Source organism: Microbacterium sp. 2MCAF23 (genome assembly GCF_052115565.1).
GTDB lineage: Bacteria > Actinomycetota > Actinomycetes > Actinomycetales > Microbacteriaceae > Microbacterium.
The window spans coordinates 340611-396808 of the sequence record NZ_JBFRGY010000004.1 but is presented as its reverse complement, the minus strand read 5'-3'; the positions used below and the strand labels follow the sequence as shown (position 1 = coordinate 396808).

Genomic DNA, 56198 nt, shown 5'->3' with positions numbered 1-56198 from the left:
CCGGCCGATGCGGCCCCGGTGACCACGGAGCAGCTGGCGGCAGACAACGCGCAGTCGATCGTCGTCGCTTCCGAGGCCACACAGGCCCCGAGCGCGCGCGGGCAGTTCACCGCGACCACGCCGGACGAGATCGAGAAGCGCAAGGCGGAGGATGCCGCAGCGGCTCGGGCCGCCGAGGCGGCCGCATCGGCGGCGTCGGCCAGCAGCTCCCGCCCGTCCCTCGCTGGGATGGCGCTGGTCGCTCCGGGCTCGGGCGCGGTGCGCTACCCGGTCACCAGCTTCACCCCGGGCGAAGGCCCCGGATCCGGTCGCGGCCACGAGGGCTGGGACATGATCGCCCCGGAAGGCACCCCGATCTACGCTGCGGCTGCCGGGACTGTGACCGCGTCCGCCGAGAGCATCGGCGGATACGGCGTCTCGATCATGATCATGAGCAACCTCAACGGCACCATGGTGGAGACCCGCTACGGTCACATGGTCTACGGCAGCCGGATGGTGGAGACGGGTGACCAGGTCTCCGCAGGTCAGCTCATCGGGCTGGTCGGCAACACCGGTAACTCGTACGGATCCCACCTCCACTTCGAGGTGCGCATCGGCGGCTCGGTCATCGACCCTGAGCCCTGGCTCGCCGCGAACGCGGGCTGACCGGCATCAGTCGCCCCTGCCGGTTGCTCGGATCGGTCATCCAGAATCAGGGGGTGACAGATTCATCACGATCGGGTAACGTCGGGGAGGTCGCCGACGAGAAGCCCGTCGACGATAACCCCGGCGGCCGCCTCCCGGTTCGTCACCGCCGTGGTCATCCTGATGCTTGTCGAAATCCCGACCTGCACGCGAATACGGACGAGCCGACGCACGGCGCCGAGGCCTGGAGGAAGCCCTTGGCTGCAGAACTCGAAAAGACCGATACATCCGTCGACACGCGTTCCACGAAGCGTGCGAAGAACCCGGTCTCCCGTTCCGTGGTGCGCCCGATCCGCACTTTCGCCGTGCTCGCCGCTGTCGGTGCACTGGTGACAGCGATCGCCCTTCCAGCACTCGCGACCGGCGCCGCTTCGCCCGCGACCGCTTCGCCGGCGACCGCAGAGCAGATCGCCGCCGGCCATGCGCAGTCGATCGTGGTCGCCTCCGAGGCGACGGCGGTGTCGGGCACGCGGGGTTCGTTCACCGCGACGACGCCGCAGGAGATCGAGCAGAAGAAGGCGGCCGAGGCCGCGCTCGCCGCGGCGAAGGCGGCGGCGGAGGCCGCTGCCAAGCCCTCGGTCGCGTCCGTCCGCACGAACATGGCGCCGATCGCGAGCCCCGGACAGGTCATCTACCCCATGGCGGCCGGCTCCTACACGCTGAGCGATGGCTTCGGCGCGGCTCGCAGCGGTCGCAGCCACATGGGACAGGACTTCGCCGCCCCGATCGGCACGCCCATCTACGCCGCCGCCGATGGCTGCGTCACGATCTCGCAGGACGGCTACGGAGGCTACGGCGAGACGATCGAGCTCTCGCACCCCGCCCTGAGCGGGGCCAACGCGATCGCAACGCTCTACGGGCACATGAACTACGGCAGCCGAGCCGTGAGCGTGGGTCAGTGCGTCACCGCCGGACAGTACCTCGGCGAGGTCGGCAACACCGGCTGGGTCTCCGGATCCTGCCTGCACTTCGAGGTGCTCGTGAACAACACCGAGATCGACCCGCTGGCGTGGCTCGAGGTGAACGTCCGCTGATCCGACAGCGCGTTCACCGGAAGTTCTCCGCGTCGTCGCCGGGGCATGGGTTAGCCTGATTCCGTCGTCGCAAGGGCGGAGGAACACGATGGGACGAATACCGAGCATCCGAACCACGGATGCACTCGGTCGACTCGTTCTTCGGCATTGCCCGCAGGATCGGCACGGATCACCCGTGCGCTCTCGGCGCTGTCTCTCGTAGACAGCGCCGTTTTCGTATCCTGCGGACCCTCCGTCTGCGCACGGTCGAGAGACCGGGAAGCCGTCCCGGTCGGATCGAAGGGATGCAGGATGCGCACACTGGTGCTCAACGCAGGGTACGAACCGCTCGCGATCGTGTCGTTCCGACGCGCGCTCGTGCTGGTCATGAACAAGAAGGCCTCCGTCGTCGAATGCGTCGACGACGATCCCGTCTGGGCGGCGAGCGGCCGCTTCGACCGCCCGGCCGTGATCGTGCTCAGCCGCTATGTGCGGATGCCGAGGAGCCGGTACGCTCCCGTCACGAGACGCGGGGTGCTGCGCCGCGACGGCAACCGCTGCGGGTATTGCGGCAAGTCCGCCTCCACGATCGATCACGTGCTGCCGCGTTCGCGCGGCGGCAAGAACTCCTGGGAGAACCTGGTGGCGTGCTGCCTGCGCTGCAACAACGTCAAAAGCGATCGCACTCCGCAGGAGATGGGATGGGAGCTGCGACTGACGCCCGCCCCGCCGCGGGGGACCGGCTGGACCGTGCGCGGATCCGAACGCGGCGAACCCAGCTGGGAGCGGTACCTGGCGATGGCCGCTTAGGTCCGTGGGCGCTCGTTAGACTGGGAGCGCGCCTTCGTAGCTCAGTCGGATAGAGCAGCCCTCTCCTAAAGGGCAGGTCGCAGGTTCGAATCCTGTCGGGGGCACGAGCGAGAGGGAGACCGCCCGAAGGGTGGTCTCCCTCTCGCTCTACACCGCCCGAAAGGCGAGGCTCCGTTCGCCAGGAGGCTCCGCGCGCCGACCTGTCTCGAAAACGCTGGACGGCCCCAGGTTCTTGTCGGCGCGTGGAGGGGCGAATGGAGATGCGGGGGCACAACTGATGGAGATGCGGGGGCACACGCGACCCGATCTCGACCCCCCGCCACCTCGCCGCACAGGTGAGAAAGGGACCGCCCAGACGGGCGGTCCCTTTCCGTTTCGGGTCCTGCGGTCAGTTCGCGGCGCGATAGGCCTCGATCACGTCTGCCGGGATCCGGCCGCGCTCGGAGAGCTTGTAGCCGTTGTCACCGGCCCAGGCGCGGATCGACGCGGTCTCAGGGTTGCGATTCGGGCGCTTGGCTGCTGCAGCCGGCCGTCCCGTCGCAGCGCGCTGCGTGCGCCGGCCTGCGGAGAGGTAGGGGGCGAGTGCCGCACGCAGGTCTGCGGCGTGGGCGCTGGTCAGATCGATCTCATAGGCGGATCCGTCGAGCGAGAAATGAACGGTCTCGCCTTCGCCCACTTCGAGAACGGAACCGTCGATATCGTCGACGAGCTGATGAACGATTTTGCGTGCCATGGCGACAAACCTAGTTGCAGGAATTGCCGGCGGCAATGATTGGAATGCGGAATGTCATGCGTGTCCCTGATCGATCAGTTTCAATCCGACAATGCACCCGACCAGCCCGAGGATCAGCAGGATACGAAGCCAGGACACCTCGGAATCGCCGGTGATCATCGCCCAGACGACGGTGAGCGAGGCGCCGATGCCGACCCATACCGCATAGGCGGTGGCCGTCGGGATCTCCCGCATCGCCCACCCCAGCCCGAACATCGATGCGGCGAGGCCGATCACGAAGATGACACTCGGCCACAGTTTCGTGAAACCCTCGGATTTCCCCAGCGCGGTGGCCCATACGGCCTCGAACATTCCGGAGATGATGAGCACGAACCACGCCACGGCGGGCCTCCTTGAGAGCCAGTCTTTTCGCTGTCCGGGTACTGGCCCGCCTCGTCCGGGTGCGCATTGCGCGATTCCGAGCATAGCCGCACACCCTGGGCAGGAGCAGGGCAGCGCAGAGGGTCAGGGGATCAGTCCGTCCCGCCGCGCCCGGGCGACGGCGGCGTGGCGGGTCGGGGCGTCGAGCTTGGCCATCGCGGTGCCCAGGTACGCCTTCACCGTGGACTCGCGCAGTCCCAGCTCACCTGCGACCTGCGCGTTGGTCTGACCGAGGGCTGCGCAGCTCAGCACGTCGAGCTCGCGCGGGGACAGGTGCACCTCGGCGGCGCGCGACCGTGGCGCAGGCGCGGAGAGTGCGAGCAGGCGGTGCTCGAGATCACCGAGGCGTTCGCGCACCGCCGGGTCCGGCACGAGGGCGGCGACGGCGCGCAGCTCGGCGAAACTCTCGCGCAGTTCTTCGCGCTGTGCGGGGCTCAACGAGGGCGGGGGAGCCGGCGTGCTCATGGAGCGCAGCCGCCGCTCCACCTCTTCGCGGATGCGCAGTTCGCCGGCGAGCGCGTCCGCGATCTGCATCGCCGGGGCGGTGGTGATTCCGCCGGCCGGAGATTCCTCCCAGGTCCCGGCGTACAGCACGCCACGCGGCCGTCCGGACACGATCACGGGGATCGCGAGCAGCGTGCGCAGACCTTCGCCCAGCACGAAGCCGTCGTAGTCGTGGGTGATCTGCCGCGAGGCGCCGTAGTCGTGGGTCATCCGAGGACGAAGTTCGGTCATGGCCCGTCCCCCGAGACCGCGCTGCGGCTGCACCCTGAGGCCCTCGAGGCTGCGGGTGCGGGAGCCGACGATCGCGGTGACCGGAACCTCACCGCTGTCGAGCAGGCCGCCGAAGGCGACCGGGAATCGGGTGCGCCGGATCAGGTCGCGCACGGCCTGCGCGACCAGATCCGCATCGGATCCGACTGTCTCGAACGAGTTCACCGACTACCAACTTCCGGGGGTGCCCGCCCCGTCTGGTCGTTTCGTAGCGTCGACGTTATCACTCCGGCGCGCATCGGGGCTCGCCGGAGAAATCGATATGAGGCGAGGAGGCCCCATGTCCGAAACCACTGATGCGCACACATCCGATGCCATCGACTATCAGCAGGTGCAGGAATCGGAACCGTTCCGCAGGTTGCGCCGCGAGCATCGATCCTTCGTGTTCCCGCTCGCAGTGCTGTTCCTGGTCTGGTATTTCGTGTATGTCCTGCTCGCGGCATTCGCTCCGCATTTCATGGCGCAGCCGGTGTGGGGAGACATCACCGTCGGGCTGCTGTTCGGTCTCGGCCAGTTCGTGACGACATTCGCGATCACGATGGGCTTTGTCGCATTCGCGAACCGGAAGCTGGATCCGCAATCCGCGAGCATTCGCGAGACGCTGGAGAAGACGGAGGCGGGGGCATGATCGTCATTCATTCCGCCGCCGGCTCCACGCTCGAGCAGAGCAATCCGGTGCTGAACATCTCCGTCTTCCTCGCGTTCGTCGCCGTGACGCTGTTCATCGTGATCAGGGCGAGCCGGAACAACAAGACCGCAGCGGACTACTACGCGGCCGGTCGCAGTTTCACCGGCCCGCAGAACGGTTTCGCGATCGCCGGCGACTACCTCTCCGCGGCGTCCTTCCTGGGCATCTGCGGCGCGATCGCCGTGAACGGGTACGACGGGTTCCTCTACTCGATCGGGTTCCTCGTCGCCTGGCTCGTGGCGTTGCTGCTGGTGGCCGAGCTGATGCGCAACACCGGGAAGTTCACGATGGCCGACGTGCTCTCGTTCCGGCTCAGGCAGCGGCCGGTGCGGATGGCGGCGGCGCTCACGACCCTCGCGGTGTGCTTCTTCTACCTGCTCGCGCAGATGGCGGGCGCCGGCGGCCTGGTCTCGCTGCTGCTCGGCATCAGCGACAAGCTCGGGCAATCGCTCATCATCGCGGTGGTCGGCGTGCTGATGATCGTGTACGTGCTGATCGGCGGGATGAAGGGGACGACCTGGGTGCAGATCGTCAAGGCGGGTCTGCTGATCGCCGGCGCGGTCGCGATGACCGTCTGGGTGCTCGCACTGAACGGCTTCTCCCTGAACACCCTCCTGGAGAGCGCGGTGGCGGCATCCGCCTCGGACCCGAAGGACGCGATCCTCGGCCCGGGACTGAAGTACGGTGCCAATCCCTGGGACTTCATCTCCCTCGCGCTCGCCTTGGTGCTGGGCACCGCCGGGCTTCCACATGTGCTGATGCGCTTCTACACGGTGCCCACGGCGAAGGAGGCTCGTCGCTCCGTGGTGTGGGCCATCTGGCTGATCGGCATCTTCTACCTGCTCACCCTGGTGCTCGGGTACGGCGCCGGCGCACTGGTCGGACCTCAGTCGATCATGGCGGCGCCGGGCGGCGTGAACTCCGCGGCGCCGCTGCTCGCGCTCCATCTCGGCGGTCCCGTGCTGATGGGCTTCATCTCGGCGGTGGCGTTCGCGACCATCCTCGCGGTGGTGGCGGGGCTCACGATCACGGCGGCCGCGTCGTTCGCGCACGACATCTACGCGAACGTGGTGAAACGCGGCAGGAACGGCGACGGCCAGGCGGATCCGAACGGCGAGGTTCGCGTGGCGCGCCGTACCGTGATCGTGATCGGCGTGCTCGCGATCCTCGGCGGCATCGGAGCACAGGGGCAGAACATCGCCTTCCTCGTGGCGCTGGCGTTCGCTGTGGCCGCCTCGGCGAACCTGCCGACGATCCTGTACTCGCTGTTCTGGAAGCGCTTCACCACGCAGGGCGCGGTATGGAGCATGTACGGGGGCTTGGCGGCGGCGATCATCCTGATCGTGCTGTCGCCGGTGTTCTCCGGCAAACCCACCTCGTTCCTGCCGGGCGTGAACTTCGCCGTCTGGCCACTGGAGAACCCGGGGATCCTGTCGATCCCGCTCGGATTCCTGCTGGGCTGGCTCGGATCCGTACTGGACCGGGGCTCGGAGGATCGGCGGCTCGCCGCCGAGATGGAGGTGCGCTCGCTCACCGGCTACGGCGCGGAGAAGGCGGTGGAGCACTGAGCCGCCCGCACTGACGAAGGGGTGCGCGCACCCGCGCGCCCGCCGCGCATCCCGCCCGGATGCGCGTCCGCCCCGGCGGCCTACACGCCGGGGCGGACGTCGACCGCGGTGCGGCCTCGGGCGGCCGCATCCGCCTCCAGGTCCAGCAGGTACCGCTTGCGCTCGGGATGCGCCCCGTACTGGCCGGGCGAGCCGTCGGCACGCACCACGCGGTGCACGGGCACGACGATCGAGAAGGGGGTGTTCCGGCACGCGGTGCCCACCGCGCGAGCGGCGCCGGGACTGCCGGCCATTGCCGCGACCTCGCCGTAGCTCGCGGACTCGCCCCAGGGAATCTCGGACACGGCCTGCAGGGCGGCGCGGGTGAAGCCGTTCACGCGCCGCCAGTCCAGGGCGAGCTCCTGATCGAAGCGGATCGGCTCTCCGTCGAAGTACGCGTGCAGCAGTGCGTCGACCTCGGCGCCCGCGCCCGGATCCGGTTCCGGCAGCGCATGCAGCATCCGTGCGGTCGCCTCCAGCGCCCAGGGCGAGCCGCGGTGCATCCCCTCCGGCAGGTCGAAGGCCACCAGCCCCTCGTCGGAGAAGACGAGCAGCGCGTCCCCGAACGGGGTGTCGGCGAAGTCGTAGCGGTAGGTCATGCACCCATCCTCGGTCACCGCCGGCGCCGACGGAGGCCGAGAGGCGCAATCGGTGGGGAACATCGGGAAAAGGCCCGCTGTGGAGGGAGAAAGCACCTGAATCCGGCGAAACCCAGCGGATCTGACGGTTCTGCCCATGCGGCACGCCTAGTCTTTGTCGTGTGTGGCGACGTGACGGGAAGAACGCGGAGGACAAGTCCGTGACGCCCAGCGACGTCGACGTGGCGGAGCCGGGCGTACAGGTGGTGCATGCCGCCACGGTCGAGCGCGCCCGTCTCAGGGCGGAGGCCGCGGAGCTCGGCGGGCCGTCGCCGCTTACTGCCTACCGCGACGTCGCCGGCGGCGGAATCGACATCTCGCGGGCGCATCCCGGGAGCCTTCCCCAGTTCATCACCGGCCGCTCCACGCTGCTCTCGAACCTGTTCCGCGACGAGGTGGGGCTGCGCAACGCCCGTCTGGCTGCCGACCGCATCACCGCGAAGAACACCGAGCTGCGCACTGTGCGAGGCCTCGACGCCGTGCACCTCGCGGTCGGGCTGTGCACCTGGCGGATCGGCGGCGTCGACTACGCCGCCCCGATGCTGCTGCGTCCGCTGGCGATCCGACGGCACTACGCCGACTACGAGCTGAAGCTGCACGGGCAGTTCTTCCTCAACCCGGAGCTGGTGCGCATCGCCCGCGACCACTTCGGGATCACGATCGACGACGCCCGGCTCGCCGCCCTGGCGTATCAGAACGGCGTGTTCGCACCGCAGCCCGCCATCGACATGCTCCGTGCGGCGACCTCGTCCGTCGACACGTTCTCCGTGCAGCCGCGCATGGTCGTCTCCACCTTCGCCGATGTCGGCACCGCGATGGCCCGCGACGCCCACGACCTCGACCACCCCGTGCTCAATGCGCTGGCCGGGCACGCGGCCGATCGCGAGCGGGTCACCGCACCCGGTCCGACCCCCTCCGCCGCCGGTCCGGACGACCGGGCACCGGCCTCCGACAACCTGCTCCTCGACGCGGACAACGAGCAGGAGCAGGTGCTGGCGCGCATCGCGGCCGGGCACTCGCTCACGGTGTCGACGCTGCCGGGGACCGGCGGGACGCAGACCGTGATCAACGCGATCGGCGAGCTGGTGCGCGCGGGCAAGCGCGTGCTCGTCGTCTCGCCGCGACGCTCGACGCTCGACGGCGTGCGGCACCGCTTGAGCGGGATCGGGCTGGACGGATTCGCCGTGTCGCCCGCCTCCGTGCGCCGGGACCTGGTGCGCGCGATCGGACGCAACGAGAAGGCGGCCCCGCCCAAGCTCGCCGAGATCGACGACGCCCTGCTCCGGCTGCGCACGGTGCTGCGCGACTACCGCCGCGCGCTGACCGAGAAGGATCCGGCGCTGGGCGCCAGCGTGCTCGACGCCACCCGCATGCTTACCCGGCTCGCGCTGCTGCCGACGCCGCCGTCCACCACCGCGCGGCTCGGTCGGCCGGCGCTGCAGAACCTCGCGGAGGACCGCACGCATGCCGCCGAGGCCCTTGCGCAGGCCGCGCGGCTGGGCGAGTTCCGGTTCGGGCCCGACGACTCGCCCTGGTACGGCGTCGTCTTCGCCTCCTCCGATGAGGCGCACCGCGTGCACGCGCTCGCCGAGCGGCTGCATGCGCGCACCGTGCCGGATCTGCTCGAGCAGGGCTACGAGCTGGTCGCCCAGACGCGCATGCGCCCGTTCGCGACGATCTCCGAGCTCGGCGAGTACCTGCGGCTGCTGCAGGGGATCCGCGACTCGCTCGACCGTTTCACCCCGGCCGTGTTCGAGCGTCCGCTCGGGGAGCTCATCAAGGCTCACGGCAACCGTCGGGAGAGCGCTGCGCTGACCGGTGCGAACCGTCGCCGGCTGCGCCAGCTCGCCAAGGAGTACGTGCGACCCGGTGCGCACGTGGGCGACATGCACGAGGCGCTCACGCGTATCCAGAGCCAGCGCACCGAATGGCAGCGCTATGTCGACGCCGGCGTCGCCCCCGAGGTGCCGCTCGGGCTCGCCGACGTCTCCGTGGCCTGGCGCGACGTCGACGCGCAGCTCGCCGAACTCGACGCGGCGCTGGGACGTCGCGAGCCGCTCGCGACACTGCCCGTCGCGCGCCTGCTGCGCACGCTCGCCGGTCTCGCGGCGAAGTCCGACGTCTTCGAGAACCTCATCGAGCGCGCCCGGATCCGAGACGAACTGGCACGTCTCGGGCTCGAACCGCTGCTGATCGACCTGTCCACCAGGCACCTCTCCGAGGACCGCGTGGGCGCCGAGCTGGAGTACGCCTGGTGGCAGTCGCTGCTCGAGCAGGCGCTGCGGCAGAACCGCTCGCTGCTGGGCGCGAACACCTCCGTCGTGGATCAGCTCGAGCGCGACTTCCGTCTCGTCGACGAGGCGCACGCCGGCGCCGCAGGTCCCCTGCTCGCCTGGCAGCTGAGCGGCCAGTGGCGGATCTCGATCGTGGACGAAGCCGCAGAGGCCCAGAATCTGCGTCACGGGCTCACTCAGCACCGCACCACGGTCGCCGAGCTGGTGGCTGCGGCGCCCACGCTCATGCGCGTGCTCGCGCCCGTCTGGATCGCCTCGCCCTATCAGGTGCCGGATCTGCCCGACTCGATCGAGTTCGACACGGTGATCCTGGTCGACGCCGCCGCGATCAACCTGGCCGAGGCGACGCCGGCCATCCGTCGCGCCCGCCAGATCGTCGCGTTCGGCGACCCGGTGCTGCAGAAGCCGACCCCGTTCCAGGTCGCCACGATGCCCGCGGAGGACCGCGAGGAGGAGGAGCCGTTCGACGAGACGTCGGTGTTCGAGCGCCTCTCCGAACTGCTGCCCGTGGTCACGCTGACCCGCAGCTACCGCGCCGGCGGCGAGGATCTCGCCTCGCTCATCAACGACGCGTTCTACGGCGGCGAGATCGTGTCACTGCCGTGGGCAGGCTCCTATCTCGGACGCGGATCCCTGACGGTCGACTACGTGGAGGGCGGCGTCGGCATCCCGCACCCGGAGACCGGTGCGATGGAGAGCCCCGAGGCCGAGGTCGCGCGCGTCGTGACGCTCGTGGTGGAGCACGCGGTGCACCGCCCGACCGAGTCGCTCATGGTCGTCACCGCGAGCCGCCGGCATGCCGAGCGGGTCTTCGCGGCCGTGTCCGTCGCCTTCGCGGGGCGCAGCGACGTGGCGGAGTTCGTCGGAAGGGACACGCAGGAGCCCTTCATCGTGCTGACGCTCGAGGAGGCGGCGGCGGAGAGCCGCGACCGCGTGATCTTCTCCCTCGGTTACGGCGTCACCAAGCACGGCCGTGTGCTCAGCGACTTCGGCGACCTGTCCTCGCCCGACGGCGACCGCCTGCTCACGATCGGCATGACCAGGGCGCGCCGGTCGATGGTGATCGTCTCATCGATCCGGCCATCCTCGTTCGACGAGGGCCGCCTCGATCACGGTGCCGCGACACTCATGTCGATCCTCGGGGACCTCGCCGGCCACGCCCGCGAGGAGCGCTCGGAGGACCAGGCGGATCCGCTCACGCTCGCCCTCGCCAGAGAACTGCGGCGCATCGGGGTCTCGGTCGACGTGGACTACCGCGGACTGCTGCCCCTCGTGGCGCAGCACGCCGGCAAGGCGGTTGTGATCGAACCGGATCCGGAATCGCGTCCCGAGTCGCTCCGGGAGACGCTGCGGCTGCGCCCGCAGGTGCTGCGACGCCTCGGCTGGCACTACATCCGCGTGCACGCCTTCGACCTGTACAGCGATCCCGCCGGCGTCGCACGCCGCATCGGCGAGGTGCTGGGGGTGCCGCTCGACGCGCCGCGCGTGGACGGCGACACCCAGCCGCTCGATGTCGACGATGCCTGACGGGGAGCCTGCTGCGTCGTCGGAGGCGGGTTCGGACGGATCCGGATCCCGGCAGAGCATCGTGCGCGTGCGCGGTTCACGACGTGCGAAGCTGACACCGGCGCCTGGCACGCACGCCGAGCCGGATGAGCGCGACCGCGATTCCGGAGCGACGGCACAGGGCGCTTCGGGGCCGAACGACGCCGCCCTGCGCCGCGAGGTGCCGCCGCACTACTGACATCGGCGGCCCGCAGACGACGACGCCCCCGGTCACCACGAGGGCGCGGGGGCATCGAGGTTGGATCCGGTCAGGCCGACTTCTGCTTCTCGAGCAGGTCGCGGATCTGGATGAGCAGAACCTGCTCGCTGGGCAGCTCCTCGGGCGCCTCGACGACGCCCGCCTTCGCGGCCTGGCGCTCCTTGTACTTGTTCATCGGCATGACGAGGAACAAGTAGACGACGAGTGCCACGGCGACGAAGTTGATGATCGCGGCGATGATGGCGCCGATGCCGAAGTGCGCATCGGCGAAGACGCCGGGGATCGTGATCGTCCACTTGGCGAGATCACCCGACGGGACGAGAGCTCCGATCAACGGGTTGATGAAACTCTCGACGATGGTGTTGATGATCGCGGTGAACGCGGCACCTATGACGACTGCGACAGCGAGGTCGATGACGTTCCCGCGTGTGATGAATTCCTTGAACCCCTTGATCATGCTTCTTTCTCTCCCCTGAAGTTCGGCCTCAGGATCCCGAGGCCGGTGCGGAGGCGGGCGCAGGTTTGGCGCTCGCCGTCGATTCCGTCTTCGATGATGCCCCCGCCGAAGAGGAAACCCCAGATCCCGCGCGGGAGTCGGTGCGATAGAAGCCCGAGCCGTTGAAGGTCACGCCGATCGTTCCGTACTCCTTGCGCAGTCGCCCCTGACACTCGGGGCACTCGGTGAGGGCGCTGTCGGAGAAGGACTGGACGGCGTCGAAGCGGTGCCCGCAGACGGTGCAGGCATAGGAGTAAGTGGGCATGGGGCCTCGCAGGTCTCGGTTCGGGAAGGTCAGGTCAGGGGGAAGACGACGGTGCGCAGCGGCGTGACCGCGCCGGTGACCGGCTGGTCGTGCACGTCGTGCGGCACCTCGTCGAGGATCTCGGAGTCGTAGACCACGGCGTAGACGGGCGGGCACTTCTGCATCGAGCCGAGCGTGCGGTCGAAGTAACCGCGCCCCCAGCCCATGCGCATTCCCGTGCGATCGACGGCTGCCGCCGGGATGAGCAGCAGATCCACCTCATCCAGCGCCATCGGGTTGAGGATCTCGCCGGTGGGCTCGGGCAGTCCGTGCAAGCCCGTCGTGATCTCCTCCTCGGAGCCCGCCACCGCCCAGTCGAGCAGGCCGTCCTCGCGGGTGATCGGCAGCAGCACGCGGATGCCGCGGGCGAGCGCCTCGCGGATGAAGGTGCGCGTGCCGGGCTCGGTGGTGGTCGAGAGGAAGCAGGAGATCGAGCGCGCGCCAGTCGCGGCGATCAGCTCGTCGAGGCGTGCCCTGAGTGCGGTCTCGGCTGCGGCGCGCTGCTGATCCGACAGCAGGCCGCGGCGCTCGCGCAGATCGGCGCGCAGCGCGCGTTTCGCATGATCGATCTCGCCGGGCATGGCCCTGATTCTACCGGGGGTCCGCGCGTGTCGGCTGAGGGCCGGATCTATGCCCGCGCCCGTAAGCTGAGCAGATGACGAAGGCACGCATCAAGGCCGTGATCCCCGCGGCCGGCCTGGGCACGCGCTTCCTGCCCGCCACGAAGGCGATGCCCAAGGAGATGCTGCCCGTCGTCGACAAGCCCGCGATCCAGTACGTGGTCGAAGAGGCCGTGGCCGCGGGCATCGACGACATCCTCGTGATCATCGGCCGGAACAAGAACGCGATCTCGAACCATTTCGACTCCGTGCCGGAGCTCGAGGGCAAGCTGACGCAGAAGGGCGACCACAGCCGCCTCGCCCGCGTCGTCGCGTCCAGCGACATGGCGGACATCCACTATCTGCGCCAGGGTGAGCCCAAGGGCCTCGGGCATGCGGTGCTGCGCGCGCGCACGCATGTGGGTGACAGCTCGTTCGCGGTGCTGCTCGGCGACGACCTCATGGACGAGCGCGATCCGCTGCTGACGGCGATGATCGCCGAGCACGAGCGCACGGGCGCGGCCGTGATCGCGCTCATGGAGGTGGATCTCGACCAGATCCACCTGTACGGCACGGCGGCGGTGGACGGAACTCCGGACGGCGCCGCCGACGAGATCCGGCACGTGACCGGATTGGTCGAGAAGCCCGCTCGTGATGAGGCGCCATCGAATCTCGCCGTGATCGGCCGCTACGTGCTGCCCGCCTCGATCTTCGAGATCCTCGAGCGCACGCCGCCCGGGAAGGGCGGGGAGATCCAGCTCACGGACGCGCTGCAGGAGCTCGCTGCGGATCCGGACGGGCCCGGCGTGCACGGCGTGATCTTCCGCGGGCGCCGCTATGACACGGGCGATCGCCTGGAGTACATCAAGGCGATCGTGCAGCTCGCCGCCGATCGCGACGACCTCGGGCCGGACCTGCGGGTCTGGCTCAAGGAGTTCGCTGAGAGGATCTGAGCGGATCGTGGACGTCTCGGCGCCGATGCGGCACGGACCGGTCGAGCTTCGCCTCATCCGGACCAAGGACGCGCGCCCGCTGCAGCATGAGCTGGTCACCAACCGGCGCTGGCTGCAGCCGTGGGAGGCGACGCTGCCCGGCCTGCAGACCGGCATCGACATGCGGGTGAGCATCCGGCGGCTGCTGCAGCAGTACCGGGACGGCAGCGGCTATCCGTTCGTGATGGAGTACGACGGGAAGATCGCCGGTCAGCTCAACATCTGGGGCGTCATGCGCGGATCCCTGTGCTCCGCGACGATCGGCTACTGGGTTAGTGAGCGCTTCGCGGGGCACGGGATCACCCCTGCTGCTGTCGCGATGGCGACCGACCTGGCGTTCACCGATTTGGGGCTGCACCGGATCGAGATCTGCCTGCGGCCGGAGAACCGGCCGAGCCTGCGCGTCGTGCAGAAGCTCGGCTTCCGCTATGAGGGTATGCGCCGCCGATTCATCCACATCGACGGAGACTGGCGCGACCACCTCGCGTTCTCGCTCGTGCGCGAGGACGTGCCGGAGGGCGTGCTGAACCGCTGGGCGTCGGGGCGCGTCCCCGCGGAATGGGCGGCCGTGCCGGCGTCGGATCTGCCCTCGACCGGCGTGCAGGGCGACGCCGACGTGCAGGGCGATGTCGGGCTGCACGGGGAGGCGGGCGTCCAGGGCTGAGCGCGGCCCGCCCGTGAGGCGGCTCAGCCCTCGGCAGGCTCGGTGACGGCCTCCGGGACGGGGCGGCGGATCCCGATCCACGACACGACCCCGCCGACCGCGAACAGGGCGGCGGTGACCCAGGTGGCGCTGTGGAAGCCCGCCAGGTTCAGCGTTCCGCCCACGATCGTGGAGATCATCGCGACCACGAGCAGGCCCGCCACGCGGGAGACCGCGTTGTTCACCGCCGAGGCGATGCCGGAGCGGCTCTCCTCGATCGATCCGAGGATCGCCGAGGTGAGCGGGGCGACGGTCAGCGACAGGCCGATGCCGAGCACGGTCATCGCCGGCAGCACCTGCCACCAGTAGTCGAAGTCCTCGGAGACGAGGAGAAGCAGCAGAGCACCCGCGGCCATGACCAGCGGACCGCCCGCCATGAACAGCCGCGGCCCGAGCCGCCCGGCGAGCCGACCGACGCGCGAGCTGAGCAGGATCATCAGGATCGTGATCGGCAGACTGGCAAGGCCCGCCTCGGTCGCCTTGAGCCCGGCGCCCTGCTGCAGGTAGACGCCGATCACGAAACCGTTCAGGGACAGGGCCGCGTACACGAAGAGGGTGGACAGGTTGCCCCACGCGAAGTTGCGCACCCGGAACAGGGACAGCGGCATCAGCGGGTGCGGGCGGCGCTGGCGCAGCAGGAAGATCGCCAGCAGAGCCGCTCCGCCGACGGCGGTGATCAGGATCACGGGGGAGCCCCACCCCTGATGCGGCTGCTCGATGAGCGCGTAGACCACGCCGCCGAGCCCGATGGCGCAGAGCGCCCCACTGAGCCAGTCCACCTGCGCGGTGCGCTCGTGCTCCGGCAGATGGAGCCGGCGCAGCAGCAGGAGCGTGACGGTGATCGGAAGCACGTTGATGAGGAACACGAAGCGCCAGGAGAGCAGATCCACGAACAGCCCGCCGAGCAGCGGTCCGACCAGCTGTGCGGCGGTCGTGAAGGCGGTCCAGACCCCGATCGCCCTGGACTGCACCTCGCCGCGCATCACGGCCGTGATCAGTGCAAGCGAGCTCGGTACGAGCAGGGCGCCGGCGGCGCCCTGTGCGGCACGGGCGATGATGAGCACCAGGGGAGTGGGCGCGGCCGCGACGGCGATCGAGGCGACCCCGAACGCGATCAGTCCGATCCTCATCACGAGCACCCGACCATAGGCGTCGGAGACGGATCCGGCGAGCAGGATCAGGGCGCTGAGCGTGATCAGGTAGGCGTCCACCGCCCACTGCTGGGTGGTGATGCCGCCGCCCAGCTCGCGGCTGATCGCGGGGAGGGCGACCGTGACGACGGTGCCGTCGAGGAACGTGACGAATGATGCGAGGACAGCGACGGCGATGACGAGTCGCTGCAGAGGGGTGAACGAGGCCACGAGCCCGACCCTACTCGCCGGTGCGGACATCGGGGCCGGTCGAGGGCCTGCGCCGGCTCGGCGTGGGGTCGGCGTGCGCGTGTCGGCGCGGTCACGGGCGGGCCGTCGCATACCGTGGAGGGCATGAACGGGCCGGTGCTGAGCGGGGGCGTGATCGTCCTGGTCGCGGCGCTGCTGTGGCTGCTCTACTTCCTGCCGTCGTGGCGGGGGCAGCATCAGTACGACGCCGCCGAGCGCAACGCGCTGCGGCTGAACCGCGCCCTGCGCGTGCTCGCCGAGACCAGCGAGGCGCCGCGCGAAGTGCAGCTCGAGCTGAACGCCCGCACGGCTCTCGCGCAGCAGAGGCTGGCGAAGAAGCTGCAGACAGACCGGGAGCAGGCCGATCTGCAGCGGCTGCGCGAGCAGCTCGCCTCCACGCGCGCCGATCCCGCCTTCCTGCGCGCCCGCGCTCGCCGTCGTACTCGCCTCGTCGCCACGGTGATGTTCGTCCTCGCGCTCGCCGCGTCCGGCCTGGGCGTGTGGCAGTTGGTGACCGGCGCATCATCGATCCTGCTCTGGACCGGCGGTGCTGTCGCGGTGCTCGCCTTGCTGATGCTGCAGCGTATGGCGGCGGTCGCCCATCGCGCGGCCCGCCGTGCCGCGCGCGTCGTGACGGCACCTGCGGTGGAGGAGTCGCCCGCGCGCGAGAGCGAGCTGCACGATCAGGGCCCGCGCATCTGGACGCCTCGCACGCTGCCCGAGCCGCTCACCTCCGTCGCCGGATCCCGGGCGCACGCGGCGCGTGCCACGATCGACGCCCAGACCCTTGCTCGTGAGGCCGCCCGCGCCGCCGAGCTGCAGCGCAAGGCCGATGAACTCGCCCCGCAGGCCCCCGTGGAGCTGCCCGCGCCCACGGCTGCACAGGAGTCGCCGTACACGCGGATGGGCTACGTCGACGACGCCGAGATCGAGGCGCACGTGCGTCAGCTGCTCGCCCAGCGCGCCGCGGGCTGAGCGCGAGCCGACACGCCCGGCGGGTGCTGCAGACGCCGCCGATGACGAGCGCTTCCCCGTGCCCGTGCTAGGCTGATCTGGTTCACGGGCCCATGGCGCAGTTGGTAGCGCGCCTCGTTCGCATCGAGGAGGTCAGGGGTTCAAATCCCCTTGGGTCCACCGGAACAGAAAGCCCCGAGCAGTCGCTCGGGGCTTTCGTCGTCCTCGGCTGATGATTCCTGGGGCGACATCCGAGGCCCCGGGTCTCCTCGATGTCGAGTCATTCCGGCCCGCCGTCGTCGGCCGCCTCGCGGCTGCTCCTTCGTCGCGCCCTTCCCCTTTTGTTGATACAGTCGTGCTAACAAAGTTCGAGCGGGGAAGGGCGGTGTGACATGATCCTGGCATTTGTCGTGGTGTGCGAGGTCGCGTTCTGGGTGGCGATCGTCGCCGGGCTCGTCGCCCGATACGTGCTGCGCCGGCCCCGCCTCGGCGCAGGATTCCTGATCGCGGGGCCGATGATCGATGTGGTTCTCCTCTTCCTGGTCGCGTCCGACCTGCTCCGTGGCGGGACCGCGTCCTGGGAGCACGGCCTGGCGGCGGTCTACATCGGCTTCTCGATCGCGTTCGGGCGTCCGCTCATCGCCTGGGCCGACATCCGTTTCGCGCATCGCTTCGCGGGCGGGCCTCGCCCGGTCGCGCTCGCTGGGTCGGCGTATGCGAAGAAGTGCTGGAAGGATCTGCTGCGCACCCTGCTGATGGCCGCGATCGCATCGGCGATCGTCGCGATCCTCGTCCTGCTGGTCGGTGACGCAGAGCGAACGGAGGGTCTGCTCGCCGGCTTCCGCATCGTCGGAATCGTGCTGGTCGTCGACCTCCTATGGGCCGTGAGCTACACGATCTGGCCGAAGAAGCCCGCGCCGCGACCGCAGCAGGTCCGTCCCTAGACTGGCGATCATGCCCCGACTCATCGATGCGGACGAGCGCACCGCCCAGATCGCGGCCGCGTCGATGAGAGTGCTCGAGCGGGACGGTCTCGCCGGGCTTTCGGTGCGCGGTGTCGCGGAGGAGGCCGGGATCGCGACCGCGTCATTGCGCCGCGCCTTCCCCACCCAGCACGCACTGCGCGAACACTGCCTTCGCCTGATCGAGGAGCGAGCTTCCGGGCGGATCGCAGCGGCGTCGCAGCATCTGAATGCGCGTCACCTTGTCGAAGACGTGCTCTCGCAGCTTCTGCCGCTGGACAGCGAACGGCGCACCGAGCTCATCGCGCAGGTGCAGCTCGGTGTCCTCGCCCTGACGGATGCGCAGCTGCGGCCCACCGCGATCCGGCTCAACGAGGCCGTCGGCCGTGTCTGCAGTTCGATGATCCTGCACCTCCAGGGGGCAGGAGGACTCGGCGCGGGCCGCGACCCCGAGTACGAGGCGCTGCGTCTCAACGCGCTGCTCGACGGCATCGCCCTGCAGGCGCTGTGGCCTGACCGGCCACTGTCGGCGAAGGCCATGAGGGGCCTGCTCTCCCGACATCTCGACGAGCTCGCGCTGCCCTGACGGCGTTGCGCGGAGCCCCCGCGCTTCGTCGTCGGTGAATCGGCCAAGCGACAGGATCGAGCTGTGATCTTCAGGTCTCGCGGTGCGCGTGATGGCGCGCGAGCATGACGCGACAGAGGAAGATGGTCTCATGGGCGAATCGGCTTGCGGTCCCGACTGCGCCTGCGGCGTGCCGCCTCGCGACGTGCTGTCCGGCGGGCGCACGGCCCTTCCGCTGCTCGGCGCGCGGGAGGTACGCGGGGGAGACGCCGTCGGCCGGCATGCGATCGCGCAGGCGCGGATCCCCGCCGGCTCCTTCGTCATGGGCGACTCCTCGGGCGACGAGAACCGGGGCGACGGCGAGACGCCCCGGCATCGGGTCGCGCTCGAGGGCTTCGAGATCGACGCGACCACCGTCACGAACGCCGACTTCGCAGGCTTCGTCGAGGCGACCGGTTACCGCACCGAGGCGGAGACCTTCGGCTTCTCGGCGGTGTTCCACCTCGCGGTGAGCGCTCCCGATGACGACATCATGGGCCCCGCCGCCGGCACCCCGTGGTGGTACGGCGTGCGCGGCGCGGACTGGGCGCACCCCGGGGGATCCCGCTCGGATCTGGACGGGCTCGCCGACCACCCCGTCGTGCACGTGAGCTGGAACGACGCCGCGGCGTACTGCGCCTGGGCCGGCCGCCGGCTGCCCACCGAAGCCGAATGGGAGTACGCCGCCCGTGGCGGACTCGACGGGGCGAAGTACCCCTGGGGCGACGAGGAGCCGGACGACGGCGGATGGCGCACGAACATCTGGCAGGGCTCGTTCCCGCGCGAGAACACCCTCGACGACGGCTGGCTGACGACGGCTCCGGTGCGCGCCTTCGCCGCCAACGGCTACGGACTCTTTCAGCCGGTCGGCAACGTGTGGGAGTGGTGCGCGGACTGGTTCGACCCGCGCGCCTACGAGCGTTCCGCCGAGGCGGATCCGCGCGGCCCGTCGCTCGGCATGGCGCGCGTGCTGCGCGGCGGCAGCTACCTGTGCCACATCTCCTACTGCAACCGCTACCGCAACTCCGCGCGCAGCTCGAACACGCCCGACTCGTCGATGGGCAACGCCGGATTCCGCACCGTCTCGCTCCGAACGGAGAACGCATGAGCACCAGCCGCTTCCCCCGGCGCGTCTACGACCGCGGCGAGGAACCGGACGCCCGGTTCACGCTCGCGAACGAGCGCACGTTCCTGGCCTGGATCCGTACCTCGCTCGCGCTGCTCGCGGGCGGTGTCGCGCTCGAGGCCCTAGGCCTCGGCATGCACCCGGGATTCCGGCACGCGGCCTCGATCCTGCTCATCGTGGCGGGGCTGCTGACCCCCGTGCAGGCGTGGCTGGGCTGGATGCGCACCGAGCGCTCGCTGCGGGAGTCGACCCCGCTGGGCCCGCCGTGGATCGCGATCCCGCTCGTCCTCGTGGTCGTGGCGACCGGGATCCTCGTGCTGCTCGGGGTGCTGCTGGCGTGACCGGCGAACCGGAGCGGGTCTTCGACCCCGGCCTGCAACCCGAGCGCACCGCCCTGGCGTGGCGGCGCACGGCGCTCGCGCTCGCCGGAGGATCCGTGGTCATCATGCGGATCCTGCCGTCGGTGATCGGCGGGGCGGCGCTCGCGCTGGGCTTCGCGGGCCTCGCCCTCGCACTCGTGGTGCTGGTCGGCTCGCACCGGCGCTACCGGCGTCAGCACCGGGCGCTCACCTCGACCGAACCGGTCGTGCTGCGCTCCGGCTGGCCGGTCGCCGCGCTGACCGGCGCGACACTGCTCGTCGGAGTGCTCTGCCTGCTGTTCGTTCTGGGGAGGGGCTGACCCGGCCGGCGTGCCGCGCACCCGTACGATGTTCACGTGCCCGCCCTGCATGACCGCGCCTGGACCTTCCGAGAGCGCCTCGCTGCAAGACTGCGCGGGTTGCCGTGGTGGCTCGTGGTCGCTGCCGGTGCGGTCTCGCTGACCTCGGGCGTGCTGCTGCTGGTCGCCGAGGGGGACATCGTGCTGCGCCTGCGGCTGCTGATCGGACTCGGCTTCCTGATCTCGGGTGTCGACGATCTCAGCGCAGCGCTCACGCGCGACCGAGGCCGCGCGCTGAGCATCGTGAGCGGCCTGCTGGCTGTGGCAGGCGGCCTCGCGATGTGTGCAGGCGCGGTGCCTGCCGACGTCATCGTCCTGATCGCCGCGCTGGTCTACTTGTCCAGCGGTGTGTCGAAGGTGATGGCCGTCGTGCGTGCGGAGTCTGAGGCGCCACGCACCGAACTCCTGTTCGGCATGCTCGACCTGGCGCTCGCTGTGCTCTGCGTGTTCCTGCCGGCGTGGGGAGTCCGTGCGCTCACCGTGGTGCTGGGCGCGCGCAGCGTGATCGTCGGCGCGCGGATCATCCCGCTCGCCTGCACGCGGCTGCGCCGGGCTCAGCGTGACGCGAGGAAGCGGACGCTCGCCGACGGGGAGCGCTAGCGGAGGAGCGTACCTTTGCAGGGTGCAGAAACTCGCTACAGCCCTGGATCCGCTACCCGAACGCCCCGCGCCGGACAATCCGCAGGGCAAGCTCGTCCTGCTTCGCCATGGCGAGACCGAGTGGTCGCGCACCGGGCGCCACACGGGCCGCACCGACATCCCGCTCACTCCGCGCGGCGAGGAGCTGGCCCGACTGGCCGGGGCGCTCGTGACCGGATACGACTTCCGCCTCGTGCTGTCCTCTCCGCTGCAACGCGCGCGCCGCACCGCAGAGCTCGCGGGGCTGAAGGCCGACGTCGATCCGCTGCTCGTGGAATGGGACTACGGCGGCTATGAGGGGCGCACCACGAAGGACATCCGTGCCGAACTCGGCTACAACTGGAGCGCGTTCACGCACGGCGTGATCCGTGGCGAGACCCCCGGGGAGACCGTCGAGGAGGTCGCCGCACGGGCTTCGCGGGTGCTCACCCGGGTGCTGCCCGCGATGGTCGACGGCGACGTCGCGCTCATCGCGCACGGCCACTACCTGCGGATCCTGACCGCCGTGTTCCTGCGTCAGGCGCCGCGGTTCGGGGCCGCGATCACCCTGGACGCCGGATCCGTCTCGGTGCTCGGCTTCACCCGCGAGCAGCCCGCGATCCTGGCGTGGAACCACGGCCCGCAGCTGCCTCTGGTGCCCTCCGAGTCCTGAGAGAAGTTCGACGAGCCCTTCCCGTCTTCGAAGATATGTTCTAGAATGGGGTATGGCCATCATCGATCCCTACCTCGTCCGCAGTGAGGAGATCGTGGATCGGTGCCGTGAGATCGACCGTCGGATCGCCGCTCTCGAGGCGGAGAAGTCGGCCCTGCTCGGAGCGCGGGTGCAGCAGCTCCTCGACGAGGTCCCACCCGGCGCCGACGGCTTCGAGAGCGCTGAGCGGTCGATGTTCGCGGAGATCTCCGCGGGGCTGCACATCTCCCGGGCGGCGGCCGCAAGAGCGCTCAGCACGGGTTGGTCCTTGAACGATCGATTTCCCGCGACGAGGGCCGCGCTCGCTGCGGGAGAGATCTCCCTGCGGCACGCGGTCGTGATCGTCGCCGGAGCGTCGGCGATCGACATCGCGGACCACGAGGCCGCGGCCCGCTACGAGGAGCTGGTGGTGCCGTACGCAGCAGCGGAGACGGCGCCGCGCACGGAGGCCTTCGCGAAGTCGGCGGCGGCAGCGGTCGCCCCGGAGAGCACGACGGAGAGGCATCGCCGTGCCCGCGTTGATCGGCAGGTGCGGGTCACCGACGTCGACGACGGGATGGCCTGGTTGGAGATCCTGATGCCGTCGCCGCTCGCGCACGCTGCCCATGGCCGGCTGACGGCGATCGCCCGGCGGATCCGTACGACCGGGGCTGCCGAGGTCGGCGGTGCGTTCCACGGCCCGCACGCCCCGCAGGCCGGACGAGAACTCACCGACGACGATTGGCGACGGCTGGAGCTGTTCGCGTCGATGGCCGACGATCTCCAGGAGCCGGCCCGTGATACTCGATCTCTCGATGAGATTCGCGCAGACATCGCCACGGATCTGCTGCTCGCCTCCGACACCGATCTGATCAACGAGAGCGGAATCGAGAGCATCCGCGCCACGGTGCAGGTCACGATCGCTGCATCCACGCTGACCGGCGCCGACGATCGGCCGGCGGAGCTCGACGGACGCGGTCCGATCGATGTGGATCTCGCCCGGCGCCTCGCGGCGACGGCTGACGTGTGGGACCGGCTCTTCCTCGACGCTCGCGGGATGCTCACCCGCGCCGACACGTATGCCCCCACGGAGCGGATGCGACGATTCCTACGAGCCAGGGACCAGCGCTGCCGGTTCCCGGGGTGCCGGATGCCCGCCCGTTCCTGCGACATCGACCACAACCACGACCACGCCAAAGGCGGCCGCACCGATCTCGGCAACCTGTGCTGCCTGTGCCGGGGACATCATGCGCTGAAACATCCCGACGTCGACGACCGCTGGCGATGGCACGCCATCCAACAGCCCGGGGGCGTCATCGAATGGATCAGCCCCGACGGGCGCGCCTATGTCGACGAGCCCGCACCGCGCGTCCAGTTCGTCTGACCAGCCCCGGCGGCCCGGGATCGTCGCCCCCTCGCGGTGCTCTCATCCTGCTCACCGACGGGGATGCGTGGAGCATCAGTCGGCGACCCCGGGATCACCATTCTGCTCGAGCACCGGCGGTGACGGGGGAGCGGGGATCGCTCCGGTGTGCCCCTCGCTCTCGTAGTCCGGGCGCGGCGGCTGCCGCCGCTGGTGCGCGCCCTCGCCGCCGAGTCGTCCGCCGTAGGGGCGGCCATGGTCGGCGAACTCGTCGCGCACGAACACGAAACGCCAGTCGCCGGCGGTGAAACGCGCGCCGGTGTGCAGGGTCTCGACCGAGCGGCCCTCCTCCTCGGCGGCTTTCGCGATGTTCGCGCTGGTCTGACCGGGAGCGAGCATCTCGAGGTCGTAGTCGTCGTGGCCGTCATGGCGGATGATCGCGTGCACCGCGGCGATGCTCTCGAGGCGGATCTGGCAGTCCGCACCGGAACCGATCCGCGTCTCGTCCTCGGTGATCTCGTGCACCAGGTGGGTGTCTTCGCGAGTGATCAGCAGGTGAGGATGCCCTGCGCCCCAGTCCGCGTGCGTCGTGGTGCCGCGCTGCTGCTCCTGCGTGTTCATTTCGGACCTCCTTCGGGGAGTCCGGGCGGCGTGGATCATCGCTCCAAGACGCTCAGTGGGATGTCGCCACGGCCTCTCGCCTATCGCGATCGTAGCCCCGTCCGAGGCCTCCGGCGCCGGTTCCGGGAAACCCGTCGCTGCGACGTCCGGAGCGACCGCCGTCCCGCGGATCCGGGCCTGAAGAGAGCTTCAGAGACCGGATCCGCGGGGCCCTTCGACAGGCTCACGGACCGGAACGCTCAGCCGTGGTGATCGTGCCTGTGGCCTTCGTCGTGCGTGTGCGCTTCGCCGTGCGCATGCGTGTGCGCTTCGCCGTGCCCGTGACCGGCGCCGTGGTCGCAGTGGCACTCCCCGCCGCCGCAGGCGCACGCAGCGCCCTTGACCGAGCGAGGGGCGTCCAGCGAGGGATTGCGGTCGAAGAACCCGAACGGCTTGAGCCAGAACGAGATCGTGTCGGCCGGCATGATCGGCCAGTCCTCGGCACGGGTGATGTGGTGGATCCCGAAGTTGTACCAGAGCACCACGTCCTCGTCGACGAGGTTCTCGTCATCCGCGATCCATGCCGTCATGCCGTTGCCGAGGTCGTCGACGGCCTGCGTCGGGTAGTCGCCCGCGGGCCAGAACTGGTCGTCGTGGTGCCGCGTCACCCAGACCGTCTTGCCGATGACCGGGTTGCGCTTCAGGATCGGCGAGGACTCGTCGAACATCGCCGGGAAGGATGCCGAGGGCACGAGCTTGTAGGAGACGGGGGCGCCCCACGCGTTCAGCTTGTTCGGGTTCTGCACCTTCCACCCGCGCTGGCGCTCCCAGTTGAAGCTGCGACCCGCCTCCGCCTCGGAGCGGATGACCGTGGCCTGCGTGTTCAGGTCGAGGCCGAACGGGTTCGACTCCGAGATCGGCGCGGGCATCGAGTCGGACTCCACGACGGTATTGCCATCCCCGTCGATGTCCAGGTCGAGGCGGGCGATGAGGAAGTGCTGGTGGAACGGCGCGTAGGTGCGGGTGTCGATCGTCGTCCCCGTGGCCTTGCCGTCCTGCCCTTCCGCCATGGGCGTGGTCACCATGATGCCGGTGGCGCGCACCTCGCACTCGATGTTGCCGTCCTGGTAGAAGCGCCAGTACACGAGGTACTCGTAGTTGGCGACCGTGGCGTGCACTGACGCCACGAACCGGCGCTGCCGGCGCACCTCGGTGCCGGAGTCGGGATCCACGTGCTTCCACAGCACGGCGTTGTCCTCCTCGTGCAGGCAGATCGCGTTGGTGATCGTCCAGGGCTGGCCGGCGGTGTCCGGCAGCACCGCGTCCAGGTAGGTGATCTCGCCGAGACAGTCGCAGCCGAGCTCGAGCGAGGTGCACATGTATCCGAGGCCCCACTCGCCGATGTCGAACGCGGTGCGCCGGTAGTGGTCGAAGCTGGAGTCCCGGTAGGGCACGATCATCTCGGCGAAGGACATGCGGTACGCGATCTCGCGCCGGGTGCCCTGGTCGTCGAAGCCGACCTGGTAGATGACCGGCCCCTCGCGGTAGTTGAACCCGAGCCGGAAGTCCCAGTTCTGCCAGCGGATCCGGGATCCGTCGACGGTGAAGGACACGCCCTCGGGCTGCACGATCTGCAGTGGCTTGAGATCCTCGCGCGGTGTGATGCCGGCCAGTTCGGGCACGTATTCGCCGTGCACGTCGGGGAAGCCGTAGTCGTGGTGGTCCTCGATCTCGAGCACCTCGAGCGTGTTCATGTCGACGACGATCTTCAGCCCGCTCACGGGATGCGCGTACGGGTTGCCATCCGGCGTCGCACGCATCCACAGATCGACCCAGCCGAGGCGCCGGTCGCGCCACTGCTCGGGGAGCACGGCTCCGCCGTAGGTCCATACGTCGAACAGCACGAGGTCGACGTCGTCGATGCCGCGGGCCGCGAGCGCCGCGCGCACCTCGGGGTTCTCCTTCATCGCGTGATCGCAGTCGTGGTACTCGTCGATCGTGAAGTTGGGGGTGACGCCCGGCACGTGCTTCCACGACTCCACGGTGTCGTCCGTGAGGTTCACGACGGCCTCGTAGACCTCGTTGGTCTGCTTGCGCCAGAGCACCGAGAGCGAGCGCCGTACGATCGGATCCCCGTCGCGCCAGGCCTTCACCTCGGTCTTCGGCGGCTCCTTGAGGATGATCGAGGCGTACCGCCAGCCGGCATCGATGCCGTGCTCGCGGGCGAGAACGGCGGCGGTGGCGGAGAACTCCGCTCCGGTGAGCGAGTCCAGGGGGTGCGACGGCGTGGGCTGCTGCGACATAGGGGTCCCGATCGGTCGATCCGGGGCACGCGCCGATGCGAGCCCCAGCGGACTTAGAGTCTGCCAGTCCGGCGCGGAGTTCGCATCGACAGGATCAGCCGATCTCCACGCCGGTCCGGGCGTCGAAACGCCGGGTCGTCGTCTTGTACACCCCGTCACTGTCGACGTCGATGACGAGCGGTCCCTGCAGTCGGCGGATCATCACGTTCGAGATCACGATGCCGGGGGCATCCGCGCGCACGGTCGCGACCGCGCGGCGCACGACGTCCGGGTCGACCTCGTCGATCGAGAACCCGCCCTGGGACGAGGTGAGCTCACTGGTCCAGGACAGGCTGAGGGATCCGTTCCGGTAGGCGTAACTGTCCTCGCCCTCCGGATCCGTCGCGCTCCTCGCATCGATCGACCAATAGGTGTCGAAGATCACCACGGACTCCAGGCTGCGGCCGCGCAGCTGACGGCGCAGATCGGTGAGATCGAGGTCGAGGACCGCGGAGTCCCAGACGCCCTGGACCTGTCCGCTGAGGCGCTGCGGCATCTCCTCGATCAGCGCCACGGCGCGCTGCGGCGTGGAGAACACCCAGACGATGCCGAGTGCGAACCCGCCGGCGACGCAGAGCATGATGATCACGAGGTTCGCCAGGATCCGGCCGGCGCGGCCGGCGGTCGAGGGGGTCTCCGAGGGCGACGGGCCGGCGGCCTGCGCCGTCGGAGGCGTCGTCGCGGCGACTGATGCCGCGGTGAAACCGTCGTAGCGCGCCGGTGCGTCGCGCAGCGCGGCCTTCCACTGCGCATCGGGCGCGGGATCCAGCACGGGGCGCGCACCGGGCGTCGTCGCCAGCACCACGTAGCGCCCGGTGAAGAAGCCGGGCAGTTCGCCCATCGTGATGAGCTGCGAGAACACCTCGCGGCGCGGAGCGCCGGCACGGGGGAACACCGTGACCGTGAATTCATACAGGTGGTGGAAGTTGCGCACGGTGACCCCCTGCTCGCGCAGGGACTCGATGCGGGCGATCTCGCGAGGCGCCGTCGCCGCGAGAACCTGGGAGTCCCGGAGTCTCACGCCGCGCCCCACCGACGAGCCCGAGCCGAGCCCGGCCACCGTGCTGAGGATCAAAATCGTCGGCACGACGGTCGTGGCGACGAGGAGGGCGATGACGAACGCGATCGTCGCCGTCTCGGCGCTGCCGAGGACGAACCCGAGGATCGAGGCGAGGACGGTGCCGATCGCCATCCAGAAGAGGACGAGGATCCCTCGTCGCACCCAGCTGTTCATGTCATGCTCCTCGCTCTCGGGTCAGGGTCTTGTGGGGGGTGGGCCGCGCTCGCGTCACCCGAGCAGCAGGGCCTGCGGGTCGTCGGGGGAGACGCGGAAGGGCAGCACGGCGCCCGGGCGCCAGTTGTGCAGGGCCGGCTCGGCGATGACCGTGCGGTAGGTCGCCCGGTACGGCTCGCGGCCCTCGATCCGCACGTCCAGGAGCACGGCGTACACCGTCAGGCCGTCGGCGGAAGAAGGGCCTTCGGGTGTGCACGCGAGCACCGTGCCGGACGCGGGCAGGCCGCGCTGGTGGAACGCCAGATTCGCGAACGGATCGGCCGTCGCCGCACCGTACGGTCCGCCGGGTCCGCTCCGGGCCGCTGCGGCGTGCGGATCCGCGAAGGCCTCCGCGACGCGCCCCCATTGCTCCGCGATGTCGGCCGACTGGCGGATCGTGTCCCGCATGGACGGAAGGGGCGGCAGCTCGCGCGTCACGCGCAGCAGGCGCAGCAGGTCGCGGATCACGCCCATGATGCGCTCAGCTCGTCAGGGCGATGTTCTGCGGATCCGCCGGGTCGACGGCAATGCCGTGCGCGGATCCGATCGCGTAGTTGCCGATGAACTGCGCGGCGACCATCTCCCGCTTGGCGACCGTGTAGGGCGCGGCACCCGGAATCGTCACCTCGACCTCGATCCGAAACCAGGCGTTGCCCGCCGTACGCTCTCCCGTGTCGACGGCACCCGTGATGATGCCGGTCCCCGGCGTGCCGATCGCGATCACCCGGTTGAGCTCCTGACCGTAGGCGTTCAGCACATCGTGGTCGGCCTGCATCCGTGCCCGCAGGTCTGCGCCCTCCGCGGCGATGGGCAGCGAGCCGTCCGAGTATCCCGCCTGGGCGAGTTGCTGTGCGGCGAGCTGTTGTGCGGCCTGCGCCTGCACAGCCATCGTCTGCGGGTCGATGCCGGCGAGTGCGTTCTTGGCGCGATCGAAGAGTCCCATGATCTGTACCTCCTGTGTGTTCCGGTGGAACTGCGTATCCCTGTGGATGCACTCAGACTGCCGGCGGGTGATTGCTCCCGATCACAGGTTTTCGAGGATCATCTGTCCCGGCGCGGCGGTGACCAGGTCGTGGAGATCGCCGCCCACATCAGCGGCGAGTGCTCGACAGCGCCGGAGCGCGCCCAGGTCTCGGCGCTGGCGCGCTGCCAGGCGTTCAGCGCCGCTACCGGGTCCGCGCTTTCCTGGGTCGCGTCCACCGCATCGACCGCCGCGCTGAAGGCCGGGGCGTCCGCGCCGGCGGCGCGCGCGAATCCCGCGTCGGTGGGCAGCGCCCATCGTGCGGCGGCGACGTGCTCCGCGCCGCCCCGGACCAGCGCCGCGACGAGCGCCGTGGGCTCTGCGAATCCTGTGTCTCCGCCGGACTCGCAGGCCATCAGCGCGACGCGGGCCGGAATGCGCCAGCCGTCGTCGCCGGCGTCCTCCGGCGCGCCGTAGGCGATGTCGGCGGCCGTGAGCGGGCGATGGGCGCCGAGCAGAGCGGCACGGCCGGCGAGGGCGGGGCCGTCGGACAGATGCATGCGCACGTCCAGACCATGGTCGGACGATGACACATGCCCGACGTACAGGAAGCGGGAGGCATCGGCAAGCAGCGCGCGCAGTCGCACCCGGTCGATCGCGCCGCCCAGGAGAGGCTCGGCGCCGCGGGCCCGGGATCCGAGTCGCTCCTGCAGCGCGGCGAGTGCCTGGCCGGTCCCCGTCGGCCCGAGCACCGGGGCGAGCATCCCCCCGGGCACGGGAGGATCCAGGATCGCGACGACCGGACCGTGCGGATCCCAGGGGGAGACGCGTCGCGACGGCGCGTTGCGCACGCCGGCCGGCACGAGCAGCGACACCTCGGCCTCGTGCACCATCCGCCGATCCGTGTCGACGAACAGCGCCTCCCAGGGCACGCGGCCGAGCGAGGGGGAGCCCTGGATGCGCAGATGCGGGCGTCGGTCGCGCAGGAGCATGGCGTTCAGTTCGGCCGCGAGCGGGGCAGGCAGCAGCGCCCCCGCCAGTTCCGCGGACAGCCGCCGTTCCCGGTCCGGATCGGCGAGCGGTCCGCGGAAGGCACGGTCGAGCGCCTCGACGACGCTCTCACCGTGCCGAGGCGAGGGCATCGACTCGTCGAGCCGGTCGAGCACCGGCTGGACAGCGGCGCGCGGGATCGCGTACGCTCGCGGGCGCTCGAGCGCGTGCTCCCAGCGCCACGTCACGTAGAGATCGCCGACATCGGCGAACTTCACCTGCACACACGGGCGCTCCGGGGCCCCGTCGGCGACATCTCCTGCGGTCACTCGCTCACCAGGCATCGACGGTCTCCGCGGAGCGGATGGCGACCCCGTAGCGGCGCTCCGATTCGGCGATCCACACCCGGAATGAGTCGTCGCCGGGCATCGCCCGCACGAACAACGGCAGCGCCCCTCCGGCCGAGGGGACAGGGGAAGCGAGACCGCTGTCCCCGGATGCGGCCAGGGCGTACGGCGCCTCGAGAACGGCGACGTGGACGCGGTCGTTCTCCGGCGCGGGCTCGGCTCGCGAGACGGCAGGTGCGGCGGGGCCGAGCGAGGGCGAGGAGCACAGGAACTCGATCACCTCCACCGCCAGGCGGGTCTCGGCGAGAGCACTGATGCTCTGCAGAGCGACCTCGAACGCGACCGTCGAGACCGTGCGGATCCACCGCTCACGCATCGGCCCGGCCGCGAATCGCTCGCGCAGCGCATCCGTCGCGAGCGCGGCGGGCAGCGCCAGATCGAGCGCCACGCGACGCATGCGCTGCTTCTCGCCGCGGAACAGCGAACGGTCGGCCGCGGTGAGCGCGGCGAGCGCCCGGCGCACGTCGATCCGTGCGGCCTCGTGCAGTGCACCCGTCGACGCGGACACGGCGCGCGCCCGTCGGTATGCGGCGTCCGCCGTGGGGAAGCGCCACTGTGCGACGAGGATGTCGCCCCGCAGCAGTTCGGCCTGGACCTGTGCCCACACGTCGCCCTGGACGAGCACGTCCGCGCACACCTGCTCCGCGATCCCCCGTGCGGCGGCGAGCCGACCGCGGGCGAGCAGCACGGCGGCGCGTCCGAGGCGGGACACCGAGGCCGAGCGAGGATCGCCGCCGCGCCGGTAGCCTTCTTCCGCGGCGGCGAATCGCTCCTCGGCGGCATCGACCTCGCCGCGCTCGAGCAGCAGCCGTCCCAGGTTCTCCTCGGTGCGGGCCACGGCGATCGGGCCGGTCGTCTGGAGCTGCCGCGAGATCTCCAGCTGCTCGGCGGCGAGACGCGGATCGCCCGTGCGGTGGGCGAGTGCGGCGAGGCCGGAGTACGCGTACGAGGCGAGGCGCGGTTCGTGCGACAGTGCCGTGTTCAGGGCTGCGCGGAAGGCGACCTCGGCGTCGCCGAAGCGTTCCCGATCGAGCAGGATGCCGCCGAGCGTGTTGTGGCGTCCGAAGACCAGCAGCGGCGGTGTGGCGTCGTCGAACTGTCCACCGAGGACCTCGAGGTCGTGGATGGCCTCGATCGAGCGACCGACCAGCGCGAGCGTCTGCGCGCGATTGATCACCGCTCCGAAACGCACCTCCGCGGTGCGGCGTGCGGATCCGATCATCGCCTCGGCGGCCGTGCAGGCGGCGATCGCCTCCGACACGAGATCGATCGCCGCGGGAAGATCCCCGCGCGCTTCTGCGATCGCGGACAGATTGGCCAGCGCTCGGCCGCGGAGGTCGAGGCCGACCCCGTCGATGTCCTCGACCTCTGTGGCCGCAAGGATGCGGCGAGTGACCGGCTCGGCCGCGATCGGGCCGCCGGATGCGTAGGCGGACGCCAGCTCGCCGAAGAGCGGCTCCATGTGCTGCCACCGGGCCGGCAGGCTGCCGGATCCGGGCAGGCTCAGGATCTGAGCGTTGAAGGATCCCGCCGTCCCGCTCGCCGCCTCGGTCTCCGTCATCGCCTCGCGGCCTCCTGCTCGGCGAGCAGCACGGCTCGAGAAGGGAGCCCGGAGTCGTCGATCACGGTCTCCCGTGCGCGGTCGAGTCGCGCGTGGGCGATGGCGAGGAGCGCTTCCGCATCGACATCTCCATGGCCGCGATATCCCGGCGAGGCGAGTGTGAGCGTGCGCGCGTCCGGCGGGGTGAGCAGGATCGTGACGGGGACGGAGATGCTGCCCGCGAAGCGACCCGGTTCGGGCCGCAGGGTCAGCGCGATGCCCGCGAACACTGCGTCGAGCGGTCCCGGATCCGTGGGGGAGGACGACGGCGCACGCGGTGCGGAGACCTCCAGCACGACGTCGGATTGTCCGGAGCGCACCTGCCAGTGTGCCGATCCGGCGGCATCGACCGTGCCGGGCGCGAACGCGGAGAGGTCCAGGGGCCGCGTGCCCTCGGCGAGCACGCCCGCGGTGGAGCGCACGGTCGCGGAGGCGGCGAGTGCGAGGTCCGCTCGTGCCGGCACGGTCGCTGCGGCGCTGCCGGCGGTGATGCCGCGGTCCGCGGCCGCCTCCTCGAGGCGGCCCTCGAGCGCCGTCAGTGCGGGGCGCACCGCGGCGTGGATCCCCGGTGCGAGGCGGAGGGCCCGCCCGGCGACCAGGCCGTCGGCGAGCGCCGCGAGCAGGAGCTCCTCGCCGTCGAGCAGGTGCTCCACCGCGAGCAGTGCGTCCGCCCGCTCCACGGAGAGGATCCGCGGATCGAGCGGGGGGACGCCGGCGAGCGTCGAGGCCGGCCACCACGCCGCCGCCCACGCCACCAGCGCCGCACGCCGAGCATGGTCGAGCGCGGGAGCCGGGGACGGCTCGAACGCATCCGTCTGGCCGAGGAGCGCGGGGACCGCTTCGGGACCGTACACCTGCCAGGCGACGTCGATCGCGAGAGCGGGATCCCAGACGGACGCCGCCGGAACGTCAGGATCGGCGACATCCCAGATCAGGAGCGCCCCGGCCGTCTCGAGCAGCGCGGAGTGGGCGGCACTCGAGGGCGTCGCCCCGATCCGCAGGCCCTCCGCGGTGCGGGCCGCGCGAACGATCATGCCGCCTCCTCGAGGGCATCGCGGCCGATCGAGGCTTTCACGAGGCCGCGTCGGTCGAGGATCACCGAGCGCAGCGCGCCGTCGAGGAGGGTCCAGACTTCGTCCGCCAGGATCGCGTCGCCGCGTAGTTCGCGTCCGTGCAGCCGTGCCCAGAGGCGGCGCACGAAGGCCTCGCGCGCACCCCGTGCCGGGGCGGGGTTCTCGCCGAGACGCAGAGCCCGATGCACGAACGGCTCGCGTCGCCACCGTCCGCCCAGGCGCCGGGCGGCGTCGGTCATCGCGTGAGGTGTCGATTCCGCGGCGGCGGGGGTGACGCCGGATCCGGTCGATCCGGCCGGATCCCCGAGCGCAGCGGACGCCTCCGTCGCGGCGAGCAGCACGACGCGGCTCTCCTCTTCGGTGAGCTGCCACGCGCCGGCGGTGCGCTGGATCTCGGCGTGCACGACGTCGCCGATGTCACCGCCGCTGTCCGCGACGGCGGCGAACGACGCGAACAGCCGCTCGAACAGCGACCTGTCGAACGGCGGTGGCATCGCGGTCTTGGTCGCTCTGGAGCCGGGATCCGGCGGCGAGGGAAGGTCTTTCGCGGTCAGCCCCAGCTCTCGCGCGGCACCGGCGAGGTCTGCCGGCGGTGCGCCGGCGGATCCGCTGCGGGACGCCACGAGGGCGGCGAAGTCGCCTGTTCCGGCGCCGGTCGCGCAGGCGTCCAGCAGCCGTCGCAACGCGTCGCGCACGACCGGGCCCGCAGGCGCCGCTGCACGAGCCCAGGCCTCCGCGATCTCCCGGCTCACCTGTGTCGCGACCGCGGGGTCGCTCAGGTGCGCCCGCAGCTCGGCGAGTCCGGGGCGGACTCCGTCGTGCACCTCCGCCAGGGTCGCCGCGGCGACGGCATCGGCGTCGTGCGCCGGAGCGCCGCGGTGCCGGGCCAGCTCGAACGCACGCTGGAAATAGAGGTCCTGGGGGTTGCCCCCAGTGATTGCGGCGCGACGACGCGCGCGCTTCAGCGCGACGAACCAGGCGGCCGTCGCGGCGAGATCCGACCGCGCCTCGTCGATCAGCGCCTCCAGCTCTTCGGCGGCGTCGTCCGAGAGCACGGCGTACGCCAGGTGCGGGCGTGCGGACGGGCGGATCACCAGGGGATCGAGCACCAGCTTCGTCGTGCGGGCCAGGGGGGCACCGGTGGGCCCGGTGAGGGCATCCACTCCGGAGAGCCGTTCCCATGCGCGTGCGATCACGAGACCGCGCGGCACACCGCGCACCGGCGGACCGGGTGGTCGTGCGTCGGCGGTCATGCCGGGATCCTATCGAGCGCGCCGCTCAGTCGGTCAGCAGAGCCTCGAACTCGGCCTTGACGTCGGCGCGATAGGCGTCCGTGTCGAGGGTCGCCGCAGGGACCTCGCCGTCGAGGAACGCGGTCATCCCGGCCGCGAGCGCGTCGTCGTCCTGCGCCACGATCCTGATGGAGCCCTCGGGCAGGGCGCCGTACACGGATCCGAACGAGGTCGACACGATCGGCAGACCGCAGATGGCGGCCTCGATGAGTACCATCGGCTGCCCCTCGTAGAGGCTGGACAGAACGAAGCAGTCGGAGGCGGCGAGCAGGGCGTAGGGATTGCGCTGCGCTCCGGTGAGGAACGCCGCATCGGAGAGCCCCGCCTCATCGATCTGCTGCTGCAGGTCGGCGCGCAGCGGGCCCGCACCCACGATGAGCAGCCGGGCCTCGGGGTGCGCCCGGTGCACGTCGTGGAACGCGCGGATCAGGCGCGCATGGTTCTTCTCGGGGCTCAGGCGGCCCACCGTGACGAACCACCGCAGCTCGCCCTCGTCGGCCTGGAGCGTCTCGTACCATGCCGGGCGGGGCGGGATCTCCTGGTCGGCGGCCTCGTACTGCGCGTCCGATTCTGAGAAGAACTCGCTGAGCGGACGCCGGGCACCGAGTGTGACGTGCTCGACGTCGGGGAAGTTGCGCACCGTGCGGAAGTGCTCCCCGGAGGCGTATTCGGCGAGCTCGATGCGATTCAGCTCGGTGAGCTGGTGCGACACCGAGACGAGCTGGTCGTACTCGGAGTACATCGCGAACACCGTGCTGAGGCCGCGCTTCATGGTGGCCTTGCCGTTCACGGTGCGTTCGCGGTCGGAGGCCATCTCGTTGTGCATCCAGATCGCCCGGACCGGATCGGGCCCGCCTTCCGTGACCGCGGGGGCGTGCAGCAGCAGGCTGGTCCACAGCGGGCCGTAGCCGCTGAAGTCGGCGACCCAGTCGAAGCGGGCGTCGCCGAACACGCGCGTCCACTCCGCGTTCCACAGCTCCTCGTGCCACGGCTCGGTGCCGGGGGTGCGCGGGGATCCGCGCCATTCGTCGATGCGGCGGCGCAGGTGCACGGCCTTGGACCCGTTCATCCCGCCGATGCGGAACACCTGCCGCACCTCGGCGGGGATGCGGGCCTGCGTCAGCGGGTCGGTGCTGAGCCGTCGCTTCGGCAGCAGCGCCGTCACGTCATAGCGGGTGTGGTCGATCGCGCCCAGCAGGTTGAGCGCACTCGTGGTGATGCCGTTCGGCTTCATGCCGCCGAGATACACGAGCAGGCGCTTGCGGCCGTCGTGCGCGGTGGGACGCGCCCGATAGCCCTCGCGGGCGCCGCCGAACACGATGTCGACGACGCGTGCGGTCGCGCCGCCATCCTCGAACGGGGCGAAGCGTTCGGCCCAGGAGGCGTACTGCGGGTGCGGATCGGCGCCCTCCAGCAGCGCCCTGAGCGCGCGGCCGGTCTCGGCGGCGTCGTCGGCGACAGGGCCGGGCAGGGTGTCCAGGGGCATGTAGGTGCCGCGACCCGATGAGTACAGGTCGGCGTCCGGGGTGAAGAACGCGATGGGCCGGCCTGTCGCCAGGTAGTCGAAGAAGATCGACGAGTAGTCGGTGACGAGGCCCGCCGAAGCCCCCAGCAGCACGTTCGACGGAATCGAGTTCGGCGCGAGCGAGCGCGCCAGCTCCGGTCGGGCCGAGGCGTGCGCGTGCACGATCTGGTGCGTCTTCAGCACCACGACGTGGTCGTCGCCGACGCCGGCCTGCAGGGCCGCGAGCTGGGCGGCGAGCTCGTCGATGTTGTCCTCGGGATCGTCGAAGGAGCTCCCGCGCCAGGTGGGTGCGAACAGCACGATCGGCTTGTCGCCGAGCAGGACCCCGCTGCCTTCGAGCTCGGCGCGCACGGTCGCCTCGGCCGCGCTGTCGAGGCGCTGCCGGTCGATGCGGGGATAGCCCTCCTCGATGAGGGTGCCGGGGTAGACGTTGGTGAGCCGGTAGGCGCCCTCGTACATGGTCCCGGCCATGAACGGGTTCGCCGCGAGCAGGAAGTCCGACATCAGGAAGTTGCGCAGCGTGTTCGCCGACTGCACCGCCCCCGACGGCATGTCGAAGCCCATGAGCTTCAGGGGCGTGCCGTGCCAGGTGTTCAGATACACCTGGCCCTCCCTCTTGCCGAACCAGGTCGGGAAGGTGGCGTTGTTGATCAGCCAGCCGCTCACCGCGAGAGCCTGACGGTAGGACGCGGATCCGCGATGCACGAACGAGACCCGGCGGTCCGCGGAGAACTCGTTCTGGAACCGGGCGATCGCGTCATCGTCGGCGAGCGCCCAGACGTGCGTGAGGTGCGCGTAGTCGGGGTCGGCCAGCAGGTGGCGGAAGATCGCCTCCGGGTTGCACAGCATGCCATTGCCCGCGAAGGACTCGTACAGCACCTGATCGGGGCGGACGGGCCGGGAGCGCCAGAAGGCGATCCGCTCGGCTTCGACAGCGCGCTTCAGGCGTCGGGCGGTGGAGCGGAGGCGCCGTGCGGAGGAGGAGAGTGACACGGATCAAGGATATTAGGCGCGTGCCTGGCGAACACTTGGAGAACGATGGGTGAAGGATCGGCGGCGGATCGCGGATGTCCCACGGCGTGACGCGGATCCGGCGGGTCGCCTCGGAGGGGACGCCAAGCCGCGCAGGCTACGCTCGGGCGACGTGACCAGTCAGGCCCTGCCCCGTGCGGTCGGCTCGGAGATCCCTGATGCGGAGGAACCGACCGCCGATCCCCGCCGGCTTGGTCTGTGGGCGGCGCTGGTCGGGCTGTTCGCCGTCGCTGCGAGCGCTGCAGGATCCTGGATCCCGTCGCTCTGGGGCGACGAGGCGGCGAGCCTCATGTCGGCGACACGGCCGCTGCCGTCGCTGATCCACATGCTGAGCTACGTCGACGCGGTGCACGGTCTGTACTACCTCGGGCTGCACGCGTGGATCGATGTGTTCGGACCGAGCGCCTTCTCCATCCGATTCCCGTCGGCGCTCGCGGTGGGCGTGTGCGCCGCCGCCGTGGTCTGGCTGTGCGGACGTTTCGGCACGCTGCGGTTCGCCGTGGTCGCCGGCGTGTTCGCCGCGGTCCTGCCGCGGCTGATCTTCGCGGGGGAGGAGGCCCGCTCCTACGCGATGACCGCCGCGCTCGCCGCAGTGCTGATCGCGATCCTCGTGGAGATCGGCCGCCGTGATTCCCGCGCGGTCGGCGGTTGGATCGCCTACGCGGCCGTGCTCACGGTCGGCATCTGGCTCTTCCTGTATGTCGCGCTGATGGTGCCCGCGGCCCTGATGATCGTGCTGCTGTCGCCGGCGTTGCGGCGGCGCTGGCGCGCGTGGATGTTCAGCACCGGCATCGCCCTCGTGCTCTGCACGCCGCTGGCGTGGTTCGGATTCCTGCAGCGACGACAGATCGCGTTCCTCGCCGTGCGGGAGTCGGTCACGGCCGAGGTCGTGCTGAAGAACATGTGGTTCCAGGAGTGGTGGTTCACCGCGATCGCCTGGGCCCTCATCCTGGTCGCCGTGATCGCGTTCGCGCGAGAGCTCATCCAGATGCGGCGCGCCGGAGCGGGACGGTGGCGTACGCCCGGTATCCGCCTCGAGGTGGTGGCGCTGAGCTGGATGATCGTGCCGATGGGACTGCTGCTGGCGGTCACCCCGTTCGTCGCGGTCTACACCGCCCGGTACGGCTCGTTCTCCGCGCCCGCGGTCGCGATCGTGATGGCGCTCGGGGTGAGGCGGCTCGCCCGTCTCCCGCGCCGTCGACTGGGGGCGCGGCTCGCGGCCGTCTCGATCGCCGTCGTCGTGATCGCGGCGGTGCCCGTGGCGGCCCTGCAGCGCGGACCGTACGCGAAGAACCAGTCCGACTGGAACGACGTCGCCGCCTTCATCAGCACGAACGCCGCGCCCGGCGACGGCATCGTGTTCGATGACGGGGCCCGCCCGTCCCAGCGCACCCGGCTCGCGAAGGCGACGGATCCGACGGCTTTCCGGAACGTCACGGACCTGCTGCTCAGGACGCCGTTCCAGAAGTCCTACACCTGGTACGACCAGACCTACGGCATACCGCGTGCGGCCGGGATGGGGCGCTTCGACGGCGTCGAGCGGGTCTGGGTGGTCGAGCTGAAGTTCGACGGCGTCGAGGACACCTGGGGTCTCGGGCAGCTGCGCTCTCTGGGCTACCACGAGACCCGCCGCGTCGACGGCGCGGGAAGCGTGATCCTGCTCTACGAGCGCTGATCCGGGGCCGCGGCCGTCACCGCGGCGCGGTCGAGGCCGGCGACGACCGTCGTGCGCACCCGCGTGGTGAGGAACGTCTCAGGACCGTCGCGGAACGGATCCGCGTCCAGGATCACGAAGTCGGCTGCGGCTCCCGCGCGCAATACGCCGAGCTCGCCCTCCCAGCCGCAGGCGTAGGCCGCGTCACGGGTGGCCCGGCGCACCGCGTCGGCGACCGCCATCGCGTTGCCGGGGACGTTCGCCTCGAGCGCGGGGTCGAAGGCAGACCGCCGGGTCGTCGCGATGAACAGGTTCGGCAGCGGATCGAACGGCGCGGTCGGGGCGTCCGTGCCGAGCGCGAGCGTGGCGCCGACCTCTGCGAACTCGCCCCAGGGGTAGGCGCGTTCGACGCGGTCGTCGCCGAGCATCGCCCGCCAGTTGTCCTGGATCGCGGGATCGCAGTGCACGGGCTGCATCGATGCGATCACTCCGAGGCGTGCCAGGCGCAGGGGAGTCGCGTGGTCCACGGTCTCCAGATGCTCGATGCGATGACGGCGCTCGGCGCGCGGACCGTTGGCGGCTACCGCGGCCTCGAGCGCGTCCAGGGCGAGCGCGGAGGCGGCGTCGCCGATCGCGTGCATGGCGATCTGCAGCCCTGCCGCGTCCGCGCGGGTGACGACCGCGGTCAGTGAGGGCAGATCCCACAGCGCCTCCGGCTGCGAGCCGTCGGCGAAGGGAGCGCGCATGGCGGCCGTGCAGCTGTCGATCACGCCGTCGACGAAGAGCTTGATGCCGGCGATCCGCAGGCCGGGTCCGGTGTGCTCGCGGTGCAGCGCGATCGCGCGATCCACGGCGGCGGCGTCGCCCTCCGCGGTGCCCGTGCGGTACACGGCCCAGTGCGCGGCGACGTGCATCGGCAGCGTGCCGCCGTGCCGCTCCTGGACGGCGAGCATGGCGCGCAGGTCGTGCTCACCCAGCGCCATGTCGACGGCAGCCGTGACGCCGGCGTCGAGGTAGGTGCGCAGCGCGGCCTCGAACTGCGCCTCGCGGTCGGCATCGCTCGTGAGCGCATCCAGCTTCTCCCGCAGGAACGCGAACACCGCGTTCTCCAGCAGCATGCCGGTGGCGTGCCCCGCGGCGTCGCGCTGGATCGTGCCGCCGAGTGGATCCGGCGTCTCGTCGTCGATGCCGAGCTCGGCGAGGGCGGCGGAGTTCACCCAGGCGGAGTGGTTGTCGTTCGCGTGCAGGTAGACGGGCCGTTCGGCGACTGCGGCATCGATCATCTCGCGGTGCGGAGCCTGTCCACGGAGGCTGGAGAACAGCCAGCTCCGACCCTGGATCCGCGGGGCTGCAGGGTCGGCGGCGGCTGCTGCGGCGATGCGGGACTGGATCTCGGCGAGATCGGTCGCGTCATGCAGATCCACCTGCTCGAGCGACTCGCCCAGGCCGACGAGGTGCGTGTGCGCATCCACGATTCCGGGGATCACCAGGGCGCCGTCCAGCTCCACCACGGTGTCGGCGGCGAACGCGTCGGCCACGGCCGTGTCTCCGACGAAGAGCACGCGTCCCGCCTCGACGATGAGGGACTGGGCCCACGGCTGCGTGTCGGAGGTGAAGATCGCGCCGCCGCGGTAGTGGGTCGTGCAGGTGCCGGGGGTTCTCATGCGTTCTGGTCCTTCTCTGTCCGGATCCGGGGACTCACAGCGAGGCCTGCGAGCGGGGCGAGCGGCGCACCAGCGCCAGGTAGATGACGAACGGCACGATCAGGCCGACCGGCACCGACAGGTCGATCCCGCCGATGAGCGCGGCGACCGGGCCCACGTAGACGAGGGTCGCGCTGCACAGCAGTGCGGCGCCGATGCCGACGAGCACGGCCACCGCGCCGGCGATGTGCACGCCGCCGCTGAACCAGAACCGGCTGCCGTGGCTGTCGTCTGCGAGTGCCGCGCCGTCGTAGCGGTTGCGGCGCCACAGCATGTCGGCGAGGTAGACGCCCATGACCGGGGCGAGGATCGCGACCGCGAGCTGCAGGGCGCTCGAGACGCTGTCCAGGAAGTTCCACACGAGGAGCGCGAACAGGGTCATCAGCACGCCGACCGTGCCGTCCAGCAGCACGGTGCGCGACCGCGGGAGGCGGATCCCGACGGCCTGCAGGGCCAGGCCGGAGCTGTAGGCGGTCATGGCGTTGTTCGCGATCGTGCCGACGATGACCGAGATGAGGAAGACCGGCGCGAACCAGCCCGGCAGGAACTTCTCCAGGCCCGCCTCGGGATCCGACATGTCCACGGCGCTCGCCGCGAGCGCGCCCACGAACGTGGCGAGCACCCCGGGGATGACCATGCCGAGCGTGGTCCACAGGGCGACGTCGCGCACCCGGGTGCTCGCGGGCAGGTAGCGCGCGAAGTCGGCGCTGTTCGTGTACGACAGCGGGCTCGAGGCGACCAGCGCGATGCCGGCGGCCATCATCGCGACCAGGTCCAGGCCGTGCAGCGGCTCGGCGGGGGTGTAGCCCCAGTGCGCGCCGCCGACGACGAAGACCGCCATCACGGCGAAGATCACGGCGAGCGCGACCGCGAGCGGCTGGTACAGGCGCATGATCAGTCCGTGGCCGTAGACGCTGATCACCATGGTGGCGGCGGCGATCACGATCGCGCTGAGCGCGATGGTCCAGGGCGACGAGGGCACGCCGAGCCGGCCGAGCAGTCCGACCGCGACCGTGGTGGCCGCGGCCCAGTTGATCGCGAGGTAGCAGACGCTGATCAGCCAGCCCGCGATCGCGACGTTGAAGCGGTTGCCGGTGACGCCGTACATCGCCCGGGTGATCACCTCGCTCGGCGTGCCGGCGGCGGGACCGGAGGCGGCCACGATGCCGGTGATGATCGAGAACAGGTTGCCGATCACGATGACGAGCAGCGCCTGCCACAGGTTCAGCCCCAGCAGCATGAGGGTCGCGCCGATGACGACCGCGAGGAAGTTCACGTTGGGCGCCGCCCATACGGCGAACAGGTCGCGGGCGCGGCCGTGCCGCTCGCCGTCGGGGATGTAGTCGATGCCGTGCGTCTCGACGCGGACGGCACTGTCGGTGGGCACGGGATGGGTGAGGGCGGGGGCGGAATCGGTGACGGGGGGTGTCGCCTGCGACATGGATCCTCCAGGGCGAAAGGTCGGGTGCGCGACGTCCTTGTTCGCGCTCGACACGCAACGCTAAGGATCCAAAACGATTTGGACAAGCGGATCCCGCGATTATCATCACGGAATGCGCAGACAGCGATCCACAATCCGCGACGTCGCCCGTCGGGCAGGAGTGTCGGTGACCACGGTGTCGCACACCTTCTCGGGCAACGGCGTCGTGAATCCGGCGACCCAGGCGCGCGTGCGCGCGGCGGCGACGGCCCTGGGGTACCACCCGGATGTCGTCGCGAGCGGGCTGCGCCGCAGCAGGCTCGGGGTGATCGGTCTGGTGCTGCGGCCAGCCGTCGGCGTCGCGCCGCAGCAGATCCAGGACGTCGACTACTTCCCCCGGTTCGCCGGGGCGGCCGCCCTGACCTCGCTCGGTCAGGGGTACGCACTCATGCTCGTCGCCGACCCCACCGTGCCGGATGCTCCGAGCACGGCCTGGGCGTGCGACGGCATCATCGTGACCGACCCCGTCGAGCGCGACCCGCTGATCGCCGCGATGCGCGCCGGCGGCATGCCCTACACGCTCGTCGGCGCGGATCCGGCGGATCCCGACGACCCGCACGTCGTCGACATCGCGACCGAGCTCATCACGGATCGGGTGCTCGACCACCTCACCGCCGCCGGCGCGACCCGCATCGCGCTCGTCGTGGGCACCGATCCGATCGAGTGGAACGCGGCGACCGTGCGGCGCTATCGGGAACGCACTCCTCCCGCGGTGCAGCACGTGCGGTACGTGCCGGAGCGGTCGGATCCGGAAGAGGGTGCGGCGGCGGCCGATGAGCTGCTCGCCCTGCCCGAACCGCCCGACGGCGTGTACTGCATGACCAGCGACCATGCTCGGGCGCTCGTGGATCGGCTCGTCGCGCGCGGGGTGCGCGTGCCGGAGGACGTGCGCGTGGTGTGCGGATCCGATGCGGACGGCCTGCGCAACTCGGCCCCGGAGATCACCGCCGTCGATCTGCAGCCGCAGGCGCTGGGTCGTCAGGCGGCCGCGGCGCTGCTGCGGCAGCTCGAACCGGCTCTCACGCTCGAGGTGCCCCCGCCCGCGCACGGCACCCTGGTCGTGCGGACCTCGACCAGAGCCTGAACGGTCAGGCACGGGGGGATCGGGCGGCCGGGCCACGGGCGGAGGAGGTCTGCAACTCTGCAGGACGTTCACGGCGGATGCGTCCTGCAGAGTTGCGATCGACCAGCGGCGCGGAGCCGGATCCGCGCGGCTCGCTCCGGCCGCGTGCTTCCGCCCGTTGCGCGTCAGGGCGCGCGGAGGGCGGCCTCCGCGGCGGCGAGGACCGCGTTCAGTGTCGCGGTGAGCACCGAGCGATCCCGCCCGGCGACCCACGCCCTGCCCTGGGGGGTGCGGGTCTCGACGAGGGTCAGTGCCTCGACGGCGTTGCCGGATCCGATGCTCGCCTGATGCAGGTCCAGAACCTCGATCGCCACGCCGCGCCGGGCGAGCTCGGCCGTGACGGCCTCGACCGGACCGAGCCCGACCGCTTCGGCCCTGGTCTCGACATCGTCGATGCGGAGTCGGAACGCGACGCGCGACTCGGCGGCGGTTTCCTCGATGCGGACATCGGAGAGCGCGATGCGGGGGTTCCCCCGATCTCCGAGATACGCCTCGTCGAAGATGCGCCAGAGCGCGTGCGCGTCGAGCTCGAGGCCGCTCTGGTCGGCGTGCCGCTGCACGTGCCCGGCCAGGTCGATCTCCAGCCGACGCGGAAGCCGGATCCCGAACTCCGTCTCGAGCAGGTAGGCGATCCCGCCCTTGCCCGACTGCGAGTTCACGCGGATCACCGCGTCGTAGGAGCGGCCGAGATCGGCCGGATCGACCGGGAGGTACGGAACGCGCCAGGCGATCTCGCTTTCGGGCTGCGCCTCGCGTGCGGCGCGCTCCCGGTGCTCGGCGAAGCCCTTGCGGATCGCATCCTGATGGGTGCCGCTGAAGGCGGTGTGCACGAGGTCGCCGACGTAGGGGTGACGCGGGTGCACCTCGATCCGGTTGCTGTGCTCGACCGTGCGCCGGATCTCGTCGATGTCGGAGAAGTCGATCATCGGATCGATACCCTGGGCGTGCAGGTTCAGGGCGAGAGTGACGAGGTCCACGTTGCCGGTGCGCTCGCCGTTGCCGAAGAGGCACCCCTCGATCCGTTGGGCGCCGGCGAGCAGCGCCAGTTCCGCGCACGCGATCCCCGTGCCGCGGTCGTTGTGCGGATGCACCGAGAGGATCACGCCTTCGCGGCGCTCCAGGGTGCGGTGCATGTACTCGATCTGGTCGGCGTAGACGTTGGGTGTCGCGATCTCGACCGTGGCGGGCAGGTTCAGGATCACCGGGCGCTCCGGCGTCGCCTCCCAGAGCGCCGTCATCGCATTGCAGACCTCGAGCGCGTAGTCGGGCTCGGTGAGCATGAACACCTCGGGCGAGAACTCGAAGCGCACGCGCGGCAGATCTCCGGCGAGGGCGAGCACATCGCGCCCCGCGTCCAGGATCAGCTCCCGCAGCTCGTCGCGATCGCGGCCGAGCACCGTCTCTCGCCAGACCGGCGCGGTCGCGGTGTACAGGTGGATCACGACGGGGTTGCGGATGCCGCGGACCGCCTCGACCGTCCGGGCGATGAGGTCGCGTCGTGCTGCGGTGAACACGACGATCGTCACGTCCTCGGGGGCGATGCCCTGCTCGACGATCAACCGGACGAAGTCGAAGTCGGTCTGCGAGGCGGAGGGGTAGCCGACCTCGATCTCCTTGTAGCCCATCGCGACCATGAGGTCGAAGAAGCGCCGCTTGCGGGCGGGATCCATGGGCTCCGCGAGCGCCTGGTTGCCGTCGCGGAGATCGACGGGGACCCACAACGGCGCGGCCGTGAGTCGTCGCGTCGGCCAGGTGCGTTCGGCGTCGGCGACGGGGATCGACACCCGGTCGTAGGGGTCGGCGTAGCGGTGGGACGGCATCTGCGAGTGCCGTTGGCGATTCCACGCGGGGGCGTGCGCGGGGACGGGGCCGGCCGGCGTGGAGATGCCGGGGAAGGTGGTGCTGCTCATGGATCCTCTGTTCCTTCGACTGCGGTTTCGGCGACCGGCGTGGCGCATCAGCCACGACGGGGGAGACGGTCCGGTCAGACCCCGTCGTGGCGGCGAAGGAGAAGGAGAGCGCGCAGGTGCATGCAGGCAGTGTAGCGTTAACTCCGCAGACAAGTTGAGGAGTGGCGATGTCGGGAAGCGATGCCGTGCGGCGCACGTCGATGGCGGATCAGACGGCGGATGTGCTCCTCGGCAGGATCCGTGCCGAGGAGTGGGCGCTGGGCGCACGCCTGCCGGGGGAGACGACGCTCGCCGCCCAGCTCGGGGTGGGGCGCTCGACGGTGCGCGAGGCGATCCGGCAGCTCGCCGGGCAGGGGGTGCTCACGGCGCGGCAGGGCGCCGGTGTCTTCGTCTCAGCGCTCGACGTGCGCGACGACTGGGACGCCGTGCTGCAGCGCGCGGATATCGTCAGCGTCATCGAGGCGCGGGCCGCGATCGAGAGCGAGGCAGCCGCGCTCGCGGCCGAGCGACGCAGTGCGAACGACCTGCGTGCCATCAGGCGCGCCCTGAAAGTGCGGGAGCAGCACCGCGCCGAGCTCGAGGAGCACGTCGACGCCGACCTTGCGTTTCACCGCGCGATCGTCGTCGCGGCGGCGAATCCGATCCTCACCGAGCTGTTCGACGGCTTCACGCCGCGGCTGCGGCAGACGATGATCGCGATGCTGCGGATCCGCACCGCATTCGGCGGCGCCGAGGACCACGCCGCGCACGTGTGTCTCGCCGATGCGATCCGCGCCGGCGACGCCGCGCTGGCCGCGGGACTCAGCCGGGAGCACCTGGCCTCGCTCAAGAACGCCCTGCGGTGAGCGCCGCGGCCCGGCGCCGCGGCCCGGCGCCTCGGATCCGGGTTCGGTAGTTTGCGACCTGCGGACCTGCGGACGCGCCGGGCGCGGCCCGGCTCAGAGCTCCGGGACGATGCGAATCGCGCCCTTGTCAGCGGACTGGGCGAAGTGCGCGTAGGCGCGCAGCGCGGGGCTGACCTCGCGGACGCGGTTCTTGGGGCGGTAACCGCCATTGGCCTCGAGGTGCTCGCGGCGACGCTCCAGCACCTCCCAGGGCACGTCGAGCTCGAGCTTGCGGGTCGGGATGTCGATCGAGATGATGTCGCCGTCCTCGACGAGCGCGATCATGCCGCCCGCGGCCGCCTCGGGGGAGACGTGCCCGATGGACAGGCCCGAGGTGCCGCCCGAGAAGCGCCCGTCGGTGATCAGTGCGCAGGCCTTGCCGAGCCCGCGGCCCTTCAGGAACGAGGTCGGGTAGAGCATCTCCTGCATGCCGGGGCCGCCCTTCGGGCCCTCGTAGCGGATGACGACGACGTCGCCCTCCTTCACCTGCTTGTTCAGGATCTTCTCGACCGCCTCGTCCTGCGACTCGCAGACCACGGCGGGGCCGGAGAACGTCCAGATCGACTCGTCCACGCCCGCCGTCTTCACCACGGCGCCGTTCTCGGCGATGTTGCCGTGCAGCACGCCGAGGCCGCCGTCCTTCGAGTAGGCGTGCGCGACGTCGCGGATGCAGCCGCCCTCGGCGTCGGTGTCGAGCGAGGCCCAGCGCTCCGACTGCGAGAACGCGGTGGACGAACGGCGACCGCCGGGTGCCGCGTGCCACAGGTCCTGCGACACCTCGGAGGCCGATCCGCCGCGGATGTCCCACTCGTCCAGCCACTCGCCCAGCGTCGCCGCGTGCACCGTGTGCACCTGGTCGTCGAGGAGGCCGCCGCGACGCAGCTCTCCGAGCAGGGCGGGGATGCCGCCGGCGCGGTGCACGTCCTCCATGTAGTACGTCTTGCCACCGGCGGAGTTCGGGGCGACCTTCGCGAGGCACGGCACCCGGCGTGAGATCGCGTCGATCTCGGCGAGGCCGAAGTCCACCCCGGCCTCATGCGCGGCGGCGAGCAGGTGCAGGATCGTGTTCGTGGATCCGCCCATCGCGATGTCGAGCGCCATCGCGTTGCCGAACGCGGCCTCGGTCGCGATGCTCTTGGGCAGCACGCTCTCGTCGTCGCCCTCGTAGTAGCGCTGGGCGATGTCGACGACCAGGGATCCAGCCTTCTCGTACAGTGCGCGGCGGGCGGTGTGCGTCGCGAGCACCGAGCCGTTGCCGGGCAGGGAGAGGCCGATCGCCTCGGTGAGGCAGTTCATCGAGTTCGCCGTGAACATGCCCGAGCAGGATCCGCAGGTCGGGCAGGCCGACTCCTCGATGCGCAGGATGTCGGCGTCGGAGATCTTCTCGTTCACCGCGTCGCTGATCGCGTCGACGAGGTCGAGCGAGCGCACGGTGCCGTCCACGAGCGTGGCGCGACCGGCCTCCATCGGGCCGCCCGAGACGAACACCGTGGGGATGTTCAGGCGGAGCGCCGCGAGCAGCATGCCGGGGGTGATCTTGTCGCAGTTCGAGATGCAGACCAGAGCGTCGGCGCAGTGCGCGTTGACCATGTACTCGACCGAGTCGGCGATGAGGTCGCGCGAGGGCAGCGAGTAGAGCATGCCGCCGTGACCCATCGCGATGCCGTCATCGACGGCGATCGTGTTGAATTCGCGGGGGATGCCGCCCGCCTCGCTGATCGCCTCAGACACGATGCGCCCGACCGGGGCGAGGTGCGTGTGGCCGGGGACGAACTCGGTGAAGGAGTTCGCGACGGCGATGATGGGCTTGCGGCCGAGATCCTTGCCGTCGACGCCGGCGGCGCGGAAGAGGGCGCGGGCGCCGGCCATGTTGCGTCCGTGGGTGACCGTGCGAGAGCGATAAGCGACCATGGGACCCATTGTGGACCTGCCGCGAGCTTCTGCCGAGTCCGTGAGCGAGGAGGGTTTGTACTAGTACTCGGAGTACTGTTTGGGTATGGGCGGCGATCACGGCGGAAACGCGTCTTCTGCGCAGGGCGGCACGGACCGGACAGGACGACGGGCATGATCCGCCCGCGCACGCCCCGTCGCGAGCAGCTGGGGGACTTCCTCGCCTCCCGGCGCCGTGCTGCGCGACGTTCCGCGCTCGGGCTGCCGCAGGCTGCGCGGCGCGGCGACATCGGTCTCAGCCGCGAGGAGGTGGCGGCCCTCGCCGGGGTCAGCGCGAGCTGGTTCACCTGGCTTGAGCAGGGGCGTGACATCGGCGTCTCCCGCCAGGTGCTCGGCGCCGTGGCCCGCGTGCTGCAGCTGAGCCCGGCCGAGATCGACTATGTGGTGCGGCTCGCGGGCCCCGAGGAGGACGGCGCCGCCGAGGAGCCCGAGCGGATCCCGGATCATCTGCAGCGGCTCGTCGACGCGCTCGCCTTCCCGGCGTTCGTGGTGGCCAGCGACTGGGCGATCGTCGGCTGGAACACCCCGTATTCGCGCCTTTACGAACCGATCGCCACCGTCGATGCCGGTGATCGCAATCTGCTGTGGCTGATCTACACCGATCCGCGGCTGCGCCGCATGCTGCCGGACTGGGACCAGGAGAGCCGGCGCTTCCTGGCCGAGTTCCGGGCGGAGTCTGGCGTGAGGCTGAGCTCGGACCGGCATCGCGCGCTCATCGAGCGGTTGCTCGAGGAGAGCTCCGACTTCCGGACCCAGTGGGCCGAGCATGCGGTCGAGCGGTTCGCCTCGCGGCAGCGGGTGTTCCAGCATCCGAAGGACGGCCGGCTCGAGTTCGAGCATCACAGCCTCGTGCCGGCGGACGCGCCCGGCCTGACCGTCGTGATGTATGTGCCGGTCGCCGACTGACACGGCCCCGAACTGCCGCCTCTTTCTGCCGAACCGTGCGCTGCACCCCTCGGAACCCACGTTCGGCAGAAAGAGATGGGGCGGTGGGAGCGCGCGACGCGTTCCGCGGTGACGGCGGATCTGCTCAGCGCTCCAGACGCAGCACCGTGGTGACGTTGATGCGATGCGACGAGATCACCCGATAGCCGAGTGCCTTCAGGTGCCGCGCGTCGGGCGACTGCTCGGCGGCGGGGCCGCGCTCGATCGCCCAGACGTCGGTCGTGAGATCGCCGGCGGTCAGCCGGTCGTTCGGAACGGTGCGATCCCAGAGGCCGGGCTGGGTGTGGAACGACGACAGCAGGGCGGGATCGCGGAGCCCGGCGATGTCACGCGGATAGACCGCGACGATCAGCCTCGGTTCCTCCGAGTCCTTGGGGCGGTCGTCGTAGAGCACGGCGTCGCCGGGCCGGGCGTGCGCGCGAAGGTACGCGGCAGCCTCGCGCCAGTCGCTGCCGTCCTTCGCGTACAGGCCGCGCAGGACCACGAGATTCGGCACGAAGGCCGCGAGCACGACCGCGAGCGCCACCCCCGACGCCGTCGTCGCGCGCAGCGAGGTACGGCGGGAGAGCCATCGGGCCGAGGTCTGCACGCCCAGAGCGATCAGGATCGCCGCCGCCGGGACGCAGAACGAGAGATATCGGACGGTGTACATCGGCGCGATCAGCACGCTTCCGATCAAGACGGCCGCCGTCGGCAGCACCAGCCACAGCAGCGCGAGCACGCCGAGACGGAGACCACTCGGATCCTGATGACGGGAGCGGAGCACACCGGTGAATCCGATCACGATGAGTGCGCCGCACGGCCATGCGGTCACCGGGTCGAACCACTGCAGCGCCAGCACGTTCAGCGGCGTGATGTAGTCGCGGTGCGCGAGGAAGCCGATCTGGTTCTGCTCCGCGGCGGCGAGCAGCACGATCGGCACCGCCAACAGGGTCGCGACCGCAGCCCAGACTGCCCATCGCCAGAGCGACCGGCGGTGGAAGCGCAGCACGAAGACGCCGTGCACGACGAGCAGGAGCGCGAGGTACAGGAAGACGTAGATCGCGGCGGCCGTTCCAGCGGCGTAGACGGCCCAGAGCCACCACGAATGCCTGCGCCGCAGCACCACGAGCAGGAGCACGGTAAGCCAGACGGCGATCGCGGATCCGATCGCGTACGAGCGCGCCTCCGCCGCCATCACCGCGGTGCGGGGCAGCAGGGCCGCGATGAGGCCGGCGGCCAGGGCGAGTCGCGGACCGCCGAGGCGTCCGGCGAGCACGGCCGTGCCCGCGGCCAGGAACCCTGCCGCGATCGCGCTCGGCAGGCGCACCGAGAACTCGCCCGCACCGAACAGATCGATCCACACGTGCAGGAACGCGTAGTAGGCGCCGTGCACGCCGTCGACGGTCTGCAGCATGCGCGCCAGCTCCGGCCAGGTGCGCGAGGCCGACATGACGCTCGCGGCCTCGTCGCCCCAGAACGACGGGATCCAGGATCCGGCGACGCCGGCGAGCATGCCGAGCACGACCGCGATCAGGGCGATGCGCCGCAGCCGTGCTCGATCCGTCGACGTTCGCACCCGCCGATCCTCGCGGCCCGGCCTGTGCGGAAGCCGTGCGGCGCGGTGCCTGTCAGCCGAGCGGCAGCCTCAGCGCCACCACCGTGCCGGAACCCTCCGCGGACCTCAGCGCGACCGTGCCGCCGTGCCGGCGCAGGATCGCGGCGACCAGGCTCAGCCCGATGCCGGATCCGACGACGTCGCGCGCGTTCTGCGCCCGGGCGAGCTCGTCGAACACCTGTGGCAGGTCGGGCTCCGGGATGCCGCGGCCGGTGTCGGCCACCTCGATCACGGCTTGTCCCGCCTCCTCGCGCAGCCGCACCTCGATCGGCCCGCTCGCGGAGTACTTGGCGGCGTTGCCGAGCACGTTGTCCACGGCGAGGGACAGCAGGTCCAGGTCGGCGGAGATGGGCGGGACGGGCCAGGGCACGCGGGTGACGGTCAGAGTCAGGCGGGCGCCGGCGGCCGGATCCTGCTGCGCGAGCGCGGCGATCGCCTCGACCAGAAGCTGCTCGAGCTCCACGCGCTCGAGCTCGAGGGGCCGGGCTTCGAGGTCGGCGAGCTTGCGCAGGTCGCGCACCAGGCCGCCGAGCTTGGCCGCCTGCGCATCCACGATCGGCCACGCCTCGGCACCTCCTGCGCCGTTCTGCGCGGCCGCGGAGGTCGCCAGGATCGCGGTGAGGGGGTTCTTCAGCTCGTGGTCGAGCCGGGCCAGGAACCGCGCGTGGTTCTGCCGCTCCTCGGCCGCCCCTCGCGCTGCGGCCTCGTGCACGGCCGCCGCGTCGCAGTGTCGCCGCCGGCGCCGCACCACGAAGAGGGTCAGGAGCCCCAGCGCGATCGCGCTGAGCAGGATCCCCACGACCGCGATGACGGCGGGCAGCGCGATCATGACCTGCACCTGCCGCGTGTCGCCGGCGGCGGACAGCACCGCTGCGATCCCCGTGCCCAGCACCACCGGCACGGCGCCGAGGATCCACCACAGTGCCCGCGGGCCGTGCGGGGAACGACGCTCGTCGCGAACCGGCGCAGGACGCGCCGCCGCGTTCACGCCGCCCCCACGGGAGCCGCGAAGCGGTACCCGAAGCTCTGCACCGTCTCCACGAACCGCGGGGTCGCGGCGTCGTCGCCGAGCACGCGGCGCAGCTCGGAGACGCGGTGGTCGACGGCCCGGCTCGACGTGGCGAACTCGAAACCCCAGAGCGTCGACAACAGGCGCTCTCTGCTGTGCACCTCGTCGGGGTGCAGCATCAGGTACTCCAGCAGCGTCATCGCCTTCGGGGTGAGCGTGAGCTCGGCGTCGGCGAGCCAGGCGCGGCGCGCGGTGCGGTCGAGCACGAGGTCATGGGCGCGCAGCCGCGCGGACGCGGTGAGCGAGTGCCCGCCGGCTGCGGTGCGGCGCAGCACGGCGCGGATCCGTGAGATGAGCTCGTGCGGGTCGAAGGGCTTGTTGAGGTAGTCGTCCGCGCCCTCGTCGAGAGCCGCGCTGCGCTCCCACGACTCGCCGACCTGGGTGAGCAGGATGATCGGCAGCCACAGGCTGCGGCCGCGCATGCGCCGCACGAACTCCCGGCCGTCGAGGTGCGGCATGAGCACGTCGCACACCACGAGGTCGGGCGTGCGGCGCTCCACGGCGGCGAGGCCGAGCGCGCCGTCCCCGGCGACCTCGACATCGAACCCGCTGCGCTCGAGGAACGGCCCGAGGGCGCCCGTGATGGCCTCGTCGTCGTCGACGAGCAGGATCCGGGGGTGTGCGGCGCCGGTCATGTCAGCCCGCCGTCAACGTGTTCGAGGTGCCGACGTCCGAGATGGACGGAGCGGCGCCGGTCCAGTGCACGACGTTCGCGTCGCCGTTTACGACCAGCTCCTGCATCGACTCCGCGAGCACGACGTTGGCATCTCCGATGACCGACAGGTGCGCGACGTCGTCCGCCACGACCTGCGCGCCGCGGGCGTTCACGATGAGCCGGTCGCAGGATCCCTCCACGTGCACCGAGACCGCATCCTGCATGAGCGTCAACTCGCCGTCGCAGCGCTGCGTCGTGGTCGCGGCGGCGATGAGGTCGGCGCGGGTGATCCCGCCGCCCTTGGTGACCGGCGGACCGGTCTGCGGCACCGGAACCGGCTTCGGCGGACTGGATGGGCTGTGGACCTGCACGTCGACGGAGGCCTCCGGGGACGGAGTGCTCGAGGGCTGCGCGGTGTCGACGAGGTTGATCGAGCAGCCGGCGAGACCGGCGGAGAGGGCGAGGGTGGCGAGGAGGACCGCTGGGATGCGGCTGCGATGCATGGTGTTCTCCGGTCGTTCCGAGGCAGGTGTTCCGAGGCGGGCGGTCAGTGTCCGGCCGGGATGAAGATCTCGACCCGGCGGTTCAGTTGCCGTCCTGCCGGGTCGTCCTGGCCGCCGATCTCGTTGGGTGCGACGGGGCGCGTCTCTCCGTAGCCGACGGCCTCCATCGTCGTGGTGGCGCCCGCCTGCTGCAGGGCGGTGACGACCGACTGCGCACGGCGCTCGCTGAGGTCCTGGTTGTCCGCGTCGTCGCCGATCGCATCGGTGTGGCCCGAGATCTCGGCCCTCTGGACGTTCTTCGCGACCAGCACCTCCGCGACCGAGGCGATGGTCTTCGCCGCATCCGCGCGGATGTCGCTGCGGTCGAAGTCGAACAGCACCCCGTCCTGGAACGTGATCGTGGTGCCGCAGGACGAGATGGGAGCGAGCGCCGCGATCGGCGGGAAGCTGCCCAGCTTCGCGACGGTCGGGAGCTTATCGGCCTTGACGGTCTTGCCGTTGACCTTCGCCGTGCCGTCGCCGTAGTTCTGGATCGAGATGCCGGGGGCGGCATAGTTGCCGGACCCGTCACCGAAGTTCTGGATCTTCACGGATCCGGCGGTGTAGTTGCCGGATCCGTCTCCGAAGTTCTGGATCGCGATGCCCGGCGCGGTGTAATTGCCGGATCCGTCGCCGAACACCTCGACGGCGATCCGGCCGTCGCTGTAGTTGCCGGAGCCGTCTCCGAAATTCTGGATGTGCACGGAACCGGACGTGTAGTTCCCCGATCCGTCGCCGAAGTTCTGGATCGTGACGCCGTTGATCGTGGAGACCCCGGATCCGTCGCCGAAGTTCTGCACCGCACCGTCGGGGCCCGTGTAGTTGCCCGATCCGTCGCCGTAGAGCATCGCGGATCCGGCCCCCGAGACGACCTTCCCTCCGGTGTCGCAGCGGGCGGGGGAGACGGTGACTCCCGGAACGCCGTCGAAGGCGGCGTTCACCTCGATCGCGAAGGCGTCGGCGGATCCGGAGAGGAGGCCGAGGTCGGGCAGCTGGAACAGGGGCACGGGCGGGAACTGTCCGATGTCATACCCGGGGACGGTCGCGACCGCCGGCTTCGCGGCAGTGCTCGCGGAGGGTCGGGGCGAGGGCTTCGAGGTCCCGGCGCCCGACGCCGGTGCGGCGGGCGTGCATCCGGTGAGGGCGAGGACGGCGATGGTCGCGGCAGTCGCGGTGACGAGGGTGGCGCGCCGTGTGAGGTGAGGCGCGCGGTGCGGCGTGGTGCTCATGACTCGAGGCTATCGACCCGGTGTCGCGGTCCCGTCGCGGCCGTGTCTCGATCCTGCGACACGGATCCGGCCGTCTGCGACAGGGGCGCGCAGTCGCGCCGGTCCGCCGCTGAAGGGGGCGCACACGCCCCACCGCGGCGGAGAGTCAGCCGCTGCGCCCGCTGTAGCCCAGCCGGCGCTGCAGCTGCCGGGCGGTCTCGGTCACGGCATCGACGATCGCCGTCTCGTCGACGGAGCCCTCCTCCGACCAGGTGACGGCGACGGCCGCCACCGGCCAGTCGACGTGGTCGCGCACGGCGATGCCGACCGACCGGAACCCCGGGGTCACCTCGCCGTCCTCGCGGGCGACGCCGTCGCGACGCACCTCGCGCAGCAGCTCGTTCAGCTCGCGGGGGCGAGACGGGCCACCGCCAGAGCGCTGCGCGAACGCCGCCGCATCCGGATACAGCGCGCGCACCTGCTCGCGGGGCAGCGCGGCGAGCATCGCCCGGCCGGTCGCGGTGAGGTGCGCGGGCAGGCGCACTCCCACGTCGGTGATGAGGGCGGGGCGGCGCAGAGCACGCTCCTCGACGATGTACAGCACGTCGCGGCCGGTCATCACGGCGAGGTGCGCGCTCTCGCCGAGGCGGTCGGCGAGACCCGCCAGAAGCGGGCGCCCGAGCCGGGCAAGGGGCTCCTGTCTGGCGTACCCGCCGGCGAGCTCGAAGGCGCTGGTGCCGAGTCCCCAGCGGCGCTCCTGCGGCAGGTGCACCACGAACCCGTGCGCCTCGAGCGTCGTGAGCAGGTGGTAGACCGTGGAGCGCGGGATGTCGAGCTCGCGCGCCAGCGCGGACGCCGCGACCGGTCCTGCCCGGCGGGCCAGGAACCGCAGGATCCGCAGCGTGTGGTCGGCGGCGGGGACCTGGGGCCTGTCGTCGCGGGCGTTCGTCGGCGAGTCCGTCCCGGCGCCGTGGTCCGTGCGATCGGCGTTCACGCTCCCAGGATCCCATGCTCGCGTCGTGCCGTGACGCCGTCGCCCGCCGCGGGCGCGAGTACGGCGCGACAGGCGAGGTGCATCGCGAGGCGGGTCTCGGGATCCGTCAGGTCGACGCCGAGGAGCTCCTGCACCCGCCGGATCCGCACCGCGACCGTGTTGCGGTGCAGGTTCAGCGCCTCGGCGGTCGCGACCAGGCTCGACTCCTGGTCGAGGTAGGTGGAGAGCGTGCGCAGCAGGTCCCCTGTCGCGCCTTGCAGCGGCGCGAGGAGCGATTCCGCCGCGGGCACGAAGGTGTCATTGCCGGTCCAGGCCAGCAGCAGCTGCTCGAGCCCGAGGCTGTCGACACGGACGAACCAGCCCGTCGCCGAGCGCGACGCCGCGATCCGGGCCGCATCCGCGGCCTCGTCCAGGGTCGCGGCGAGCCCTGCGGCACCGCGCTGCAGTGAACCGACGCCCGTCGCGATCGCGAAGGCTCGTCCCACTTCGCGGTGCAGAGTGCGCAGCCCGCGCGCCAGCTGTTCGACGGTCGCGGGATCCGGTGCCTCGGAGAACGCCAGCCAGCCGCTCAGCCCGCGCCCGGCGGTGGTGACGTGCGCCTCCGCGGGGATCCTGCCGAGCGCCGCGCGCACGGCGCGGAGCAGCGGCAGCGGATCCAGCCGACCGCGCCCGACCATCCGGAAGCCGAGATGATGTCCTGTCGTGCGCCAGCCGCGCTCGCCCATGCGGCGCTCGATGTCGTCATCGGCGAGGCCCCGTGCGTCGACGAAGTCGCGGAGCAGGGCGGAGGAGGCCGAGACGTCGTTCACCTCCGCGACCTCGTCGATGAGGATCCGCGCCGCGACGGCCGGCATCGCGATCTCGGCCGCGACGGAGAGCGCGGCGAGCTGGCTCTCGCTCAGCCCCTCGCCGAAGACGACCAGGCGCAGGCCCGGCCGACTCGGGCTGTCCACGCGGACGGAGGCCGCGGTGCGGTTCCCCGCACGGGCGATGTCGATCCAGGGGCGAAAGTCGATCGCGGCGTGCAGGGCGGGATCGAGTTCGCCGCCCGAGGAATGCAGCACGTCGGTGCCGTCCACGAGGGCGAGCGGATGGCCGAGCGTGGCGGAGATCTGGCGCAGCAGATCCGACAGATCCCGGGCCGGATACTCGAAGGAGCGCGCGACCTTGCGCACGTGCGAGAGCGTGAGCGCGTCCTGCGCCTGCACGAGCATCCAGCACGCCTGGGCGAGCACGATGGGTCGCTCCACGTCGAGCAGGCAGATCCCCAGCCGCTCCGCGAGCCGCTGCGCGCCGGGGTCGAACCCGGCGGCGCCCGGCAGCGCGACGCCGCGGAAGCCGCGCTCGCGGATCCGGCGCAGCATCGCGTCCTGTTGCCAGGGCGTCTCGGGCGCGGCGTCGAGCAGCACCGCGAGGGCGCCGTCAGGCAGTGCGGCGAGGCCGCCGTCGGGCAGCGTCGGCAGGTCCGCCTCCGCCGACTCCACGGCGACCGCGTCCCACGCGGCGTCCTCCGGGCCGGCGATCCGGCGCAGGCCCCCGTTCTCGGGGTGCGCCCGGAGGCCCGCGAGGGATAGCCGGGCGGTCATGCGGCGTCCAGCTCGGCGAGACCGTACGTCGACGGCAGCACACGGCGCAGGCGCTCGGGGCGCTCCAGCCACCAGTCCGGCGCGGGCAGCGAGAGGACGACGACGCGCCGTCCCGGAACGAGATCGGTGACCTGGAGGATCTCGCGCGACGCGGCGTCGAGCATCACGATGATCGCCGGTGCGGAGGCGAGCAGCGCGCCGTCGCTGAGCACGGCGAGGGCCTCCGATCGGGTCACCACACGGTCGATCGCCCCACCGGGGCCGGCGATCTCGACGGACTGCACGTGGGGGTCGGCGTGGTGCGGGGAGATCCGGTCGATCCGTCCCTCGGTCAGCAGGCGCGCACCGAGCCCCGCGGCGAGCTCGGCCGTCGGCGAGAACCGGGCCGCGAGGAAGGCGCGCCCCAGGGCGAGCGCGCGCCGCTGGTGACCTGGCATGGCGTGCTCACGGAGATCGCCGACAGTGAAGCCCGCGAGCACGGCCGCACCGCTCCCTCCCGCCTGGATGATCGCCGAGCGGATGATGCGCTCCGCGTCCACGGCGCGGTCCGTCTCCACGAGGGCGACGCCGCCGGCACCGCTCTCGCACGTGAACACGAGCCCCGGCACCCGGTCGACGAAGAGCGACATCTGGTCGAGCTCCGGCACGGCGCGGCCCGTGCAGTCGGCGTCCACGATCGTGCGCTCGCCGGAGAACAGGAACGGAACGAGGCTGTTCATGCCGCCGCCCTCGATCGAGCAGACGGCGGGGATCCGCGTGCCGAGCCAGCGTTCCGCCGCGGCCACCAGGCGTCCGAACGGTGCGAGTCCCGGCATGCGCTCGCCGAGCAGGATCGTGGAGCCGACGAACGCGGCGCCGAAGCAGGGAG

Annotated in this window: 52 protein-coding genes, 2 tRNA genes and 1 riboswitch (2 of these 55 cut by a window edge); of the genes, 24 read left to right on the top strand and 30 right to left on the bottom strand. The window is 71.0% G+C overall.

Annotated features, from left to right (window positions below; translation table 11 throughout):
- The 4 genes from AB4078_RS06515 to AB4078_RS06500 all read left to right on the top strand — a co-directional run.
- A protein-coding gene (locus tag AB4078_RS06515; protein WP_441976436.1) for a M23 family metallopeptidase crosses the window boundary here: on the top strand, positions 1-645 show its 3' portion. The gene continues 174 nt to the left of window position 1, outside the view; only the last 645 of its 819 coding nucleotides appear in the window; its start codon lies beyond the left edge, outside the window; it ends in the stop codon at positions 643-645.
- A 236-nt stretch (positions 646-881) separates the two neighbouring features.
- The gene (locus AB4078_RS06510; RefSeq protein ID WP_441976435.1) at positions 882-1718 is read left to right on the top strand and encodes a M23 family metallopeptidase; all 837 of its coding nucleotides are present in this window, start codon (positions 882-884) and stop codon (positions 1716-1718) included.
- Positions 1719-2009: 291 nt separating this feature from the next.
- Positions 2010-2507 (top strand): HNH endonuclease, encoded by a 498-nt coding sequence (locus AB4078_RS06505; RefSeq protein WP_440733726.1) that lies wholly within the window; start codon positions 2010-2012, stop codon positions 2505-2507.
- Positions 2508-2537: 30 nt separating this feature from the next.
- Positions 2538-2611 (top strand) — tRNA-Arg (locus tag AB4078_RS06500).
- 284 nt (positions 2612-2895) lie between these two features.
- On the opposite strand, the gene AB4078_RS06495 is transcribed toward AB4078_RS06500, so the two are convergent.
- The 3 genes from AB4078_RS06495 to AB4078_RS06485 all read right to left on the bottom strand — a co-directional run bounded on the left by AB4078_RS06495 (position 2896) and on the right by AB4078_RS06485 (position 4599).
- Positions 2896-3240, bottom strand: coding sequence for a histone-like nucleoid-structuring protein Lsr2 (locus tag AB4078_RS06495; RefSeq protein ID WP_441976434.1), 345 nt, complete (start codon positions 3238-3240; stop codon positions 2896-2898).
- 54 nt (positions 3241-3294) lie between these two features.
- Positions 3295-3621 (bottom strand): DMT family transporter, encoded by a 327-nt coding sequence (locus tag AB4078_RS06490; RefSeq protein WP_440733724.1) that lies wholly within the window; start codon positions 3619-3621, stop codon positions 3295-3297.
- 12 nt (positions 3622-3633) lie between these two features.
- Positions 3634-3698, bottom strand: a riboswitch (guanidine-III (ykkC-III) riboswitch).
- A 46-nt stretch (positions 3699-3744) separates the two neighbouring features.
- Positions 3745-4599 carry a LuxR C-terminal-related transcriptional regulator gene (locus AB4078_RS06485; RefSeq protein WP_440733723.1) on the bottom strand — a complete coding sequence of 285 codons (855 nt, stop codon included), beginning with the start codon at positions 4597-4599 and terminating at the stop codon, positions 3745-3747.
- A 115-nt stretch (positions 4600-4714) separates the two neighbouring features.
- Here AB4078_RS06485 and AB4078_RS06480 point away from each other — a divergent pair, with 115 nt between their 5' ends.
- Positions 4715-5062, top strand: coding sequence for a DUF485 domain-containing protein (locus tag AB4078_RS06480; protein WP_441976433.1), 348 nt, complete (start codon positions 4715-4717; stop codon positions 5060-5062).
- On the top strand, positions 5059-6690 hold the full coding sequence (locus AB4078_RS06475; RefSeq protein ID WP_441976432.1) for a solute symporter family protein: 1632 nt from the start codon (positions 5059-5061) through the stop codon (positions 6688-6690). The genes AB4078_RS06480 and AB4078_RS06475 overlap by 4 nt, the downstream gene beginning before the upstream one ends.
- Positions 6691-6770: 80 nt before the next feature.
- Here the strand turns inward: AB4078_RS06475 and AB4078_RS06470 are convergent, their stop codons facing one another.
- Positions 6771-7328, bottom strand: a complete 558-nt coding sequence (locus AB4078_RS06470; protein ID WP_441976431.1) for a methylated-DNA--[protein]-cysteine S-methyltransferase — start codon at positions 7326-7328, stop codon at positions 6771-6773.
- A gap of 200 nt (positions 7329-7528) precedes the next feature.
- Between AB4078_RS06470 and AB4078_RS06465 the strand changes: the two genes are divergently transcribed.
- Both AB4078_RS06465 and AB4078_RS06460 read left to right on the top strand, forming a co-directional pair.
- The gene (locus AB4078_RS06465; RefSeq protein ID WP_441976430.1) at positions 7529-11188 is read left to right on the top strand and encodes an AAA family ATPase; all 3660 of its coding nucleotides are present in this window, start codon (positions 7529-7531) and stop codon (positions 11186-11188) included.
- A complete protein-coding gene (locus AB4078_RS06460) occupies positions 11181-11405 on the top strand; it encodes a hypothetical protein (protein ID WP_441976429.1) in 225 nt (74 codons plus the stop codon). Before AB4078_RS06465 ends, AB4078_RS06460 begins: the two co-directional genes overlap by 8 nt.
- A 70-nt stretch (positions 11406-11475) precedes the next feature.
- On the opposite strand, the gene mscL is transcribed toward AB4078_RS06460, so the two are convergent.
- Genes mscL through AB4078_RS06445 form a run of 3 tightly spaced genes read right to left on the bottom strand, consistent with a single transcriptional unit; the run spans position 11476 to position 12807 of the window.
- The gene (mscL, locus tag AB4078_RS06455; protein ID WP_441976428.1) at positions 11476-11883 is read right to left on the bottom strand and encodes a large conductance mechanosensitive channel protein MscL; all 408 of its coding nucleotides are present in this window, start codon (positions 11881-11883) and stop codon (positions 11476-11478) included.
- A gap of 28 nt (positions 11884-11911) precedes the next feature.
- Complete coding sequence (locus AB4078_RS06450) at positions 11912-12187, bottom strand: FmdB family zinc ribbon protein (RefSeq protein WP_441976427.1); 276 nt, start codon at positions 12185-12187, stop codon at positions 11912-11914.
- A gap of 29 nt (positions 12188-12216) precedes the next feature.
- A complete protein-coding gene (locus AB4078_RS06445) occupies positions 12217-12807 on the bottom strand; it encodes a 5-formyltetrahydrofolate cyclo-ligase (RefSeq protein WP_441976426.1) in 591 nt (196 codons plus the stop codon).
- Positions 12808-12881: 74 nt separating this feature from the next.
- Between AB4078_RS06445 and galU the strand changes: the two genes are divergently transcribed.
- Positions 12882-13778: a UTP--glucose-1-phosphate uridylyltransferase GalU gene (gene galU, locus AB4078_RS06440; protein WP_440733714.1), complete on the top strand. Its 897-nt coding sequence runs from the start codon at positions 12882-12884 to the stop codon at positions 13776-13778.
- A gap of 25 nt (positions 13779-13803) precedes the next feature.
- On the top strand, positions 13804-14481 hold the full coding sequence (locus tag AB4078_RS06435) for a GNAT family N-acetyltransferase (protein ID WP_441976454.1): 678 nt from the start codon (positions 13804-13806) through the stop codon (positions 14479-14481).
- A 23-nt stretch (positions 14482-14504) separates the two neighbouring features.
- Here AB4078_RS06435 and AB4078_RS06430 read toward each other — a convergent pair whose 3' ends face one another.
- Complete coding sequence (locus AB4078_RS06430; protein WP_441976425.1) at positions 14505-15911, bottom strand: MFS transporter; 1407 nt, start codon at positions 15909-15911, stop codon at positions 14505-14507.
- A 93-nt stretch (positions 15912-16004) separates the two neighbouring features.
- Between AB4078_RS06430 and AB4078_RS06425 the strand changes: the two genes are divergently transcribed.
- The 10 genes from AB4078_RS06425 to AB4078_RS06380 all read left to right on the top strand — a co-directional run bounded on the left by AB4078_RS06425 (position 16005) and on the right by AB4078_RS06380 (position 22956).
- Positions 16005-16874 (top strand): hypothetical protein, encoded by an 870-nt coding sequence (locus AB4078_RS06425; protein ID WP_441976424.1) that lies wholly within the window; start codon positions 16005-16007, stop codon positions 16872-16874.
- A gap of 86 nt (positions 16875-16960) precedes the next feature.
- Positions 16961-17033 (top strand) — tRNA-Ala (locus AB4078_RS06420).
- A gap of 212 nt (positions 17034-17245) precedes the next feature.
- Positions 17246-17797 carry a hypothetical protein gene (locus AB4078_RS06415; protein WP_441976423.1) on the top strand — a complete coding sequence of 184 codons (552 nt, stop codon included), beginning with the start codon at positions 17246-17248 and terminating at the stop codon, positions 17795-17797.
- 10 nt (positions 17798-17807) lie between these two features.
- Positions 17808-18401: a TetR/AcrR family transcriptional regulator gene (locus tag AB4078_RS06410; RefSeq protein ID WP_441976422.1), complete on the top strand. Its 594-nt coding sequence runs from the start codon at positions 17808-17810 to the stop codon at positions 18399-18401.
- 130 nt (positions 18402-18531) lie between these two features.
- Positions 18532-19527, top strand: coding sequence for a formylglycine-generating enzyme family protein (locus AB4078_RS06405; RefSeq protein ID WP_441976421.1), 996 nt, complete (start codon positions 18532-18534; stop codon positions 19525-19527).
- Complete coding sequence (locus tag AB4078_RS06400) at positions 19524-19886, top strand: YidH family protein (protein WP_233311440.1); 363 nt, start codon at positions 19524-19526, stop codon at positions 19884-19886. Before AB4078_RS06405 ends, AB4078_RS06400 begins: the two co-directional genes overlap by 4 nt.
- On the top strand, positions 19883-20224 hold the full coding sequence (locus AB4078_RS06395) for a YidH family protein (RefSeq protein ID WP_292718501.1): 342 nt from the start codon (positions 19883-19885) through the stop codon (positions 20222-20224). The genes AB4078_RS06400 and AB4078_RS06395 overlap by 4 nt, the downstream gene beginning before the upstream one ends.
- A 36-nt stretch (positions 20225-20260) precedes the next feature.
- Complete coding sequence (locus AB4078_RS06390; protein WP_441976420.1) at positions 20261-20863, top strand: DUF308 domain-containing protein; 603 nt, start codon at positions 20261-20263, stop codon at positions 20861-20863.
- Between the two features lie 22 nt (positions 20864-20885).
- Positions 20886-21554: a histidine phosphatase family protein gene (locus tag AB4078_RS06385; protein ID WP_441976419.1), complete on the top strand. Its 669-nt coding sequence runs from the start codon at positions 20886-20888 to the stop codon at positions 21552-21554.
- A gap of 52 nt (positions 21555-21606) precedes the next feature.
- Positions 21607-22956 carry a DUF222 domain-containing protein gene (locus AB4078_RS06380; protein WP_441976418.1) on the top strand — a complete coding sequence of 450 codons (1350 nt, stop codon included), beginning with the start codon at positions 21607-21609 and terminating at the stop codon, positions 22954-22956.
- Positions 22957-23031: 75 nt separating this feature from the next.
- Here the strand turns inward: AB4078_RS06380 and AB4078_RS06375 are convergent, their stop codons facing one another.
- From AB4078_RS06375 to AB4078_RS06330, 10 genes are all read right to left on the bottom strand, one after another.
- Positions 23032-23556 carry an FHA domain-containing protein gene (locus tag AB4078_RS06375; RefSeq protein WP_441976417.1) on the bottom strand — a complete coding sequence of 175 codons (525 nt, stop codon included), beginning with the start codon at positions 23554-23556 and terminating at the stop codon, positions 23032-23034.
- A 239-nt stretch (positions 23557-23795) separates the two neighbouring features.
- Entirely contained in the window at positions 23796-25838 is a 2043-nt protein-coding gene (locus tag AB4078_RS06370) for a primary-amine oxidase (protein ID WP_441976416.1), read from the bottom strand.
- Between the two features lie 94 nt (positions 25839-25932).
- Positions 25933-27111, bottom strand: a complete 1179-nt coding sequence (locus tag AB4078_RS06365) for a hypothetical protein (protein WP_441976415.1) — start codon at positions 27109-27111, stop codon at positions 25933-25935.
- Positions 27112-27165: 54 nt separating this feature from the next.
- Positions 27166-27624 carry a hypothetical protein gene (locus AB4078_RS06360; protein WP_440733700.1) on the bottom strand — a complete coding sequence of 153 codons (459 nt, stop codon included), beginning with the start codon at positions 27622-27624 and terminating at the stop codon, positions 27166-27168.
- A 7-nt stretch (positions 27625-27631) separates the two neighbouring features.
- Positions 27632-28093: a hypothetical protein gene (locus AB4078_RS06355; protein ID WP_441976414.1), complete on the bottom strand. Its 462-nt coding sequence runs from the start codon at positions 28091-28093 to the stop codon at positions 27632-27634.
- A 98-nt stretch (positions 28094-28191) separates the two neighbouring features.
- Positions 28192-29445 carry a CHAT domain-containing protein gene (locus AB4078_RS06350; RefSeq protein WP_441976413.1) on the bottom strand — a complete coding sequence of 418 codons (1254 nt, stop codon included), beginning with the start codon at positions 29443-29445 and terminating at the stop codon, positions 28192-28194.
- On the bottom strand, positions 29435-31069 hold the full coding sequence (locus AB4078_RS06345; protein WP_441976412.1) for a hypothetical protein: 1635 nt from the start codon (positions 31067-31069) through the stop codon (positions 29435-29437). Before AB4078_RS06345 ends, AB4078_RS06350 begins: the two co-directional genes overlap by 11 nt.
- Positions 31066-32142 carry a hypothetical protein gene (locus AB4078_RS06340; protein ID WP_441976411.1) on the bottom strand — a complete coding sequence of 359 codons (1077 nt, stop codon included), beginning with the start codon at positions 32140-32142 and terminating at the stop codon, positions 31066-31068. Before AB4078_RS06340 ends, AB4078_RS06345 begins: the two co-directional genes overlap by 4 nt.
- The gene (locus tag AB4078_RS06335) at positions 32139-33434 is read right to left on the bottom strand and encodes a hypothetical protein (RefSeq protein ID WP_441976410.1); all 1296 of its coding nucleotides are present in this window, start codon (positions 33432-33434) and stop codon (positions 32139-32141) included. The genes AB4078_RS06340 and AB4078_RS06335 overlap by 4 nt, the downstream gene beginning before the upstream one ends.
- A 25-nt stretch (positions 33435-33459) precedes the next feature.
- Positions 33460-35991 (bottom strand): CDP-glycerol glycerophosphotransferase family protein, encoded by a 2532-nt coding sequence (locus AB4078_RS06330; protein WP_441976409.1) that lies wholly within the window; start codon positions 35989-35991, stop codon positions 33460-33462.
- A 151-nt stretch (positions 35992-36142) separates the two neighbouring features.
- Here AB4078_RS06330 and AB4078_RS06325 point away from each other — a divergent pair, with 151 nt between their 5' ends.
- Entirely contained in the window at positions 36143-37705 is a 1563-nt protein-coding gene (locus tag AB4078_RS06325; protein WP_441976408.1) for a glycosyltransferase family 39 protein, read from the top strand.
- On the opposite strand, the gene AB4078_RS06320 is transcribed toward AB4078_RS06325, so the two are convergent.
- Both AB4078_RS06320 and AB4078_RS06315 read right to left on the bottom strand, forming a co-directional pair.
- Complete coding sequence (locus tag AB4078_RS06320) at positions 37693-39348, bottom strand: amidohydrolase (protein ID WP_441976407.1); 1656 nt, start codon at positions 39346-39348, stop codon at positions 37693-37695. The genes AB4078_RS06325 and AB4078_RS06320 overlap by 13 nt on opposite strands.
- A 34-nt stretch (positions 39349-39382) precedes the next feature.
- Positions 39383-40828 carry a purine-cytosine permease family protein gene (locus tag AB4078_RS06315; protein ID WP_441976406.1) on the bottom strand — a complete coding sequence of 482 codons (1446 nt, stop codon included), beginning with the start codon at positions 40826-40828 and terminating at the stop codon, positions 39383-39385.
- A gap of 112 nt (positions 40829-40940) precedes the next feature.
- On the opposite strand from AB4078_RS06315, the gene AB4078_RS06310 reads away from it, so the two are divergent.
- On the top strand, positions 40941-41951 hold the full coding sequence (locus AB4078_RS06310; protein ID WP_441976405.1) for a LacI family DNA-binding transcriptional regulator: 1011 nt from the start codon (positions 40941-40943) through the stop codon (positions 41949-41951).
- Positions 41952-42115: 164 nt separating this feature from the next.
- On the opposite strand, the gene AB4078_RS06305 is transcribed toward AB4078_RS06310, so the two are convergent.
- Positions 42116-43900 (bottom strand): 2-isopropylmalate synthase, encoded by a 1785-nt coding sequence (locus tag AB4078_RS06305; protein WP_441976404.1) that lies wholly within the window; start codon positions 43898-43900, stop codon positions 42116-42118.
- A gap of 167 nt (positions 43901-44067) precedes the next feature.
- Between AB4078_RS06305 and AB4078_RS06300 the strand changes: the two genes are divergently transcribed.
- Positions 44068-44745, top strand: coding sequence for a FadR/GntR family transcriptional regulator (locus AB4078_RS06300; protein WP_441976403.1), 678 nt, complete (start codon positions 44068-44070; stop codon positions 44743-44745).
- 93 nt (positions 44746-44838) lie between these two features.
- Here the strand turns inward: AB4078_RS06300 and ilvD are convergent, their stop codons facing one another.
- Positions 44839-46695, bottom strand: a complete 1857-nt coding sequence (gene ilvD, locus AB4078_RS06295; protein WP_440733687.1) for a dihydroxy-acid dehydratase — start codon at positions 46693-46695, stop codon at positions 44839-44841.
- Between the two features lie 153 nt (positions 46696-46848).
- On the opposite strand from ilvD, the gene AB4078_RS06290 reads away from it, so the two are divergent.
- The gene (locus tag AB4078_RS06290) at positions 46849-47640 is read left to right on the top strand and encodes a helix-turn-helix transcriptional regulator (protein ID WP_441976402.1); all 792 of its coding nucleotides are present in this window, start codon (positions 46849-46851) and stop codon (positions 47638-47640) included.
- Positions 47641-47764: 124 nt separating this feature from the next.
- Here the strand turns inward: AB4078_RS06290 and AB4078_RS06285 are convergent, their stop codons facing one another.
- The 8 genes from AB4078_RS06285 to AB4078_RS06250 form a co-directional block, all read right to left on the bottom strand.
- A complete protein-coding gene (locus AB4078_RS06285) occupies positions 47765-49237 on the bottom strand; it encodes a glycosyltransferase family 39 protein (protein WP_441976401.1) in 1473 nt (490 codons plus the stop codon).
- Between the two features lie 52 nt (positions 49238-49289).
- The gene (locus AB4078_RS06280; RefSeq protein ID WP_441976400.1) at positions 49290-50264 is read right to left on the bottom strand and encodes a sensor histidine kinase; all 975 of its coding nucleotides are present in this window, start codon (positions 50262-50264) and stop codon (positions 49290-49292) included.
- Positions 50261-50980, bottom strand: coding sequence for a response regulator transcription factor (locus tag AB4078_RS06275; protein ID WP_441976399.1), 720 nt, complete (start codon positions 50978-50980; stop codon positions 50261-50263). Before AB4078_RS06275 ends, AB4078_RS06280 begins: the two co-directional genes overlap by 4 nt.
- 1 nt (position 50981) lies before the next feature.
- On the bottom strand, positions 50982-51503 hold the full coding sequence (locus tag AB4078_RS06270; RefSeq protein ID WP_441976398.1) for a DUF3060 domain-containing protein: 522 nt from the start codon (positions 51501-51503) through the stop codon (positions 50982-50984).
- Between the two features lie 44 nt (positions 51504-51547).
- Positions 51548-52771, bottom strand: a complete 1224-nt coding sequence (locus tag AB4078_RS06265; RefSeq protein WP_441976397.1) for an OmpA family protein — start codon at positions 52769-52771, stop codon at positions 51548-51550.
- A 145-nt stretch (positions 52772-52916) separates the two neighbouring features.
- Entirely contained in the window at positions 52917-53651 is a 735-nt protein-coding gene (locus AB4078_RS06260; protein WP_441976453.1) for an IclR family transcriptional regulator, read from the bottom strand.
- Positions 53652-53740: 89 nt separating this feature from the next.
- The gene (locus AB4078_RS06255; protein ID WP_441976396.1) at positions 53741-55330 is read right to left on the bottom strand and encodes a PucR family transcriptional regulator; all 1590 of its coding nucleotides are present in this window, start codon (positions 55328-55330) and stop codon (positions 53741-53743) included.
- Positions 55327-56198, bottom strand: partial view of an S-methyl thiohydantoin desulfurase domain-containing protein gene (locus AB4078_RS06250; RefSeq protein WP_441976395.1) — the 3' portion only. It continues 163 nt past the right edge of the window; 872 of the gene's 1035 nt are visible here — the last part of the coding sequence; its start codon lies off the right edge, out of view — the gene reads right to left on this strand; it ends in the stop codon at positions 55327-55329. Before AB4078_RS06250 ends, AB4078_RS06255 begins: the two co-directional genes overlap by 4 nt.

Bases quoted from the DNA above. Each gene is read 5' to 3' on its own strand.
- AB4078_RS06435 (WP_441976454.1), top strand. From the start codon at position 13,804: ATGCGGCACGGACCGGTCGAGCTTCGCCTCATCCGGACCAAGGACGCG.
- AB4078_RS06475 (WP_441976432.1), top strand. From the start codon at position 5,059: ATGATCGTCATTCATTCCGCCGCCGGCTCCACGCTCGAGCAGAGCAAT.
- AB4078_RS06430 (WP_441976425.1), bottom strand. From the start codon at position 15,911: ATGTCCGCACCGGCGAGTAGGGTCGGGCTCGTGGCCTCGTTCACCCCT.
- AB4078_RS06265 (WP_441976397.1), bottom strand. From the start codon at position 52,771: ATGAGCACCACGCCGCACCGCGCGCCTCACCTCACACGGCGCGCCACC.
- AB4078_RS06450 (WP_441976427.1), bottom strand. From the start codon at position 12,187: ATGCCCACTTACTCCTATGCCTGCACCGTCTGCGGGCACCGCTTCGAC.
- AB4078_RS06495 (WP_441976434.1), bottom strand. From the start codon at position 3,240: ATGGCACGCAAAATCGTTCATCAGCTCGTCGACGATATCGACGGTTCC.
- AB4078_RS06315 (WP_441976406.1), bottom strand. From the start codon at position 40,828: ATGTCGCAGGCGACACCCCCCGTCACCGATTCCGCCCCCGCCCTCACC.
- AB4078_RS06470 (WP_441976431.1), bottom strand. From the start codon at position 7,328: ATGACCTACCGCTACGACTTCGCCGACACCCCGTTCGGGGACGCGCTG.
- AB4078_RS06270 (WP_441976398.1), bottom strand. From the start codon at position 51,503: ATGCATCGCAGCCGCATCCCAGCGGTCCTCCTCGCCACCCTCGCCCTC.
- AB4078_RS06360 (WP_440733700.1), bottom strand. From the start codon at position 27,624: ATGGGCGTGATCCGCGACCTGCTGCGCCTGCTGCGCGTGACGCGCGAG.
- AB4078_RS06355 (WP_441976414.1), bottom strand. From the start codon at position 28,093: ATGGGACTCTTCGATCGCGCCAAGAACGCACTCGCCGGCATCGACCCG.
- AB4078_RS06255 (WP_441976396.1), bottom strand. From the start codon at position 55,330: ATGACCGCCCGGCTATCCCTCGCGGGCCTCCGGGCGCACCCCGAGAAC.
- AB4078_RS06410 (WP_441976422.1), top strand. From the start codon at position 17,808: ATGCCCCGACTCATCGATGCGGACGAGCGCACCGCCCAGATCGCGGCC.
- AB4078_RS06370 (WP_441976416.1), bottom strand. From the start codon at position 25,838: ATGTCGCAGCAGCCCACGCCGTCGCACCCCCTGGACTCGCTCACCGGA.
- AB4078_RS06310 (WP_441976405.1), top strand. From the start codon at position 40,941: ATGCGCAGACAGCGATCCACAATCCGCGACGTCGCCCGTCGGGCAGGA.
- AB4078_RS06400 (WP_233311440.1), top strand. From the start codon at position 19,524: ATGAGCACCAGCCGCTTCCCCCGGCGCGTCTACGACCGCGGCGAGGAA.
- AB4078_RS06320 (WP_441976407.1), bottom strand. From the start codon at position 39,348: ATGAGAACCCCCGGCACCTGCACGACCCACTACCGCGGCGGCGCGATC.
- AB4078_RS06380 (WP_441976418.1), top strand. From the start codon at position 21,607: ATGGCCATCATCGATCCCTACCTCGTCCGCAGTGAGGAGATCGTGGAT.
- galU (WP_440733714.1), top strand. From the start codon at position 12,882: ATGACGAAGGCACGCATCAAGGCCGTGATCCCCGCGGCCGGCCTGGGC.
- AB4078_RS06505 (WP_440733726.1), top strand. From the start codon at position 2,010: ATGCGCACACTGGTGCTCAACGCAGGGTACGAACCGCTCGCGATCGTG.
- AB4078_RS06335 (WP_441976410.1), bottom strand. From the start codon at position 33,434: ATGACCGCCGACGCACGACCACCCGGTCCGCCGGTGCGCGGTGTGCCG.
- AB4078_RS06350 (WP_441976413.1), bottom strand. From the start codon at position 29,445: ATGCCTGGTGAGCGAGTGACCGCAGGAGATGTCGCCGACGGGGCCCCG.
- ilvD (WP_440733687.1), bottom strand. From the start codon at position 46,695: ATGGTCGCTTATCGCTCTCGCACGGTCACCCACGGACGCAACATGGCC.
- AB4078_RS06480 (WP_441976433.1), top strand. From the start codon at position 4,715: ATGTCCGAAACCACTGATGCGCACACATCCGATGCCATCGACTATCAG.
- AB4078_RS06445 (WP_441976426.1), bottom strand. From the start codon at position 12,807: ATGCCCGGCGAGATCGATCATGCGAAACGCGCGCTGCGCGCCGATCTG.
- AB4078_RS06275 (WP_441976399.1), bottom strand. From the start codon at position 50,980: ATGACCGGCGCCGCACACCCCCGGATCCTGCTCGTCGACGACGACGAG.
- AB4078_RS06300 (WP_441976403.1), top strand. From the start codon at position 44,068: ATGTCGGGAAGCGATGCCGTGCGGCGCACGTCGATGGCGGATCAGACG.
- AB4078_RS06460 (WP_441976429.1), top strand. From the start codon at position 11,181: ATGCCTGACGGGGAGCCTGCTGCGTCGTCGGAGGCGGGTTCGGACGGA.
- AB4078_RS06365 (WP_441976415.1), bottom strand. From the start codon at position 27,111: ATGAACAGCTGGGTGCGACGAGGGATCCTCGTCCTCTTCTGGATGGCG.
- AB4078_RS06425 (WP_441976424.1), top strand. From the start codon at position 16,005: ATGAACGGGCCGGTGCTGAGCGGGGGCGTGATCGTCCTGGTCGCGGCG.
- AB4078_RS06415 (WP_441976423.1), top strand. From the start codon at position 17,246: ATGATCCTGGCATTTGTCGTGGTGTGCGAGGTCGCGTTCTGGGTGGCG.
- AB4078_RS06405 (WP_441976421.1), top strand. From the start codon at position 18,532: ATGGGCGAATCGGCTTGCGGTCCCGACTGCGCCTGCGGCGTGCCGCCT.
- AB4078_RS06375 (WP_441976417.1), bottom strand. From the start codon at position 23,556: ATGAACACGCAGGAGCAGCAGCGCGGCACCACGACGCACGCGGACTGG.
- AB4078_RS06345 (WP_441976412.1), bottom strand. From the start codon at position 31,069: ATGACGGAGACCGAGGCGGCGAGCGGGACGGCGGGATCCTTCAACGCT.
- AB4078_RS06305 (WP_441976404.1), bottom strand. From the start codon at position 43,900: ATGAGCAGCACCACCTTCCCCGGCATCTCCACGCCGGCCGGCCCCGTC.
- AB4078_RS06340 (WP_441976411.1), bottom strand. From the start codon at position 32,142: ATGATCGTTCGCGCGGCCCGCACCGCGGAGGGCCTGCGGATCGGGGCG.
- mscL (WP_441976428.1), bottom strand. From the start codon at position 11,883: ATGATCAAGGGGTTCAAGGAATTCATCACACGCGGGAACGTCATCGAC.
- AB4078_RS06290 (WP_441976402.1), top strand. From the start codon at position 46,849: ATGATCCGCCCGCGCACGCCCCGTCGCGAGCAGCTGGGGGACTTCCTC.